We start from the raw sequence: 57,671 nt of genomic DNA on the forward strand, positions 1-57,671 counted from the left end.
GGGCGCAACGCTAGGTACGCTGGGAGTTATCAAGTTAATTTTCCGAGACAAAGTTAAAGTTTTCGATTTCTAAATAAAGCAACAAGCTTCATAAAAAGTCTAAGGAGTGAGTTCAATGACTGAACCATTATTGCTTGATCTTAAAAATATTAATAAAGTATTTGGTAGTAACCACGTTCTTAAAAATATAAATCTGCAAATTGAAAAAGGTAAATTTATTACGTTTCTTGGACCAAGTGGCTGCGGTAAAACGACTTTACTTCGTTCAATTGCAGGGTTTTATACAGTAGACAGTGGCGATATATATATATCAGGTAAACGTGTCAATGAACTTCCACCTTATAAACGTGGAACACCGATGGTATTCCAAGAATATGCCCTATTCCCGCATATGACTGTTTTCGATAACGTTGCCTACGGCTTGGATATTCAAAAACGCCCTGAAGAAGAAATTCAAGAGCGAGTTAAAGCGGCGCTAGCTAAAGTGAAGCTTACAGGACTAGAGGGGCGTTATCCGCATGAAATGTCAGGCGGTCAGCAGCAACGCGTTGCTATGGCTCGTGCGCTTGTTATGAACTCACCAATCATTTTGCTGGATGAGCCGCTAAGTAACCTTGATGCTAAGCTGCGTGAAGAGGTTCGTGTAGAGTTGCGCACCATTCAACAGGATCTTGGACTTACAGTTATTTATGTTACGCATGATCAGCTTGAAGCTTTGTCTATGTCTGATGAAATTGTCGTATTTAATAAAGGGGTCATTGACCAGCATGGTTCGCCTCATGAAATTTATTATAAACCGCGCACTCAATATGTCGCAGATTTCATCGGTACAACGAATTTCATGACAGTCGAGGTTGTTGGTGTACAAGGCAGCAATGTTACTGTGAAGTATGGTAAAGATGGTCGTACAGTTACCGTTAATAGCGACTTAACGCTTAAAGTTGGTGACCAAGTTCTGCTTAGTGTGCGTCCTGAATCATTACGAATTAACGCAGAAGCGAAGGAAAATGATTTTGTCATTAGTGCAACTATTTCAAATTCTACTTTCCTTGGTGAAAAAGAACGCTACTTCGTTGTAGATAAAGAGAATAAGTACGGGATTACGGAATGGATTATTGATGCTTATGATGTAGGTGCAACCCGCTATAATGGCACTATTCAAATTAGCGCCTCTCCTGATAAGCTTCACCTAATTAATGAATAATCAATAGTGAAAAAGTCTTTTGCATAAAACAGGAGAAAAGCATGTTTGCTTTTCTTCTGTTTGTGTTATGCTAAGGAAAATCATTTAATTCATTGTTATATTCGTACATAAGGAGTGAGCATGCAAATGCGCAAACTGTGGTTCGGACTTTCTGCCATCATTGTTATCGGTGTTGTCTCATGGCTTGTTCTGCATGATCGCCCCAATCATTTGCAACCGCTTAAAGTACTTGTTATTTTTCAAGAGGATGAAGCACGGATTCTGTTAGAGAAGTTTAAACAGCAAGAAAATCAACCGTACGAAATGATTCGCATGGCTAGTGGAGAAGCAAGCTATCAGTTACTTACGATGAATCAAAGCGATGTTGATGTTGTGTTAGGCGGCCCTGCAGATTTACACGAACAGCTAAAGCTTAACGATAAGCTGCTCAAATATGCTCCGAAAAACAGCGATCGGATTGCCGATATTTATAAAGATAGTGATAAGTATTGGACAGGAATTTATACGGGTCCGTTAGCGATAGGTATTAATATTGAAGCTTGGGAGCAGGATCCTGAGCTATCTTCCCTCCCCTATCCGCAAACGTACGAGGACCTGCTTATTGAGCCGCTGCGCGGCAAACTGGACATTCCTAACCCCGAAACCTCAGGAACTGGCTACACTTTGCTTGCTTCGCTAGAACAGGAACGTGGAACAGATGAGGCGATTGCTTTATTGTATAAGTTAAAGCAGCATAGTCGAATGATGCATTTTTCCGGCATTACCTCTGCACAACGCCTAGCAATGGGCGAAGCTACTGCTGCAATTTCGTTTTTGGGCGATCAGTTGCGCTTTGCTAATTCTGGCTACAAGCTGCATTCGATTATTCCTCCCAATGCCGGCTGGGAAATCGGTGCAGTATCGATCTTAAAAACAAGTAATAATCGTAAAGCAGCAAAAAAGCTTGTGGACTACATGTTATCCAGTGATGCACAAACCTATTACATGAATACAGCCTTCTCTAATCCTGTTATTAGCGATATTGAGCTGAATAGCAAGCTGGAAAAAGCTGAAATGGGACATATTTTGGATAGCTATTCGTTTAATCTCGCTGCTGCTAGACGACAAGAGTTATTAGCTAATTGGAAAAACAAACTGTCCGCAGCTTCAAAATAACTAAAAATAGCTTACTTCTGTTTCGTTTCTCACTCAAGCTTCTTACACCTGCCTGTCTAACAAAAAACAGCTCCGCCAAACGTAGCTTAATACGTTGACGGAGCCATTTATTTATTTCTGATATAAAATGATAAGTGCTGTTAGTTATTTCTTTGCCTTTGCTTGTTCCTCTGCCATTGCTTTTACAGATTCGGTTTCTTTTTTTAATTTATTAGCTTGCTTATCCGAAAGGGCTGAACGTTTCCACTTAATATTGGACGCTAAAGGTGAGGTTACTGGTTCTGTGCTGCTTGTTATTTTAACAAATTGATAATTTTTCTCTTTATAATAAGCAATAATTTGCGGAAGAGCTTCTACTGTAGAATCATGCGATGCACTATCATGCATTAGGACAACGACACGATCTCGCAGCTTAGACCCTTTCACCGTTGCAATTATCTCCTTTGCTGTTACATTTTTTGATTTGGAATCTCCGGTGTCTACATTCCAGTCAAAAATGAGATAGCCCGCATCCTGCAATCCTTTCATAAAACTCTTATCCAGATTGCCGTAGCTGCCGCCAGGCGCGCGAAACAGCGGAGTAAATACGCCTGTTGCCTTATAAATTGATTTCGTTGTTTTAAGCACTTGATCGACAAAGTTGTCACCTGATGAATACAACTCTTTATAGACATGATTATACGAATGATTGCCTATACTATGTCCTTCTTCGACAATACGCTGCGCCAGCTTCGGATTTTGCTCTACCTTTTCCCCTAATACAAAAAATGTTGCCTCAATTTTGGACTCAGCTAATATATCAAGAACTTTGGAGGTTAATTTGCTAGGGCCGTCATCGAAGGTTAAATAAACCGTTCCTGCATATTTGTGCTCAGTAACTGCCTTTTCGCTTTTTTCTAGCTCTTTGAGCTCATTCTCTAGCTGCTGTTTCTCCTGCTCATCCTGTACCTTTTGCTGCTGACAAGCCTGTTTTATCTGATCTGCACTTATATTTGGGGCATCAGACTTCGTCACCTCTATACAATAAAGCACTTTCCCAATTCCGGTGTAACGTTGCTTTGTCGCTTGCTTAGCTGCTGCCACTACAACATCTGTTTCTATAGCAATTGGCTTACCTTTACTGCCCTGCCAAATTGCAAATGCAGGCGAGGATTGATGATTGGCTAGTTCTGACTGAACAGTTCCATAATTGTCTTCAGCCAGCACAGTACGGCTAGCGGGCGCAAGATCATATACAGCTTGCACTAACCATATTAATAAAAGAATTACCATTGCAATAAAGACAAGCAGTATTGATTGTCTTCTAAGATATATCTCCCGTTGACTGCTTCTCTTTCTCATTGCCTCGCCTCCTGTCTCTCCGCATCCCTTACAATATATGAGACGTCTAATAGGCTCATGTATGTTTCAGCATTTCGAAAAGATTTTGTATTTATTTATAAAATATTTATCGCTTATTAACACTTATTTTTTACCGCCGCAAGAATAGCTTCGGCATGCCCCTTTACTTTAACCTTTAACCATTGTTCAATCAGCTTTCCTTCTTCATCAATAAGAAAGGTTGAGCGAACAATGCCCATATATTCGCGACCGTAGAGCTTTTTCATTTGCCAAACGCCATATTTTTCACACACTTTATGATCAACATCACTTAGTAACAAATATGGTAATTGCTGCTTTTCAATAAATTTGCGATGTGACGCTTCATCATCGGCACTAATTCCCACAACCTCTACCCCTAAATCTTGAAGCTCACGATAAATATCCCGAATTTCACATGCTTCCTTTGTACAGGTAGGTGTTGAATCCTTAGGATAGAAAAACAATACGACTTTTTTTCCACGTTGATCCTTTAGTGACCACTTCGAACCGTCAGATGCTGGTAATGTAAATTGCGGGGCTTGTTTACCAATTAGTAAACTCATCTAGCATCTCTCCTTTAGCTGCATCAAATAATAATGTTGTTATATTTCTATCATAGCAAATTACAGAAATCGTGAGTGATTTAATTTTTAATGTTACGAATAAATTCATACGATGTGCTAGAACAGCGTTTAAATAAGCAGCAGCCAGAGCAATATAGCTAATGCAATATGAGCCAAAATAAAAGCAGCCTGCAATCAACATATCCATGAAACAAGCGGACATATTGCTACAAGCTGCAACAACCAACTTACCTTATTCTCTTAACAAACCTGCACCTTCTATTTACGAACCAGCGCCGCGATAGCGTTTAACACCGTGGTTCCACACAGATAAGCCAATAGCAAAAACAATAAGCCCCATTACAGGTGTAAGCAACGCTAATTGGGAAATACCTTCCTTCGGCTCAAGAAAATATGATGCTGGAATCGTACCGACAAATGCGAATGGTAAAAGCCAGGTCAATACAAAGCGAATCAGCTTATTATAAATGTTCACAGGATAACGACCGTAGCTTTGCAAATTGTACATTAGCGGTACGATACCCGTTGGCGAGTCTGAATAGAATGACAGGGCGCTAAGTGCTGTATAAATTCCTCCATAAATGAAAACTGAACCGAGAACTAATATAATAAAAACAAAAATATCTAATACATGCAGTACCAGCCCTAGCTCATTCCAGCACAAAGCCATAATGATGATACCTACTAAAGAGCCTACTAAGGAAGGCGGATCGATATTTTCAAGCAGCACCTGATATAAGCTGTGAGCTGGTCTTGTTAGCACGCGATCCATTTCTCCTTTTATAATATACCGCTCACCAAAATTCCAGACGCTAAAGAACGTGCTAAATATACCATAAGGCACCATAAAGAAACCATAAACGAAAATCACCTCTGCTTCCGACCAACCGCCAAGCAAAGGGGTATGTTGAAACATAATTAATATGACGACGAGGTTAATACCTTGATATAGCATATCTGACATTACCTCTATCCAAAAATCCGCGCGATAGGTCATACGACTTTTTACATAGTTTTTTAAGTATTCCAGCATTAAGCTTAAATAACGCATTCCGCTAACCTCCTTGCACAAACAGACGAGCTCTAGCTGCACGCCACATAAATAAAATCGGAATAAGCAGTACAAGCAGCCAGCCAAGCTGGATTAAAAATACTGTGCTAGCTTCAGAAAGCGGAGTTCGTCCAGTAAAGATCGCGCTTGGCAAATAGGTTATCGCTTGAAACGGAAGCCAGTTTGCCAGCTTTTCCAGCCAGCCTGGAAAGAAGGCGATCGGAATCATCACACCAGAGAAGAAGTCGACCAACACCCGCTTCATACGCATCATTCCTTCGTTATTTTCCACAAAAAATGCAAATAGCCCCGTTATAATGTTAATTTGTGAATTGATAAGGAAACTGAATACGAGCATAGCTAAATATGTCAGCCAAATAACTGGATCCTTAGGCAAATCCACAGGGAAAATAAGACAAACAATTGCAAGACCTGGAATCATAAACAGCATAAAGCGAAACAGACCTTCACCGAAGCCCTGCATTAGCTTAACGATCAAATAGTTGTAAGGTCGAATCATTTGAATCGCCACACTGCCATCTCGTATTTCATTGGCAATATCACGATCAAGATTATTAAAATAAAAAGCCCGTGCCATCCACGATACAGCCAAATACGTCGTCATCTGGGTTATAGTAAAACCGGCAATTATGTCCTGTGAGCCGTAGATTGCTTTCCATAAAAAATAGTACGCACCAATATTAATCGCATAAATAATGATACCTGAATAATAATTAACCCGATAAGCTAACATCATTAAAAAACGCATGCGGATAAAATCAAGATATGCAGAAATCATGAATGCACTAGCTCCTTTTCTTGCTGAGCAGATCCTGTTTGATAAATGGCGCGCACAATGTCATCTGTATTACTTTCAAAAATTTTAATATCTCGAATATTAGCACTGCCCACCACTATACCCATTGCTTCAGAGAAATTCACTTCATGCGGCACAAATAATTTAGCTGTATATTCGTTTTCCTTACTCCAAAAAACATTTAACGAACTTGTCAACTGCTCTAGCTTCGCTAACGATACTGGTTCAGCAAATTGAAATTGAATTTCCCGTCCTTTGCTCCAAGTAGTTTTTAATTCCTCAAGTCCGCCATCATAAATGATTTTCCCATCATCGAGCATAATCACTCGTGAGCATAATGCTTCAATATCTTGCAGGTCATGCGTCGTCAGCAAAATCGTTGTTCCTTCCTGCGCATTCATTTCCAATAGAAAATCACGAATTTCAGACTTTACGACAATATCTAATCCGATTGTCGGCTCATCTAAAAAAACAATCGAAGGATTATGAAGAAGCGAAGCAACAAGCTCACAGCGCATACGTTGCCCTAAACTTAGCTTGCGCACAGGTCGATTAAGCAAATCTCCAAGCTGCAGCCTTTCGACAAGGCTATCTAAGCGTCGATTAAAATCGTTCAATGGCACACCATAAACTTTGCGCAGCAAATGAAACGACTCAATTACTCCGATATCCCACCATAATTGTGAGCGTTGCCCGAACACGACACCGATCTCCTTGACAAATTTTTCACGATCACGGTGTGGTACATAACCGTTCACTTTTAGCTCACCTGAAGTAGGAACGAGAATTCCCGTCAGCATTTTAATTGTCGTTGATTTTCCCGCGCCATTTTCTCCAATATATCCGCAGATCTCCCCTTGTGGAATTTGAAAGCTTATATCATTAACCGCAGTTACCTCACTGTATTGGCGCTTAAATAAATCTTGAAACGCTCCTTTTAAGCCAGCACGATTTTTTTGTACTTTAAACTGTTTACGTAAATTCTTCACATCTATTGCTAGCATTTGTCAATTATACTCCTTTCAAAATCGACATTTCCTGGGAAATATGTTGTTGGAAACGAAAAACTTGCAACAACTTGTCTCTACGTTTTATAATTTGATGATATGTAATCATACAAAACTTCAAGCTCATAGTAAATAATATCATGCCTCTAATATTTGTATTATGTACATGAATTAGTTTACCATAATAGGGATAGCTTAGGTTTGTCTGTGATGCATACCATTACTTCTAGATTGATTGTGAAAGGAGACCCAATCACGCAATGCGTACACGGTCAAAAAAATCTAAATGGATCATTACTACGATTATCATTGTTGTAGCACTTATTGCTGGTGCAGTTATTTATTGGGGAGCTGGGGTTTATAATTCTTTGGATGGCTTAGAAAAAGATAAAGGTCAATCGCTCATTAATCCTGCTGAGCCAGAGATTGAAGTTGAAATTCCTGAATGGGAAGGAACTGAACGCGTTAATATTTTGCTGCTTGGCGGTGATGCCCGTGAAGCACAAGAAAATGAGTTGGCCCGCTCAGATTCCATGATTATCGCATCTATTGACCCTGTGTCGAAACAAGCACATTTGTTTAGTATATTGCGCGATACGTACACTGAGATTGAAGGCTATGGCAAGGGACGAATTAATACCGCAATTACATTAGGCGGAGCGCCGCTTGCGATGAAAACAATAGGGGATTTACTTGGTCTAGAAATTCAATATTATGTATATACAGATTTTGAAGGTTTTAAAGCATTGGTAGACGCAATTGGCGGCGTATACTATACAGTTGAAAAAGATATGAAGTATACGGATAATGCTGACAAAAATCGTTATGATATCGACTTAAAGGCTGGTTATCAGTTGCTTGATGGCGACAAAGCTTTGCAATATGTTCGTTTCCGTCACGATGCAATGAGTGACTATACCCGTACAGAGCGTCAACGTAATTTCCTCATGACAGTTGCCAAAGAGCTGCAATCGACTTGGAATATCATTCGTATGAAAGAAATTATTAACTCTATTTCACCGTATATCGACACGAATATTAGTGTTAACGATATGCTTAAGCTAGCTAAGCTCGGTGTTGGATTACAAATTGGTGACAGTGCGCAAATTCCGCCATTTGATCTGCTAAGAGAGACAAATATTGGCGGCGCATCTGTATTAAGCTATACAAGTGAAGAGGATATTCAAAACTATGTGCAAGAAATTTTAACGAAAGAGCCTGAAGCGTCTGATGCAACGACAGACGGAGATGCTGCTAATGCAAACGGGGCTGAAAATTCAAACGCAACCTCTAACAACTAATTACTTTGCATTTCTTTAAGCAACTAAAGCTAAAGTTTCCTTAACTAAGTAAACTTGATAATACACTTCGCTAAACTAACAAACCTTATGGTACACTAAAGAGCAGAGATGCTCAGGCAAAGCATAAGTAAAAAGCAGGAGCGTCCAACGCTTCCTGCTTTTATTTTTTACAAAGGAGATAATTTAACGATGTCAGAAAAAAGAAAACGTTCAGCCGAGCTTTATGAAGAAGCACTGCAACATATTGTTGGTGGTGTAAACTCCCCATCTCGCTCATTTAAAGCAGTTGGCGGCGGTGCACCTGTTTTTATGCAATCTGCACAAGGAGCTTACTTCTATGATGTTGATGGCAACAAATATATAGATTATTTAGCAGCATACGGTCCTATTATTACTGGACATGCTCATCCGCATATTACTCAAGCAATTGTGAAGGCTGCCAATAATGGCACGTTATACGGCACACCAACCGAACTAGAAATAAAGCTGGCAAAAATGCTCAAACAAGCAATCCCTTCGATGGACAAAGTTCGCTTTGTCAATTCTGGCACAGAAGCAGTGATGACAACAATTCGTGTTGCTCGTGCTTATACTGGCCGCAATAAAATTATTAAATTTGCAGGCTGTTATCATGGTCATTCTGATCTTGTTCTTGTTGCCGCTGGGTCAGGTCCTTCTACGCTAGGTATTCCTGATAGTGCAGGTATTCCGATGAGTATCGCACATGAGGTCATCACGGTGCCATATAATAATATCGAAGCATTGGAAGAAGCGCTAAATCATTGGAAAGATGAAGTTGCCGCAGTTATGATTGAACCGATTGTAGGCAACTTTGGCATGGTTATGCCGCTTCCTGGTTATTTAGAAGCTGTCTGCGCCCTTACACGCAAGGCAGGAGCATTAGTAATTTATGATGAGGTTATTACTGCTTTTCGTTTCCATTACGGCTCTACACAGACTTATAAAGCCTTCCCAGATCATGCAGCAATTGAACCCGATCTAACTGCTCTAGGAAAAATTATTGGCGGTGGTCTGCCTATTGGTGCTTACGGCGGCCGCAAGGAAATTATGGAGAAAGTGGCTCCGCTTGGTCCTGCCTACCAGGCAGGTACAATGGCTGGTAATCCGGCTTCAATTTCCGCAGGGATCGCATGCTTAGAAGTGCTGCAAACCCCTGGCATTTATGATGAAATGGAAAGATTGGCAAGTAAATTAAAGGCTGGTCTTTTACAGGCAGCAGAAGAAAATGGCATTCCATTAACAATTAATCAAATTTGCGGAGCGCTATCGACACATTTCTGTAATCACGAAGTAACCAATTATGAGCAAGCCACTGATACTGATGGAGAAATGTTCGGACGCTTCTTCAAAGGAATGTTGGAGGAAGGCATTAATCTTGCTCCTTCAAAATTTGAGGCATGGTTTTTGACGATCGCTCATACTGAAGACGATATTGATGCAACGATCGCTGCAGCTCGTAAAGTAATGCGTACACTAAAATAATGCTAATAAACATTTATAGACGGTAAATTACATTCTAGCGCTTGTGAGCCTCTTCCTTACATAAGGCAGGTGGTTGCAAGCGCTAATTAATAATTAGCATTGTCCTATCAACCAAAAAGTAGCTATATCCATATTTCACATTTGACTGTGATAAATGCAACAGTATGTTACATATTTTTTTGCTAAGATTACATTTAAACTACCAAAATAATTGACTAAGGAGCTGCTTAGCCATGAACTTACAATATTTGCACCCTTCCGATCAAATTGTAATGATGATGGAACGTATATACAGCTATGGGATGACAACAACCTCAGGAGGTAATCTATCGATTATTGATGAAAACGGTGACATATGGATTACACCTGCCAGCGTCGATAAAGGTGAGCTGACTAGACAAGATATTGTTTGTGTTAAAGCAGATGGTAGTATCATTGGTAAACATAAACCATCAAGCGAATATCCATTTCATAAGCTTATTTATGAAACACGTCCTGATCTAAAAGCAGTTGTCCATGCACATCCTCCGGCACTTGTCGCATTTAGTATTGTGAGACAAATTCCGAATGTCGAGTTGCTGCCGCATGATTATCGTGTTTGCGGTACCGTTGGCATGGCGCCATATGGTCTGCCTGGCAGCATGGAACTAGGCCAAAATATTGCTGATGTTTTTGCTAAAGGGATTAATACTGTTATGCTGGAAAATCACGGGGTTGTTGTTGGCGGAGATTCTTTATTTCAAGCCTTTCAACGCTTTGAAACATTAGAATATTGTGCACGTCTTGAAATTAATGCGCGCCGCATTGGAACACCGACTGAACTAGTGTCTAATATTGATATTGCTAAGCATGCTCCAGAGCTTGAAACATTTGCTCCTGATGTTATTAGCAGTGAAGAACGCGAAGTGCGTCGTGAAATGTGCAAGCTTATCCATCGTTCCTATGAGCAACAGCTATTTACAAGTACACAAGGAACATTCTCGCAACGACTATCCGACGGCTCGATCATTACAACACCTTACAATATGGATAGAAAATATTTAGAACCTGAAGATCTTGTGCGGATTAAAGATGGAAAACGGGAGGCCGGTAAAATTCCAAGCCGCTCTATTAAGCTGCAGCAAGCAATATATGAAGCGCAGCCTCATATCAACTCGATTATTTTAGCTCATCCGCCAAATATTATGTCTTTTGCGATGACGAATGAGATGTTCGACTCTCGAACAATTCCTGAAAGCTATATATTGCTGCGCGATATTCCAAAAGTAGCGCATGATGATTTATATACTAAAGAAGCAGAAGTTGCAAAATTGCTTACACCTAGTACACCAATTGTTATCGGTCAAAACTGCTGCGTCATTGTAACAGGCTCTACTTTATTAAATGCATTTGATAGATTAGAAGTAGCTGAGTATAGTGCGATGGCAATCATTTCTACGAAAGCTTTAGGCAATATCGTTCATATGGAGCCTAGCCGTATCGAAGAAATAAAAGTTGCTTTTAATCTTCAATAAAAGTAACGCCGTTCACCATGAGCAAATTGCTCTCGGTCGAACGGCGTTTTTAATATTGCTTAACTCAATCAATAATTTATGTTCTAAAATAAGCAGCCTTTTCAAGCAACTCCGATGATTTCACGCGCAATTCATCCGTTGACGCCGCGATTTCCTCCATAATAGCTGCTTGCTGCTGTGAAGCATCGTATACACTTTGTGCTCCCTCGCGAATGTTTTCAGCAACTTGTGCGACTTTGCTGCTTTGCTCACGAGATTGTTCAGCCTGCTTTGCTTGTGCTTCTAACAGATTAGCCATTTTCTCTACAGTTACAGCTACCGTTGAAGCTTCCTCCTTCACCTCATGGAAAGCTTGAGCGAAACGTTCTCCGTTTCGTGCTTCTTGGCTGGAAAGCTCATATTGCGAGTTAATATATTGTACAGCAGCTCGAACCCCTTGCTGTACTTGTTCAATCAAATGACGGATTTCATCAACAGCACTTCCGCTGCTGTCCGCAAGTGTCTTAACTTCTTGAGCAACAACGACAAAGCCTCTGCCTTCCTCACCTGCACGTGCAGCCTCAATTGCTGCATTCAATGCCAAAAGATGCGTTTGATCAGCGAAACCGCCAACAACATCGGAAATATTTCCGATTTCCTCTGCTAACTGACTTAACTGTTGGATCGTTTCGAGAGAATCTCGGTTTAAGCTTTCTAGTTGACGCATGCCATCAATAAGCGAATGAAACACTTCTTCACTTTGGGTTGCTGCTTGATTCATTTTCTCTGTGCGAAGCATTGCTTCTGCGGCTTCTGACTGCATTTGTAATGAAGCTTGATACAATTCTTCAGCCGTAGAGTAAAGCATATTCGTCGAATTTGCCTGCATCGTGGTTCCAGTAGTAATTTGTTCAGATTGTAGCGCAAGTGCTTCTAATTGAACGGCTGTTTGGTTTACAGCACCTTGAAGCTCTTGAATATGCCTATCTGTCAACGTAGAATTGGATTTAATGCTATCAACAATCGTACGAAATTTATTCAGCATCGTATTAACTGCATCGGCTAGACGATACATCTCATCACTTGTATTAACAGCAACTTGAACATTCAAATTACCAGTTGCAGCTTCTGAAACAGTGTCTGTTACCTTTAATAATGGTTTTAGCATCCACTTCGTTGCAATATATCCAAATAGCGCTGTCCAAAATACCCCAACTGCTAATGTTCCTACAATAAATGCCCAAGTTGGGATGGAGGAAAACAGCTCCATTTTCGATACTACTAATAAAAAGAAAGCACTTGTTGCATAGGTAATGATAGACGCTATCGTTATACCCAACACCATTTTTCTTACAATACTGTTACGAATCATCAAATCATTGCTCCTTAAATTCAATTAGACTATTAATACCAGCTGCTTACGATAAGCTGATCGCTTGAAGCTCTTGAAGCAATTCTTGATGTATATGCCCATTGCTTGCTACTACATTACGAACCTCTAGATGATAAGGGCGACCTTCGATGTCTGTAATACTTCCTCCTGCTTCTTGTAAAATTAGCGCTCCCGCTGCTAAATCCCAGCTATTAAGATTGTACTCCCAAAATCCTGTTAGTCTACCAGCAGCTACATACGCAAGATGTAGTGCAGCAGAGCCAACCGCTCTTATATTTCGCACTTTAGGCGCGATCTGTCCAATACTTTTCAAATTCAATGGCAATGCATAGGTTTGATCTGGCGGAAAACCTGTAGCAAGTAAGCTTTGCGATAAGGTTTGCTCCTTAGAAACAGCAAGTCGCTTGCCATGAACATAAGCCCCTTTGCCTTTCTCTGCAACAAATAACTCGTCTGAGCTTGGATCGTAGATAACACCAACGATAACCTCACCGCGATAAGCTAATGCAATTGAGACACAATAATAAGGGAAACTATGAACAAAATTCGTCGTACCATCAATCGGATCGACAATCCATAAATATTCAGAATCTTTAGCATCAGCAATTGCTTGGGAAGATGCTGCTGCTCCAGGCTCAACTCCTTCCTCTCCTAAAAATGCATGATGCGGAAAATGTGTACTTATTAAATTACGAATTAAGCGCTCCGAGCCTTTATCAATATCCGTTACAAGATCGGAAACTGACGCTTTTAGATTGGGCTCATCTACCGTTCCAAGCTTAGATTTCACCCATTCACCCGCCTTAGCAGCGCAATTAATAGCTACAGCTACAAAGCTTTTTCCGCCTACTATGGAGGACGAATTCTCCTCTTTCATGCTCTATCACCCTCCTTTTCCTCACTAGTTTTTATAGCATTTATTTCACTAGCTTAGCATGTCTATAATCATATTAGTACAAAACCTCATAACCATCAAACATTGTTTCATAAATTAAGCAGCTAAAAATAAATATTGATTAATTTTTCCAGTCACTAAAACGCTTACAATTAGCTTTAAGCAATAAGGACAGACTGAGCCTCATTATTTCAGCTCAATTGCCCCTTTGTTTAATAGAGTTAAATTATTTCGTTGCTTAGCTTGCTCTTCCATCGACTTCATTAATTGAAACAGCGCTAAGTCCTTCGCTTTAGCTTCCAGCATGCAATCAATCCTTGCAGCATGCTCCTTCGCTCCCTGCAAAAATTGCATCAATGGTTCCAGCTCTACATAATCAGCATGACCTCTTGGATCGCTTTCGCTTTTTGGACTAGATGCATGAATTTTTATAGGCAACTCTTCCTCGCTAAGTCCTAAGCGCTGTCGCTCCTTCTCCCACGTTGCAACAATTCTCGGCCAATATTGTTCGAGCAACTCCTGCTCTGAAATTCCACCTTGATTTACGGCATAGTGATGAATATCTAGTACTATTGGCACAGCCACTGCTTCCGCCACTTCAAGCGTTTCCGCTACATTAAATGTTTTATCATCATTTTCTAGCGTCACACGATGCCTTATTCTTTCTGGCAGGCTGTTAAATTGCTTAATAAAACGCTGCGCAGCGACTTGCTTATTGCCGTATGCACCGCCTATATGAATATTGCATTTGCTTCGTTCATCAAGACCCATTGCTTCAAGCATATTAACATGATAATTCATATCCTTAATTGAATTAAGCAAAACCTCTTCACGCGGCGTACTAAATACACAAAAATGATCCGGATGAAATGAGACTCGCATTCCTTTATCCTTCACAAATTGCCCAATCGCCGTAAATGCATCTGCTAACTGAGGATAAGGATTCCACCCCTCAAGTGCAGCATGAGTGGCAAGCGGAATAAGCTTAGAAGACATGCGGTAGAGCATGACATCATTAGCATAACAGTGACGCAAAATACGCAACGTATTATGCAAATTATTTGCAGCAATTTGCTCCAAACGATTGATTGCCGCCTCACGATCAGAAAGCTTAGAAAAACTCGCATATGTCATTGTTTTCGATGGTGATGAATCTTTTAATTCAAGACTCATTGCAACAAAGCCAAACCGAATAATTGTCATCTACTGTTCTCCAAAAAACATTTCGTGAGCAAGTGCTGTTTGAACAGCCGCTTCCTCCTCTGTTAATTTTCGAATAAGCTCCATTTCTACTTGAGTAACTTCTTCACCCTGAAAATTAATTTCCGCAATCGAAGCAAGTATGCGAACAATCGCAATTGCTTGATTGGTTGGTGAATAAGCAATTACTTTTTGTCCTGTAGGGTAAACACGGAAGCCTTTCTTCACCATTTTACCCTTTCCGTACTCTAACAATTCATAAAGCTCTTGCTCAGATTTAAATTTACATACAGAGTTAAATTCTGTTTGGAAGCCCATAGTTTATCACCCCGCTATCATTTTTCTCCAATCTTGTTTAGTATACCCTAAATGTTTCGCTCCTTTCCATAACTAATGCGGGATATAAAAAAAGCCATGCAGCGTCTTAAAGCATCTGCATGACTTATTATTGAATATCTTAAAATAATTGCTGAAAAAATGGAGAAGCGAACTAATTAACGTGTATGTGCAAGCTTATGCACTTCTGAACCCTTCAGCTTAATATACAAACACTTGTGCCCCTGTCTGTCGCAACAGTTCAAAACCTTGTAAGCCATCATTTTGAACGCCAGCAAATAACATGCCAACCGCACTGCTGCCCAATGTCAAAGCAACAGATTGAAAGAAGCTATCCATTGGTGAAGCTCCAAGCTGCTGCACCCTAGTGACATAATAAGAGCGATTATCACTTTGCAGCCGTAATGGGCTAGCTGTTGAGGCAACCATAATGCTTCCTAATTGTAAATAGTCTCCTTCATTTGCTTGCGTAACTCGCATAGAGCAAACGGCCTTTAACCGTTCGCTAAGTAAGTACGTCTGTTCAATAGATGCTTGATGCATAAGCAATACAGGTGGACTATTGCTTGGCAGCTCACTAAGAAAACTTATTGCAGCCTCTATCGATTCACTTGTTGCGCCAATCGCTATTAACTTTTTTCGCGGGGATGAATGAATAATGCTGTTGGAACCAATTGTCCACGGCTGAGCTTGAAAAGCTTGCTGGCCAAGTTGCATCGTCATTTTTTGCAACATGCTCGTAAACGATAATCCCTCATCGGTCGTCGTTGTACTAGGCTTAACAACGAAATGCTTTGCCCCTGCCTGCAACGCTTCCTGCTGCAACTCCTTATTAACAGACATCGCAATAATAGGAATGTTTAACTTGCTAAGATACTTCCTAATCAGTTCAATACCGGTCATATAAGGCAATTCATTTGAGCAGATAACAATATCAGGTTGATATTTATTCACTTTGTGAATTGCATCGTAGGGCTCTGAAGCTGCTGGAAGCATATTAATTTGCGAGCAATCGTGAAAGCGTTTTTGTAGAATTTCACGAAAAATAATGGAATAATCAACTAGTAACACTCTTGTAGCAATACTCATTTTGCACCTCATACTTTCCCGCATATTCTAAGTTGACATTTAGCGCAATCTATTGAGCAATTGAATAAATTTGTTAATGAAAATATTTCCTCTAAATTATATGCGAAAAAAAGAGTTATTACAATGAGTTTTTAACGCAAATATTGCTTTTGTTGTAATAAAAAAGCATGCTAAGCGACAAAAATTTTTGATAACGTACAATTAAGTTCGCAAATATAAAAAAGGAAAAGTCATCGGTACCTCCGAATTGGTAAGTGTCGAGCAAACCAGAAGGAGAGATAACCGATGACCTACCCTCATTTTAATGGAAACTTAGAACAAATGCTATTGCAATTTATGTCGGAGCAGGACCCGATGTTATCGATGCTACAATGGCTATGTGAGCAACTCATGGAAGCAGAAGTTACAGCGAAAGTACAAGCTCAAAAATCTGAGCGCACAGATAGCAGAGAGGCTTACCGATCAGGCTACCGTGTGCGTCGTTTTGACACGCGTATGGGTACGATGTATCTCTTTGTTCCGAAGTTGCGGAAAGGAGGCTATGTGCCGTTCTTTGTCACAGAGAAATCACGTTCAGAAACCGCCTTGCTTCAAGTGATTCAGGAAGCCTATATTCAAGGCGTATCCACGCGCAAGATCAAGAAGCTTGCAAGCTCATTAGGCATTGAATCCATTTCAGCTAGTCAAGTCTCTCATATTACCAAAGAGCTCAACGAGCAAGTAGAAGCCTTCCGCAACCGTCAATTAGCCGACACATATCCTGTGCTGTGGGTCGATGCCTTGTATGAGAAAATTCGTGATGGGCATCGTGTCGTAAACATGGCTGTGCAGGTTGTCATCGGCATGGATCTAGAAGGTAAACGTGAGATCTTAGCGATTGAACCGATGCTGGAAGAGTCCGAAGCGACCTACAAAACGCTCTTTGAAGGACTAAAAGCTAGAGGGCTACAAGACGTTTGGCTTGTCGTAAGTGATGCTCACAAGGGGCTCTCTAAAGCCATTCGTGAGTCATTCCTTGGTTGTTCTTGGCAACGTTGTAAAGTTCATATGATGCGCAATGTCTTAGCGCATATTCCAAGTCGTGACAAAGAGAGATTTGCTGCTAGACTAAAACAAATCTGGTTACAACCTGATTACCAAACTGCTTTATCTTACGCTGAGCATCTCATGGATACGGAGGAAAAACAGTATCCTGCTGCGATTCAAACGTTAGAGGAAGGACTTGAGGATACCCTGCAATTCTTCCACTTTGAAGAAATGGACAGTCGTAAAATATCCTCTACCAACCTACTTGAACGCTTAAACAAAGAGATACGAAGACGTACGCGTGTAGTGGGGGTATTCCCCAACCAGGACTCCTACATTCGCTTAGTCACTAGTTATCTGATCGAGTACAGTGAGGAATGGTCTAGTGGACGTTCCTACATTCATCCTAAGATTATTCAACAAATTCAAGAAAAACGACTACTTGCTGCATAAACCGATGTGAGGTACTGATGCTTTTTGCGAACTATATTTGACACTAACAAATTTTTGCGCTAGCACGCTTTTTAATATCTATTCTTCTACGGAAAAAGCTAATTTTTGCTTTTCTGCATGACGAGCAAATGCAAGGTTTATTAGTTCATCAAGCAACTGCTTATAGGACAATCCAGTTTCACGCCATAGCAATGGATACATACTATACGGCGTAAAGCCAGGCATTGTGTTAGCCTCATTAATATACCATTTACCAGTCGTCCGTTCTAAGAAAAAGTCAATCCGTGACAAGCCCGAGCCATCTAGAGCAAGAAAGGCACGAACTGCCATTTCACGCACTTCATTCATTTGCTCCTCACTTATTGGCGCAGGAATTGCCATGCTTGATTTACCATCTGTATATTTTGCCTTGTAATCATAAAAATCGTGCGCTGAAATGATTTCGCCTGCAACAGAAGCTTTAGGCTCATCATTTCCTAGTACTGCAACCTCGATTTCACGTCCATCAATAAATTCCTCAATAATCACTTTGCGATCAAAGCGGAATGCATAGTCAATCGCCTTAATTAACTCCTCACGATTGTTTGCTTTTGAAATACCTACGCTAGAACCAAGATTAGCTGGCTTTACGAAACAAGGATAGCCTAGTGCAATTTCACATTCCATTAAATAATAGTCTTGTTGCTTTAACCACTCATTTTTCTTTACATAACGATACACACATTGGCTTAAGCCTGCATCAGCAAAAATTTTCTTCATAAATACTTTATCCATGCCAACGGAGGAAGCAAGCACGCCAGTGCCAACATAAGGAATATTCGCCATTTCAAATAAACCTTGTATTGTTCCATCCTCTCCGAAGGTACCATGCAGTAGTGGGAACATCACATCAATCCGTTCCTCATGCTGAATCCCATCAAGTGCAGCAAAGATTGAAGATAGCGCTGCATGTGTAGTTCCTTGTCCTGATACATCTCCAGTAAGCTTTAGTTGATCAAGGCTTTGCGGTGGCGCAGTTAATATCGCTCCTGCTAACCATTGACCCTGTTTTGTAATATAAAACGGTTTTACCTCATACTTGCTATAGTCAAATTCTTTAGATACAGCAAACGCAGTAGACAGCGAAACCTCATGCTCACCGGATTTACCACCGTATACAAGGCCTACTTTTATTTTGCTTCCCATTGCTTGTTCCTCCTAAATACCTTTCAGCTTCTTTTACGCTTTATGGTCGATAAGTAAGATTGGTGAATGTACTGAAATGGGCATGTCTCTTAGGCAAATTTACATGTAATCACTTATATGAAAGAAACGATAACGTGTATTTGGTGTCCATGCATAGGAATCCTGATAATCCCAGTAACGATGTCTGCTTGCAACAGTATTGGCATTCACAAGCGGTTGCCCTTTACTATCAAAAGCTGTCACAATCGTAGTGTGCTGAAAGCTATTTGTACCATTCCAATCATATACAATGACATCCCCGAGCTTCAGTTGATCAGCTCGCTCAACCTCAGTTGCACGAAGCCCAGAGCTGCGATCCTTTGAAAGAAAAGCTGCTAATGAACGAGAAACTGCCCAACTGTAGCTCCACCATTCATTTCCACTTTTCCCCTTACCTTTGTACCACCATCCACTATCTCTTCTATTAGTATAGAGCATTGGTGCTTTACCTGCAAAGAGACATTGAGAAACGAAGTTAGTGCAATTCGCCTCAAACTCCTCAAAATTAGGATTTGGCTTATTCCACCACAAGTCAGCGTAAGCGACAGCTTGGTCGCGAAGATAACGATTCGTAGCACGAATATAGCGGAAGTTAGACATTAGATCTGGGTTTAGATATGGCTTAGGCATAAGCGGTTCTTCTTCCTCAGAACCGTCATACTGGACTGGCCAATCCTGTACTGTTGCATTGTAGCGAGGCTTCCGTTCAGGGACAAATGGTTCTATGCGTGTAATTATCCAATTTGAATCAGCTTTGGCAAGCCATAATCGCTCCTGCTCAGTACGTTCCTCTACATATTGTTTACCGTCCTGGGAAATTTTTTTCGTTAAGTGCAGTCTTACATTAACGATGACCTCTTGCTCCAACTCATTCACACTGATAATTTCTGCTTTAATTTCACTGCTTTCAATATGAGCATTACGATTGGCATCCCGCTCACGCAGCCGCTGCAGCCGCTCCTGAAACCGCTTGTTATGTAATTCATCAAGTGAAAATTGGTTTAGTCTATACGGATTCTGATCGATTTCAGCTTGATTCATTTTTGTAATGTACTGCTGCAAAACTATCTTCCAATTATTATTTTTTTCTTTTTGCTGCTTAACGGTATGTGGAGTGATAATTGCTTTTACCGCTACTTTTTCTGCTTGGTCATTCTTCTTTTGCTGAAAATCTCGCAATGTCACTTCCTTCGTTGGAGAATTTTTCCCTCCTGCATGCTGGCCATAATTAAAAGGGGCGGTCGGTTGCAGCATGTTGGTTCGCATTGTCAAATGCTGTGCGCCATGCACCGATACATGCGGTCTAACCTTCATTTTCTTTTTTCTTCGCTTCACATTTGCGGCAGATTTACTCATACCCTTCCTCCTTGTACGATTTATTATTTTGACTTCGCTAAAACCCTGGACAGTAATTTGATAACAATAGCTTTTCCACAGTTTTTCCACCCTGTTTCAATATCCAAGCCTAATTAACATCAAAAACGACAGCTTTTTTTTCCGAAATAGAATAACTGCTTCATTATATGCACATGCTAGCCTATTCATGTAAATTTGCTTGAATAATCAGATCATTAAACATTTATGAGAAAGCTTACAAAATGACTTTACGATTAAGCATATTTACAGCTATACTATAGATATAAAGTTTTTTGAAATACAGTTTCACTAGATGAAACTGTAAATTCTTTGGATAAAGGAGATTTCATAATGGCTACACAAAACGAATATTCTGTTCGTTCCACACTAAAGTCTGGTGGCAAAGAGTATACGTACTATGACCTTGGTGGATTAGAGAAACAAGGCTTCGCTGATATTTCTAAGCTGCCATTCTCAATCAAAGTGCTTCTTGAAGCAGCAGTACGTCAATTTGACGGCCGTGCAATTACAAAAGAGCATGTCAAGCAATTAGCAAACTGGGCAAATGGACGCGAAGATAAAGAAATTCCTTTCATTCCTGCACGTATCGTTCTACAGGATTTCACTGGTGTACCTGTTGTCGTTGACCTTGCAGCAATGCGCGACACCGTGAAAAAAGCAGGCGGCGATCCTAAAAAAATTAATCCGCTTGTACCAGTTGACCTTGTTATCGACCACTCTGTAATGGTTGATGCTTTCGGTACTCCTGAAGCTCTTGAATATAATACAAAGGTTGAGTTTGAGCGCAATGAAGAGCGTTATCGCTTCCTTCGCTGGGCACAAACTGCGTTTGATAATTTCCGTGCAGTTCCTCCTGGAACAGGTATTGTTCACCAAGTTAACCTTGAGTATCTTGCATCTGTTGCAGCTACAAAAACAGTTGACGGTGAAACACTTGTATTCCCTGACTCACTAGTTGGTACTGACTCTCACACTACAATGATCAACGGTCTTGGCGTTGTTGGTTGGGGTGTTGGCGGTATTGAGGCTGAAGCAGGTATGCTTGGACAACCTCTATACTTCGTAATGCCTGAGGTTATCGGTTTTAAATTAACTGGTAGCCTAGCTGAAGGTGCTACTGCAACTGACCTTGCCCTTACTGTTACTGAAATACTTCGTAAAAAAGGCGTTGTTGGTAAATTTGTTGAGTTCTTTGGTCCTGGTCTATCTAACATTTCCTTACCTGACCGTGCAACTGTTGCAAACATGGCGCCTGAATATGGAGCAACTATCGGTTTCTTCCCAGTTGATAGCGAAACATTGTCATTCCTTCGTGCAACTGGTCGTTCAGAAGAGCAAATTGCACTTGTTGAAGCTTACTATAAAGCACAAGGCATGTTCCGTACTGACGATACTCCAGATCCAGTGTTTACAGATATTATTGAACTTGATCTTTCTTCAATCGTTCCTTCGCTTGCAGGTCCTAAACGTCCACAAGACCGTGTAGAGCTTACAAACATGAAGAAGGAATTTAATGAAGCAATTCGTAAGCCAGTCGATAAAGGCGGATACGGCTTGTCTGAAGAAAAAATTGCACAAAGCGTGCCTGTTACTCATCCAAATGGCGCGAAAACTGAACTTAAAACTGGTGCGGTTGTTATCGCTGCGATTACTAGCTGTACCAATACATCTAACCCAAGCGTAATGCTAGGTGCTGGTCTAGTAGCGAAAAAAGCAGTAGAGCGTGGACTTGTTAAACCTGCTTATGTAAAAAGCTCATTAACACCAGGTTCTCTAGTCGTTACTGAATACTTGAGAAAAGCTAACCTAATCGAGCCGCTAGAAGCACTTGGCTTCCATGTCGCTGGTTACGGCTGCGCAACATGTATCGGTAACTCCGGTCCACTTCCTGAAGAAGTTAGCCAAGCTATTGCAGATAATGACTTAACTGTTGCTGCTGTAATCTCTGGTAACCGTAACTTCGAAGGTCGTGTACATGCTCAAGTTAAAGCTAACTACTTGGCTTCTCCTCCGCTTGTTGTCGCTTATGCGCTTGCAGGTACAGTGAATATTGACCTTGCAACTGAACCAATCGGCTATGACAAACAAGGCGAGCCTGTATACTTGAAAGATATTTGGCCAACAAATGAAGAGATCAAAGAAGCTATTGCTGCTTCCTTGAACCCACAAATGTTCAAAGATAAATATGCGAACGTATTTACTCAAAATGAACGTTGGAATGCTATCGACGTACCAGAAGGCGAGATTTATGAGTGGGATGAGAAATCAACATATATTCAAAATCCACCATTCTTCTCTAACCTTGGCGATCAATTAGCAGACATCGCTGATATTAAATCTGCGAATGTGCTTGCACTACTAGGAGATTCAGTAACAACTGACCATATTTCTCCTGCTGGTAATATTGCTGTAAACAGCCCTGCTGGTAAATACTTGATCGAAAATGGTGTTGAACGTAAAGACTTCAACTCCTATGGTTCTCGTCGTGGTAACCACGAAGTTATGATGCGCGGTACTTTTGCAAATATCCGTATCCGTAATGCAGTTGCTCCGGGAACAGAAGGTGGCGTAACAACTTATCTTCCAGAGAATGAAGTTATGTCTATCTATGATGCTTCTATGAAATATCAAGCAGAGGGCAAAAACTTGATCGTTATCGCTGGTAAAGAATACGGTACTGGTTCTTCTCGTGACTGGGCAGCGAAAGGTACGTACCTACTAGGCGTTAAAGCGGTTATCGCAGAAAGCTTCGAGCGTATTCACCGTTCTAACCTTGTTGGTATGGGTGTGCTTCCATTGCAGTTCAAAACAGGTGACAGCTGGAAGTCTCTAGGTATTACTGGCCGCGAAACATTTGATATCGTTGGTTTAACGAATGATATTCAACCAGGTCAAGAGCTAAAAGTGGTTGCAACACGCGAAGACGGCACTAGCTTCGAGTTCAACGTTATTGTACGTCTTGACTCACTAGTTGATGTTGACTACTATCATAACGGCGGTATACTGCAAACTGTACTTCGTCAAATGATTGCAAACATGTAATTGCTTGAGACAAAAATAGCATTGAAGCAAAAGTTTTAATGACTGTATAGTTTTATCTTGGTGGCTAACTCAGCGCTTCGGAGTAAAAGTGCATGAGCTAGCCACTTTTCTCCTCCACTGATGAAATGGTTTTGCTGCTCGATGATGCACTTATGCAACTCATTGTTTGATTGCTTCAACTGCTTTTTTGCCTTGCTAGTGTAGATAACCCCCGGCAGTCGTTCTTCACTCTTAGAACGACCGTCGGGGGTTATTTGCATAATTTATAATTAGATCTCTACTTCAACGACAACATAGTAAGGATATTCATCTGAGCCTTCAAGATAAATACGAGAAATCTCTTCAGTTTGATAACCATATTCATCTATTACGTAGTCTGGGTATCCCATAACATCAAACTCAATATAATCTCCGCCGTTAGGCTCTATTGTTGTTTCGATCCAATACCAATCTTCATAGCTAGCATATTCACGATAAACAATAAAGTTATTAATAGAGTCATCACTTTCGTCAAAAATTAAGCGATATGTATCCCCTGATTTAAACTTCTCAACTGGCAATACGAGTCTGTATATTCCATAGTCTTGATCATAGTCTTCCTTTGTAACAGTAGCTTCAGAAATGACATTTCCTTCTTTATCAGCAAGTTTAACTTTAAAGCCTGGTGCTCCTTTAGTATAAGAAATATCCTCGCTTAAATAAAGATTAACGTGGAATCCACCAGTATAATAATCTGATTGAATCAAGTTTTTATTAACTTGCTCATTTTTTACATCCAAAGTTACCGATGCAGTATTACTTTTTTGATCCCATGCTACTTTTGCACCTAGACTTTCCGCTACGAAACGAAGCGGAACCAATGTGCGTCCATTAATAACTTCAGAACGTGCAGACAATGTGTATTGAATACCATTAATGAATGCAATGTCTGTGCCAGGAATTAAAATAATTTTAGTCGAACCTTTTACTATTTTAACTTGTTGGATATTAGATGAATATGTAACTTCTGCTCCTAATTCTTCAAATACGCCGCGCACTGGAATTAAGGTTGATCCATTTTTTACAATTGCCGATTGGTCAAGTTTAATTTTCTTACCATTAACTACAACGTTAGCTGATTGATATTTAGTTGCAGCTTCTACTTTATTTACTCCAAAATCAAATTGACCGTTACCGCCAAAAGGTACTGCTACACCGGCTGCTAAAGTACATGCCAGAGTAAAAGATACTGCCGTTTTCTTTAAAAGATTGCTAGTATTCTTCATTTATTTCCTTTACTCCTTTACATATAAATTCCAGTATATATTATCATATCCAGCCAAAATTCATAAGTATTTCCTAACTATTTTTGTATAAAGAAGGAAATAATTAAGACTATTTTACTATAGAAACTAAGAAATAGTAACTATCCGTTATAAAAATTAATGTAAAAAAAACCATTGAACGATCTCAATATAATCATTCAATGGCTTAATCATGAACGCGATTTGCTTAATGCACACTAATCTGGGTACTTATTTTATTTTATCCTTAACATTTAAACGATAGAGGTATACATTTTTATTTTCACCATTGCTCCAATATACATATCCATTACTATATACTGGCCATGCCCCAATATTCAGTCTTGCATCCTTTAGCTCTTCTGCTGGATAAAGTACTTTACCGTCTGGTGACACTATCATATAATAGGTCGTTTTATATTTATTTTTAATCATATTTTCCCATAAAATAAGAACTGTATCATTTGGCAATGTAACAAATTTTGGATTTACTGCATTATCTTTATTTGGATCTTTATAATTTGTTAGCCAAACAACCCCTTTATTCGTAACATTCTTCGCATTTCTAAAATTAAGGTTAAAGCTAATATCTTGACCTTTTGATATTACAGCATTATCAGTATCAGATGTAAAATTGCGATCAATAAGTTGAATAAACAGATTGCGCGATTCACTTTGCTCCGAGGCTACAGCTTTCCCGCCAAAACTAGTTTCTGAAGTACCAACAAGAGTATAACCTTGCTTTGTAACCGCTAAGCCGCCTAGCTGAGAATACGTATATTGATAAGTTTCTCCTAGCTTAAAGTAAAAAGGAACGGTTTCTTCCATTGTGTTATTCGTTGTATTCAGTTTTTGAATGACAAAACCGCGATCATAGGCATCCCCACGATCAACAAACAAGATGTTATCTTCATCATTAGTTACATAATTGTCAAAGGAATGACTCACATACGGAATCTTATAATCAAGCTTTTTAAAACTTTCTGCATCAACGTATAGTGCAGTAGATGACTGATGGTTTAATCCATCATCTGACTTAAACATAGTGCGTGCAAAAAATACCGTCACAATGCCATTTCGCACTTGCAATGAAGTATTCCCGTTGTCAAACGGCTGCTTCGTTCCATGAAAATATTGTTCACCGCCTGTATAAGCGACGGACTTCAATTTCTTACCGTCAGCAGAATATTTTGTAATCATTATGTTTGAACCTGATTTATTATTTTCTGCTAGATGTTTTCCTGACAGGATATAGTATTGTCCTTGTTCATCAATATCAAAGCCTCCTAACAGAGGACAAAGAATCTAGCAAAGTATGATTTATATTCTAGCACTTAACGATTCTTTGTAGGAGTTAATTATAATAATTATTTACTCTTTTCTGTTAATCCCTTTAGCTCAGAAGCAAGAGAATCAAGCTGATCAAAGCTTGCGACAATTTCACGGAATTGCTCATCCTGCGTAATTAGGCTTGCAGCAATTTCCTGTACAGAAGCAGTACTCTGCTCTGTAATTGCAGCAACAGTTACCATTTCATCAGCGATTTTACTATATTCTTGATAAACAGTACCCGCCGATTTATCCACTTCACTAGACTGTGAAACTAGCTCTTCAGAATTTGCGGCAAGGTCTCCCAGTTTTTCAGCCATATGTCCTGCTGCTTGGCCACTTACTACTGCGATTTGTTGACCCTCGCCTATAATTGCAGCAGCTTCATTTGTCTTAGCTTGAATCGATTCTAATATCGAGCTAATCTCTTCAGTCGATTGACCTGAGCTTTCGGCAAGCTTACGGATTTCATTAGCGACAACAGCAAAACCTTTCCCCGACTCACCGGCATGAGCTGCTTCAATCGCCGCATTAAGTGCTAACAAATTGGTCTGGCTTGAAATTGTGCGAATGGTCGATACAATATCTCCGATTTGTACACTTTGCTCTTTTAACTCATTCATAATGGATACAGCAGCTTCTACGCTTTTATTCATACGCTCCATCTGTTCGATTAATAAGTTCGCTTCATTGCTGCCAGCTACGGCTAATTTTGAGGAATTACTTGATAGTACTTGCATGTCAGATGTACGTTGTACAAGCTCTGCGATTCCTTGCTCTATCAATTGAATGGATTGGCTAATTTGAGTAATACTTGAGGTCTGCTCTCCCATACTTTTGGCAATATCATTAAATGAGGTCGTTACACTTGCTGAAATTTGACTTGTGGAATGTACATTCGTTTTTAAACCAGAGCTAAACTGGTTTAGAACATTTAAAGATTCAGAGGCTTGATCAACAATCGCTTGTGAATGATCACGTTGTTGTTCTGCATTCTCGCGCTGCAAAGTCGCTTCCTTCTGCAGTTGCTCACTGAACTTACTAGATACGAGCAATGGTGCAGCGATTAAGGCAAGATATAAGCAAATGGTTAATGAGGCATTATTTCCAAACAGTTGCTCTTGAAATTGACTGTTTATTAAATAAACTGTAACCCCTGCTCCCAATATCGTGGAAAATAAAATTGCTCGAAAGTTGGAGTATAATGTCATAATTGCTAGGTTGACATAAACTAAAAAATAGGTAGTAATTACTGGGCCAGTAAAGATTAGTAGAATGGTCAATAAAGTAATAATTGATGATATAACATACATCACATATTGTTCTAACCAACGTTTGTAAGTCATTATTGTGGCTGCTCCACAAGTAACGACACCTACAGCAGCCAGTACAATATTAGAATCCATTGCGGCTCCTGTTAAGAAATTCACGACAATACCTAATGCTAACATGCTCCATACTATATTTACTAGAAGTTTGTTGCGACGATATAGTGCATGATTTTGCTCCACTAAGTATGAACCACCTTTCACAGAGTATAGAAATATAGTAGCATGATTTTCTAGGAACTGGTAGTACTTACTTCTTATTTTAGTATTATGAATAATAAAATAAAAAGTAGATAAATACAAAAAATAGCTATATGTAAGAGTTAAACTCTTGACATATAGCTTAATTTTACGTGAAATTATTCATTTATTCCTTTACCCAAACCATCATTTCTCCTTCTCCACGATTAGCCCATGTGTAATAAGGAATAAAGATTAGTTTTTTAGACTTAAACGCTAAGGATGCACCTGCGGCATACAAGTCTTCATTCCATAAGTCTTGTTCAGCTGTTAGCCCTGCTGCCTCGATGGTGTAAACACCGCCTGCTAGCTCACTGTTGTAGGTTAAAGTCAGCTCTGCCTCCTCAGGCAAGCGGACTAGATGCAAGTCGCTACCATTATCTGCTTCTTCAATACAATAAACTAGCGGTCCACGCTGCAAGGCAACCTTGCCAGCATTGGCTCTCACCTTAGGATGTGCCTTCATTCGTTTAATTGACATATCCAGCTTTAATTCAACTTTATCTCCGTTTGACCAATTACGCTCAATGATTGCATAGCCATTACGCACTAGTCCAGCAAGCTCAAGCTTCTCTCCGTTCACAGACAGTACAGTTTGTGCTGACCAATTTGGAATACGAATAGCTAGGGCAAAGGAAGCAGGAGCAGCAAGCTCAAGCTCATAGCTAACATTGCCATGCCAAGGCAAAGCAGAGTTCATTTTTATACCAACTTCTTGCCCAGCTAATTCTAGCTTTGTCGTACCTCCAATAAATAAGTGCGAATAAATGATATTATCGCTAACTGAATACATATAGTTACCAAGAGAAGCAATTAATCTTGCAAGATTCGAAGGACAGCAAGCACAGCCGTACCATTCAGGACGAACAGGCTTAATATGATTATAGTTTTTATTATGTCCATGACATTGTTTAGGATCTACCTCTAATGGATTCACATAGAAAAAGTGTTTTCCATCAAGCGCCATACCTGAAATAACAGTGTTAAACAAGGCACGTTCCATCACATCGGCATAATGTGCATTAGGCTCAAGCTGTAGCATGCGCTGTGCAGCGAAAATTAAGCCGATCGATGCACAGGTTTCCGCGTAGACGGTATCATTTGGCAAATCATAATCAAAGGAAAAAGCTTCTCCATGCACCATCGAGCCGATTCCGCCTGTAATATACATTTGCTTGCCTACGATATTGCTCCAAAGTGTTTTACTTGCTTTAATTAAGCTTTCATCATTCGTTTCTCTAGCAATATCAATCATTCCCGAAAGCATGTACACGACCCGCACAGCGTGGCCAACAGCTTCTGTTTGCTCGCGTACAGGCTTATGTACTTGAAAATATTCAGGATCAATATGTATCCGTCCATTATGCCATATCGAAGTCCAATTACGTCTTTCAGCTTCTTCTCGGAAAAAATCATTTGTGCCGCGTTTATCAATAAAATATTTACTTAGTTGTAAATAGGTTTCATTATTTGTGACATGATAAAGCTTCACCAGTGCCAACTCGATTTCTTGATGTCCGTCATAACCTGCAATTTGCCCTTCTCCATCGCCAAATACTTCAGCGATATTATCTGCAATACGACACACAATATCTAGCAGCTTTTTCTTCCCTGTTGCCTGATAATAAGCTACGCCTGCTTCAATCATATGACCAGCAGTATATAGTTCATGTGCCTCAGTTAAGTTTTTCCACTTTAATTCCGGTGCTTTTATTGTAAAATACGTATTTAAATAGCCGTCAGGCTGTTGCGCTTTTTCAATTATATCAATCATTTCATCAGCAATTTTTTCAAGCCCAGCATTTGGCTGCTTCATTAATAAATAAGCAACAGCCTCCAGCCATTTTGCTACATCTGTATCTTGAAAGACAAATCCATAAAACTCACCTTCTGCGAGACCTGCTGCAATCTTAAAGTTTTGCACTGCATGACTTTTCTCAGCACCTTCAACACGGTCATTAATTGCTTCCCATTGATAAGGAACTACAACATTTCTTACGAGTTCAATATATTTGCCCCAAAAACCGTCTTGAATATCCACTTGCTTCATCGGTACGAAATTTGCTGCTTTTAATGTAGTTGTCATTGATTAGACCCTCCTATGAGTTCATTCACACCACACTTTTATTTTATGTGCTATGATAGCTGTAAACGATACACATAACCAACTAAAAAATTATAATATTTCACACTTGTGAGGTACTAATAATGAGCTATATTTACTTTAATAGTCCACCTTCTCCTTATTACCTTGAAAGTGGATTTTCACATTATCATATAGGAGATTCTCATCCAAACAGACATCATCTGAACTTATTTGATTTGATTATTGTTCGCAGCGGTTGCCTCCATCTTGGAGAAGAACAGCAAACGTGGGAGCTTCATGCAGGTCAAACGTTAATATTGCTGCCAGATCGGTATCATTACAGCGCTAAGCCTGTCGAAAGCGAAACACAGTTTTACTGGATTCATTTTCAAACTGTTAATGCTTGGATTGAAAGCGAGCAGTTACACTATAAACTCCCTACTGAATCTCATCAGCAATGTTTCAATCCTGCTCCCTACACGATGCAAATACCGAAGCATATGCAGCTTGTCTATCCACAGCAAGTGTATCAGCTTGTAGAACGAATGAATGAGGCAAGCAAGCAAATAGAAGCAAAAGCATATTGGCAAAAACAGCATGCTTTCGAACAATTGCTATTGATGATGGATGTAAAGCAAAACAGCGCACAAACAAGCAGTCTTATACGATTAGCTGAGCAAGTGGAGCAATATATCCGTAACCATTATCAAGAGCAGCTTTCCAATCAATTGTTATCCGAAGTGTTTAATTACCATTACAACTATATTACGAAAGCAATGAAGCAGGTTTATGGGTTTACACCGAATGAATATTTAGTAAAGGTTCGCCTTGATCAAGCAAAAACGCTTCTATTAAACACACATCAGTCGATCGCTCGTATTGCTGAAACCGTCGGCTTTGATAACATTCCTTATTTTACAAATTGCTTCGTAAAGCATGTCGGGGAACCACCATCTAGCTTTCGTAAAAAATATTGCAAATGAAAATAACGGAGCCATCCAGCTGTCAATATTTTGACCAAGCTGAATGACTCCGTTGCAAAAGCATTAATACATAAAGCATTAATACATATCGATAATTGGTGCAATAACTATGAACTTTATTCCTTTATAACTAAACCTAGCAAGGCAGCAAATTGCATCGCCTGATAACGTGACACCTTACATCCCTTAAGATGCTCCATCGCCACTGTTAACGTATTAAATTCTGAGCTGCTAATGTCTACCTCTTTCAACGGTGTATTATCAAAGTTGACTCCATTTAACTTACAGTGATCATAGAGCACCTTTTTTAGCTTGCAGGAATAAAAGTCAGCATCCTGCAGTAAACAATCGCTAAATATAATCTTTTCCAGTTTTGAATGAGCAAAACTAGATAAGCCGATATTGCATTGATGAAAGGAAATATTGCCAAGGCTGCTTTTCGTTAGCTCTGTTCCAATTAACTTGCAGTTAATAAACTCAACACGATGAATTGAAGCTCCGCTTAGCTTGGCATTCGACAAGTCACAATGTTCAAATCGCACATCTAACAGATCCAATGAATCAACAGAGCAATTTTGCATATTCCAGTCTTTAAGCACTGCATTTTCAACACGTATACGCGTCAAATTAGCTCCTGCTAAATGAACACTGCTTAAATTTTTGTCTTCGATTTCAAGCCGATCGCTGTCCAGCCTTTGCCAAACAGTTTCCGTTAAAGATGTGCTTAATTTGGGTGGATCCAGTTTCATATTTTCGCCCCTCTGATACAACCCGTATTGTAAAAACTTTATATATATAATTGAGGGTTTTCCTTGATATATAAGTCTCGGAAAGCAAAAAACTTGCCACCCCCATAGTTTTAGGTTAAAAGTAAGGTTACCACACCGAACACTTAATCCCAAACAACTAGGAAGTGACAAGTTTGTATCCTCAATTATTAACCTATTTACTTGAATTTATCAAGTACCAAGATCAAATTATTAAAACTTTACTTACTCTTCTTATCGGTAAAAACATGTTTGATAAACCTAAAGAAGAGCCAATCAATAAACCATATCGTAAGCTTCAGGTGGATGATCTTCCGATCAACGAAACTCTTCAGAAGCTTGATTATCGAATCCTTCTAACAGAATACCTAGAGAAAAACGGTAAACATCTAAAGCCTGTTCAAAGGCGTTTGAATGCAAAGACGACTGTACCTAAATCTATGAACTGTCCGAAGTGTGGTGCTCCATCGGATTATCTTTATGCCAATAATGGGGGCAAAGGACAGTATCAATGTAAGGTATGTTCCTGTCTGTTTAATGATAAGAGCCGCTATTTGAAAGAGGCCATTTTAAAGTGTCCTCATTGTTCTAAGACTCTTGAAAAAATCAAAGAGCGAAAAGACTTTAACGTGTTCAAGTGTAAAAATAATGATTGTCCCTATTACCAAAAGAAACTAAATGGTATGTCTTCGAAAGAGAAGAGACAGTTTAAAAAAGATCCTCAATCCTTTAAGTTAAGATACATTTTCCGGCAGTTTCACATCGATTTTCAGCCATTGTCTAAGTCTTCCCCCAAAAAGCCCAAGGTTGATTTATCCAGGCTGTATGCGTCGCCACATACTTTGGGGCTCATTTTAACCTATCATGTCAACTATGGACTTTCGGCCCGTAAAACAGCTGCACTCATGAAAGATGTACATGGGGTAAGCATATCGCATCAAAGTATTTTAAATTATGAGAATGCAGTTGCCCTAATACTTAAGCCTTACGTAGATTATTATCCCTACGAACTTTCTGACCAGTTCTGTGGAGACGAAACCTACATCAAGGTGAATGGGCGTTGGCATTACTTGTTTTTCTTCTTTGATGCGGTAAAAAAGATTATTTTGTCTTACCCAGTATCGCCAAATCGGGATACAGTGTCAGCAATCCGTGCCATTGATGATGTCTTAATGAAACTGAAAGAGATTCCTAAAGATCTTACATTTGTGGTGGATGGCAATCCGATTTATCTCTTAGCTCAGCACTTTTTCGCTCAACACGATATTCAGTTCGACATCAAGCAGGTTATTGGACTTACCAATGAAGATCCTGTGTCAACGGAGTATAGGCATCTCAAACAAGTTATCGAAAGACTAAATCGCACATTTAAAGGCAATTATCGTTCAACACACGGGTTTGGATCCGAACAAGGATCTGTTTCTTTTGTGACCCTGTTTGTAGCTTACTTTAACTTTTTAAGGCCTCATTCTGCATTAGAAGGTAAGGTGCCAGTGCTTAATCCAGAGTTACTGCAGCTCCCGAATATGCCTGCGAGATGGACTAAACTGATCGCTTTAGCACAACAATGGATTAACGAACAACAACCAGCCTAACTTTTTGGTTTAGCAGAGCCCGAAGTAAAAACGAGCAATCGGCGGAGCGAACTCTTGACAAACCGAACTAGCCAATGGTTTAAAATGGAAAAACCAAGGGCTATTTAGCATGCCTTCTTTTTGTCCCCGTCGCCCTTGTTAAAGTAGAGTCAAACCATTGGCGTGTTTGTCAAGAGCGATTGCGTGGCCTTTCCACCCAACAAATGGGAGACGACCCGAACACCTATTGAGTTTTCATAGAACTTTTGACACTACCATACAACCGCAGTATACTTTGTTCAGTATAACAGTTAAGTGCAGTTCTTACCCTATGAAGAAGCTATTTTTTTATTCATCCGCTGCTGCCATGCAATATCCTGCCAAAACGGATGATGCGGAGCACAGTTTGAGCATAGCACCATTCCCCAAAATCCATACTTCATACCAATATTAATCGCATATTCAGCAATATATTTCCCGACTGGTCCTTCTTCAAAATTTGTATATAGCGGAGTATAACCTACATAACCTTCTCCTATAACAATCGGCAATCCCTTGTCTGCACTGTAACGATACAGTTCCTCAAGGCGCATTGCAGTTTTCTGCTCCATAGCAATTCGATGGCTGCCATATCGCTCATATAAGAAATAATCCCATTTGTCCGTATCCGCCCAATCATGCAAATAAAATAAACGAAGCCCTACAGGATTGCCCTGCAGCTTCCATTCTTTTTCTGCCGGCAAACAATATTGCTCAAAGCTAGGCGCATCCTCTCGCAGCAGCGACTTAACAGTTTCATTAGGAAAAGGAACGCTTTCGTTTCGTATACCTGTAACATCCATTAATTCCTGTAATACACCATTTAGATACAAATGATAATGGGCTACTTGTACGTTTTGCGCTGTCATATATTTCGAATAGTTGCCATCCAGTGTATAGCAAGTTGTAATTAATATGTCCTGATGTCTTTCTCGCAAATAACAGATTGCTTCCTCTAAGTATGGCTTCATATACTCAACAATTGACGCGGTATCGCTAAATGCGATACCGGCTTCTGTTGCTACATCTGCTAACGAGCCGTATTCCACCTCATTATGCAGCTCTGCGTAAGCAATTTGCTCGCCATAGCCATGGTATTTAAGAAAATCAATCAGCTGTGACATTGCTTTTGCAAGAGCCATAAAGCGATTCTTCGGCGGTATTGCCTTGAGCTCGTCTGCAATCGCTGAATCAGCTAAAAAAGTAGCACTTTGCTGATACTCCCAGGAGGATAAAATAACGTAACAGCCATGCTCCTTCGCTTGACAGAACAGCTCTAATAGATGAGCGTGCCCATCTAGCACTGCTCCGCCTTTACAGTTATACCATCTCGTTCCTTGCCCAATTGGCGCTAGGCTTGAAAAGCTAAGCTTGCCTTCACGTTTTCCATTATCAGTAAACAAAAACATCGGCATCGCACAAATACGAATCGTATTATATCCTCGTTCAACTAACTCATCGAATCTAGCGCCTAAATTGACATAGGGTTCACCTTCTCCTGTCATTGTATACCATGAAAAATCCCATAATGAGATCGTTAATTTTCGCGGTAAATGTGCTGGAATCGTTAGTTCGCTATTCGCTTTCCTGCTAGTTGACATGGATATTCCTCCTCAAGTTAATTCGCCTTTTTTCTACTAGCTTACTTAACTTTAAAGGAAAAAAACATTCATTATAGTCGTTATTACATGGATTATTTTCTGATCTCTATACTTTAAACTTACCGACAGCATCACGTAATACATGCGCAAGTTGCTGTAGCTGTTGAGCAGAGCTTGCTAGCTCTTCTATTGATGCTAACTGCTCCTCTGATGCAGCAGCAACTTGCTGTGAATGCGACGAAGTTTCGTTTGCCATTCGTTCCAGCTCTTCCATGGAAGCTGCAACCTCTTCACTGCCAGCGGACATTTGCTCAGAAGCAGCAGAAACCTCTTGTACTTGCTCGGATACTTCTTTAATCGAGCTTAAAATATTGCGGAAAGATTCCCCTGAAGCATTCACTAGCTCAGAACCTTTTCTAGTTTCTACTGCTGAATTAGTCAGTGTATCTGTAACTTGCTTAGTGCGCTGACTAATTCCTTGCAAAATATCAGCAATTTCATCAGAAGATTGCTTAGAGCGCTCAGCTAGCTTGCGAATTTCTTGTGCGACTACAGCAAAACCTTTGCCTGCTTCTCCGGCACGCGCTGCTTCAATTGAGGCATTTAAGGCAAGCAAATTCGTTTGATTCGCAATATCGAAGATATGCTCAACAATTTCACTAATTCGATTGCTTGACTCGTTTAACTCCTGCATAATATCAACAGCATTGGTGACTTGTTGCTCAATAATATTCATTTGCTCAACCGTTTTATTCATGACTGTCTCACCGTTAACAGCTAATTGTGAAGTATCTGCTGCTAGCTCGGACACAGTCGAGGAAGATTCAGCAATTCTGTTAATACCGCTGGCCATCTCTGACATTGCACGTTGACTTTCTTGTGAACTAATCAATTGAGTTTCTGCACCAGAGGCAACTGCTTGAATTGCAGATGAAATATCATTACTAGCTGCCTCTGTTTGCTCAGCCATTTCCATTAACGATTGTGAAGATTTTGATACCTCTGTTGAAGTGGTATCAATGTGAATCGTTAGTTCTCTTAGGCTTGCAATCATATCATTGAAGGCTTCAGCAGCTTGTCCAATTTCATTTTCGCTTTTAACCTCTACTTTTACTGTTAAGTTACCTTCAGCAGCTTCGCGTGCCCGAGCTGCTAGTAATTTTAACGGTTTAAGCGCATAACGTAAAAAGAATACCACTACAATTATTGAAATAGTTGAAGTAATTATGGCAATAATAATATTTTTCCACAATAACAAATTTATATGTTCTATTACTTCTCCATAATTAAAATCTAGACCTAGTATTGCAATTATCGTCCCGTCATTGTTTTGAATAGGAGCAAAATAAGAAATCCATGTGCCATACTCGTCTTCATATGATTCAGACAGCAGTGCCTGACCTGTAATAGCTACCTGAAATGCATCGTAATATTGTTTATTCAACTCATAGCTAGAACCGCCTGTAGCTCCAAAAGCTTCAATACTGTCACTAGCCTGTAAATACTTAACGATTTTTTTATCGTCTTGCTCGGTTAAATCGGTCCCGATATAATAAGCATTTTCTAAATACTCATCATCCGTCATTGCATTTAACAAACGTTTTAATATATCCTTATCGCTCTCTGGAAGGGGTTCGCCTGATTGTACAGCTTTTGCAATCGGCTCAATGATTATATGATTCGCACTTCCTTGAGCTTGTAGCTTATTACCTATTTCAGTGAATTGGGTATACACTGCTTCTTTTTGTGAGTCATACATTAACATATTGCTTATCCCTACAACAATAACAAATAAAACAGACAAAATAATTGAACTCTTAACAATTAAACTCTTTCTCCACCACGCCATAAATAATCTCCCTTGCTATTATGTATATGAAAGATTGTAATATGAAGTGCGACACCTAAAAAAATAACTCATGACGAATTCGTGTAGAATGAAGTTACCAGACACCACCTACAAGGAGAACTCGTCATGAGCTATACACATCTTACCATAAACGAGCGTACAAAAATAGAAACATTATTACATTTAGGATGGAGTGCAAGAGCCATTGCACAGCAGATCAAGCGCCACCATTCTACGGTTTCTCGTGAAATACAACGCATGAATAACCACTCTTCTACTTATGAGGCTAGCGACGCACAAGCCGATTATCAGCACAAGCGGATGCAAAGTAAACCAAAAGGAAAGTGGAACAAAGACAGAGCACATTACCTTACTCAAACTCTGGCTGCAACATGGTCTCCAGAACAAATTGAAGGTCGAATGAAACAAGACGATCCTGAGCACGCGGTATCCTTTAAGACCATCTATCGCTGGATTTACCAGGGGAAGCTCGTCCAAGGAAACACCATCTTCTTGCGACACAAGGGAAAGCGTAGAAAGCCTCGTGAAAGCAGAGGTCGCTTTAATCTTGGATTATCCATCAGGCAACGTCCAAAAGAAGTGAAGCAACGTGAAACCTTTGGTCATTGGGAGCTTGATACTGTCGTTTCTAGCCGTGGTAAAAGTAAAGGCTGCTTGGCTACCTTTGTCGAACGAAAAACACGCTATTACTACGCTGTAAAAATGCCTGACCGTTCAGCCTTGTCTATGGAGAAAGCTGTTGCTACGGCTTTAGAAGAACTTGCTTTACCTATGTTTACAGCTACCGTTGACCGTGGGAAGGAATTCGCTTGCCATCAAGCATTGTTAGAAGAACACGGCTTGATGGTTTACTTTGCTGATCCTTATTCATCTTGGCAAAGAGGCAGTAACGAAAATGCCAATGGGCTTCTCAGAGAATTCTTTCCTAAGAAGTTCGACTTAAACACGATAGATCAAGCTGAACTTGAATGTGCTTTAGATTTAATCAACCATAGACCACGTAAATGTCTAGGTTGGAAAACTTCTCACGAAGCGATTATGGACGAGTTGTCGCACTTAGCTTGACAATCTATCATATCAAAAATATTATTAACAATATATGAAAAACAATTAAAAACAACCTATTTTATCATTTAAATTTATTGTTAATTACTAAAAAACGACACTAAAATATAATATCACTCATATTTACTATTAAACAGGTATATTGCTTCCATTAAATGAAAATTATTTTATGTATCGTTAATAGAAAAAGACTGCCTATGCAGCATTGCATAACAGCAGTCCTCATATTATTTATTAATTATGTCCAAACTAAGCTTTCGCCATCATACTCATACGTCTAGCAGCACTCTGGATGATCGGTGCATATTCCCGCATTCGTTCTAATGTAAGTCGGCCTGAAGGTCCTGAAACTGCCAAAGCAGCTAATATATTGCCCTCTCGATCAAAGATCGGCACTGAAATTGCCGCTACTCCGCTTTCCCGTTCCTCAAAGCTAACTGCATATCCTTGCTCCAGAACTTCCTGTAATTCACTTTGATAAGTTTCCATAGTTAATTGATCGCGCAGTTGCCAAGTAGGATGCTGCCATATTTCCTGTTGTTCCTCAGGCAACGCATAAGCAATTAATACTTTACTAGAAGCTCCCGCATACAATGGAAATCTAGCTCCTACTGGAGCAACTCGACGTACAGGTTCATTGCTTTGTACAGATTGAATGCGAATCCGTTCTACCCCTGAACGCACATAGACACTGACGGTTTCTCCAAGCTGATCGCGCAGCCGCTCCATTTCCTTTTGCCACAACATCGACTGGTCATTGTTTGTCCCTAAATTAGCAGATAATTCCCATACCATTAAGCCGAGCTGATAACGATCCGTGACAGGATCACGCTCAATGAATCCTTTTTCCTCTAAAGTTGCCAGCATTCGATGAACTGTACTTTTGTGCAAACCTACCTGTTGAGCAAGCTCCGTCATTGCCCAGCTAGGGCGCATCGTAAAGCAAAGCAGCAGATCAAGTGCCCTTTCCACTGAACGAACCGTTGTCTTTCCTTCCTCCACGAGTACTCCCCCTACTATTCATTAATCAACGATTTCGCTTTGAATGAATATTATTTTAACATGTAAACCATATAAGTTACAGCATTTTGTTTCATACAATAAAACTAATTTCAAATTCATTGATATACATTCTCATTTACCTATAAAACAGTATAGTCTCCCTTTTTATAAATGTATACTTAAATTTAGGACCATTACTATAAAATGAAAAATAGTACCTGTTGACTCCTGTTTATCATGGTAATAGCATTAAATTAATAGGCTAAAGAGAGGTGAGTCAGCATGAATTTATCCAATCCGCTTCAACCTTCAGTTAATCATCCTGCGCAGACGCCAGTTCATGTACAGGGTAAACGAAAAATTAAGCTAACTCATTTTTCAATTGCCAGTATCGTTGCATTGCTTGCCTTTCTAGGAATAATCATTATTGTCAGTCATGCGATCATTGCCTGGAATTTGGCATTTCCTTATGTTCCACCACTAGAAAGCAACCCGTTAGAGAAAAAGCAATTAAATTATGAGGTTGTTATCTATCCAAGTCGCAGTGGTGAAACGACGGTAGATAGCTGGTATATTCCTGCACTCGCTCCATTATCCAACCAGGAATCAAAGCAAACTGTTATTTTATCTCATGGTTATGGAGCTAATCGCGAAGAAAGCTGGATTCCAATGTATGATCTCGTACAGCTCTTAAATGAGCTAAACTATAATGTCATTATGTTTGATTACGGCTATGCCTCTAAAAACTATAACGCTCCTGCAACTTGGGGATCGGAAGAAAAAAATCAACTGCTTGCAGCAGTCGATTATGCCAAAGAGCGCGGCTCAGAGAAAATTATTGTTTGGGGCTTTTCAATGGGCGGAGGAACCGCCTTGCAAGCTGCACTCGAATCTGAGCAAATAGATGCACTTATTCTAGATAGCTTGTTTCTGCCTAGTCCCGATACACTTTATAGCAACATTAAAAACTATGTTGGCTTGCCTAAGCATCCGACCGCTTATATTATTAGCAAGCTGTTGCCGCTATGGACAAATCATACATTTTCTAATTCTGTTGCTAACACAATTATATCAACACAATATGAAATACCGCTTTTTATTATTCATGGCACTGCCGATAATAAAGCATCCGTTCATATTGCAGAGCAAATTGCTAGCAATCAACAACTAGAGCAATCCCAGTTATGGATCATTGAAGGCGGACAGCATGAATTGATATTTCGCAGCGATCCAAATCTTTACATGAAAAAGGTTGCTCAATTTTTAAGTTCAATTTAAAATGAGTTTAGTTAGATTGGTTTAGTTAGTTTAGATGAGATGAGGAGAAATTTAAGATGAGACGAGAACTGAATCAAGTAGCTCACACAGAGCTACCTGCAGAGCAGCAAACAGACAACAAGCAAGCCAGCAAAAAAGTAATTTATGAGCAATTAGGCGTTGCTATGACCTGTCGCTACTATCATGAAAAGCCAGGAGGCAGAGCTGTCATTTATCCGCTAGTTGGATTTGATAACGAGCCTTATTCGAACTTAACCGAGCTGGTGAATACACTTGCTGATGCAGGAGCCAGCGTTTCGCTAAGGAATACTGATTTCAGATTTTTGCCTGCAGCAGACCGCTTTCTTCAAATGATCAAGTCAACCTAACAATACTAGCCAATGTATTAACTAGCAGATTTAAATAATAACAGGCGGATGTCCTTCCTCTCGCTATCGGATTTAGGACGTTCCGCCTTTTTCAATTTAAAGCTGTTCGTTTAATTTAATGTATTGTTCGCTTTATGCCTCGCCAATATAACCTAACTGACTTAGCTTTTCGCGAGCCACTTCCTTATCATCAAAATGCGTTTTCACCTTACCGATGATTTGATAATTTTCATGCCCTTTTCCTGCAATAATAACAATATCTCCGCTTTCTGCAGATGCAATAGCTGCATGAATCGCTTCTTTGCGATCAACAATCGTAGTAAAGTGCCCAGCACTTAAATGACCTGTTACATCTTGCAGTATTGCGACAGGGTCCTCTGTACGAGGATTATCTGAAGTAAAGTAGACATAGTCAGCATGCTGGATTGCAATATTCGCCATTAACGGCCGTTTTGTTCGGTCACGATCGCCGCCGCAACCAACCACACAAATTAGCTTACGCGGCTGTAATTGGCGAGCAGTTGTTAACACATTTTCCAAGCTGTCAGGTGTATGAGCATAGTCAACTACTACTGCAAACGGCTGACCCTGCTGTACAGTTTCAAAACGTCCCGCTACTCCTTTAATGCTAGCAATCGCTTCTTTAATTTGCTCTAGACTTAACCCTTCTGGAATAACTGCACTAATCGCCGCTAATAAATTGTATACATTGAACTTGCCAATTAATGAGCTAGTAATTGCAGTCGTGCCAAGCGGGGTAATTAACGTAAAGCTAGTACCCTCCGCAGAGATTTTAATATCTGTAGCACGCACAAGCGCGTCTTCCCCTAGACCATACGTAATGATTTGAGCAGAAGTCATTGCTGCATATTTTTTACTCCAAGGATCATCACTGTTTAGCACAGCGTAACGCAAGCTTTCGTAATCATTGCCAAGCTGAGCAAATAATAGCCCTTTCGCTTGTCCGTAAGCCTCCATCGTCTTATGATAATCCAAATGATCCTGCGTCAAATTAGTGAATACGGCAGTTTTAAAGCGACAGCCATGCACACGCCCAAGATCCAGGGAGTGCGATGACACTTCCATCACACCGTACTCCGTACCCGCCTCCAGCATTTGCTGAAAATATCGTTGTAAATCATAGCAAAGCGGCGTTGTTAGCTTTGCTTCTTCTTTAAATCCAGGGTAGCGAATTTCAATTGTACCGATGACACCTGTTGGATGCTGATGATATGTTAATAAATGCTCAATTAAATTCGTTGTTGTTGTTTTACCGTTTGTTCCAGTAACACCGATAAGCTTTAGCTTTGAAGTTGGAGAGCCGTAAAAAAGATCCACCATAATCGATGCTGCTTTATCAGTGCTTGGCACTTGAACAAAAGTAATCCCCTCAATCGGTGCTTGCTCCACCTCAGTGACAATTACCTTTGCTCCTTGTTGAATTGCTTGTGGTATATAATTATGCCCATCGACATTGAAGCCTCTTGTACAAACAAACATATTGCCTTCTTGAACGATTCTCGAATCGTTTGTAATTCCTGTTACATTAATATCAAGTTCACCTTGAACTTTGGCAAACAAAAGCGGTTGAAGCAATTGTTGCAACTTCATATGCTCACTCCCTTAACGATCGACCTACCTTATTATACGTCAAAATATGGTGGAGTAACATCATATCCTGTATTTAAATCGGATTCAAGAGTGAGTCCAGCATATTACCAAGGCGTATAGAAATTCTGTGTATAATAAGCGTTATATACTCCTACACCAAGATGTGTATATCCTTCTTCTAACAAATTCTCCCGATGACCAAATGAATTTATCCAACCGTTCATCACATCAATATCATCTGTATATCCATAAGCGATGTTCTCTCCCGCCATACGGAAAGATATTCCTTGCTCCTCCATTCGCTCAAAAGGAGAACGATTATCTAAAGAGCTGTGCGCAAAGTAATCTTTCTCTTTCATATCTTTACTGTGGAGATATGCACTCTGTTGTGCTTGCTCGCTCCATTCAAGAACATTGCGACCATGCTTTTGACGATAAGCATTAGCAATATCGAAAATCCCTAACTCCATATCGCTGTAAACAGCAGCTGCATCTTTATTTTTAGAAGAGTACACGCTATATTTATCATCTAGTACAGAAATAGCATCAAGAAATTCCTTTTCTGTATGAGTATCAAAGTACAATATAATGCTGTAACCATCCTGATTCGTATAATAAGTATTTGAACGTTCTTGATTTTGGGCTTTTCCTGTAACACCAAGTCTTGTATTCACACCGATTTGATATTTACCGCCTTCATACACATTTAGTGAATTTGAATAAAATCCTACAACCTTATTGTCTGCAACTGCATATCGCAAATGCTTGCCATCAATATTGTACACGTACCAATCATACTGATAAAACGTACGAAGAACTCTGCTAGGATTGCCAAGCTGAGCTTCTAAATCTTTCACCGAAGTATTTAGCTTTATTCCATTTAGTGTCCATGAATAAATTGCTTTTGCTGTATCTGGTTTGCTAGCTTGTCCGCTTCCATCCACTAGCTTACCAGAACGAGTATCATAAACATAATGATAAGTTCGATAGATAAAAGTTAAAGCTTCCGCTCTTGTCAGAGAGTCAGAAGACTTGAATCCTTCAAAGGTATTAGCTGTCTTACCTGTCGCTAGTCCTTCGGATAACAAATAATTTACTGCTGTTTGAACAGAGGCTTGTTCCTGCTCTAAAGCATTGTAAATTAAAAGAGCTGCATCCCCTCTTGAAAATGGCACTAATGATGGATTGATAGCTTCAAATTGCCAACCATACTTTTTCGCAATTGCATAATATGGCTCATACCATGCACCCGTCGTTTTTTCCACTTGAAAATCATTAGGAAATGCACGAATAATTAATGCTATAAATTCAGCTTGATTAACCTTATCATTTGGTCGAAAACGATGATCTCCGTCTCCTTGAACAATTCCTTGATTAACTCCCCATTCAATCGTTGCCTTCGCCCAATGGTTATTCGGTACATCACTAAAATTCACTGTTGGAGAAGCTGCAACGAACATATTGAGCGTCAATGTAATAACTAGAATGATAGAAATAAAGAATGATAGGCCTGCTTTAATATGTCTCATAATAAACTCCTCCATACAAATAGTTTTCCATATTGTATCATAGGTAAATTTTTACGCAGTTTATCTTTTAATCAATCAACTACGTTAATTTGATCCATGAAGCAGTTAGCCAAATATAACATCTAGCTGACCGTAGCCAAATGTAGTGTTTCTGCCAATATGAAGTTTTCGCGCTGCATTTAGCCAAGGTGTAAATACAGATAAATCACCTTCAAAGGTCATAACCCCTAAAACGCCGCTCATATCCATCTTTTCTTCTCTACGATTAGAGTAACGTTGAATTTGTGCGACATATAAATCACTGGTTCGTTCATGAATAGCACTTGCTTTGTCAAGCAAAGCTGCAATACACTCTTCCTCAATATATCCTCCGTAACGCTCTACCAGCATATCTATTCGCTTCGTTATATTGCGAATAATCGTAACAAAATCAGGTTTTAATAGAAGCTCTCCACCGCGTCTAATTCTTAACGGCGTTAATAAATGAAGCGAGCAGCGCATACAATCAAACTGTGCAGCTTCTACTAATTTTTCAGAAATCGCATTATTAAGCACTAGCTTATTAGCTTGCCAAATTGGAGCATATCGTTCTCCCTGCAAAATGCTTTCCAATACGAATAGCTTTCTATTAGCTCCTAAGCCAAACTGTTTTGCACTTGCTAATGCAGCAACAACCTCTTGTACGTAATTAACTGCATTTCCAAGCAAAATAAGTTGAAAGCTTAAAATATCCCCCGCTTCATACATAACCCGGCTACGAGGCGGTTCAATAATATATGGATTTACAATGTCCTGTTTACCTCCGCCAAATTTACGATTTTCAAATAAGTATGAATATACTTGTGGCTTTGATGATAACGCCCAGCCAACAATCCCATGTAAAGTGGAACCTAAAAACGCTGGCAACTTGGCAGGCTCAACGCATTTGAGCTGAATAAGCAAAGGTAAATAGGTAAATGAAAATGGAGAATTGCTATTATTCACTGTCAATCTCCTCCAACCTTAAATATACACTTTTCTTTAAAGCAAGAAGTTCTCCAAAACAGCTTAAAACAAGCTGTCCCAATTCGGTTTCTCCGACATTATAGTAAAAAACTGCAACCAAGTTTTCTGATTGCAGTTTTAATTTTATAGTAGACTATCGCTTCTCCTTAACTTTTCTATAAGCTTTAAGTTAAAATTATCATATTAAAATATTCATGTCACTAATATATATATTAGAATCCGTCATTAAGTGCTTGGGTAATGTCCATTAAGCTTATAAACTTTGAGTATTGAAGTATGAATTTTGAACGCTTCCAAGCTTATATCGCTTGCATGAGCAAGTGGATCGTTTAAGTTCTTCATAACCTGTATATTGCCGCTTACCGTTGTCTTCGCTAGTACAGTCCCATTCTTACTAACTAAATAATCAGTAGCAATAGCGCTTTTCTTAATAATTGCGACTTGCTCATTCCCTTCATAAACATAATGCTCTTTGCTGATAGTGCCTGGTTTAACGTAACCTACCTTATGATGATCTTGATACAAATCTGATTGTCCTGAATTAACAGGGCTATTTTTTTGTGTAAGCTTTGTTTCTCCTCCATAGCTTAGATGTTGCGATCCATCTACACCATTTTTTACTTGATAGTTATTAATATCATTTGAAAAATCCATATAATCCATAAGTATCACTCCTTAAATTAATTTGTATGGGAATAGTCCAATTCGATTTGCCGTAATATGAGCTTTATACGCTCAAATGTATCTTTATTCTTGGATTTATCCTGCTCAATTTGCATCAATCTATTGTTGAAAATTGATATTGAACGATTATGCTGATTGATTCTATTAATTAGCTCGGTTTCAGTATGACCGGATACCTTTAATAAGCTATCAACTAAATCTTTTTCAAATGGCACTAGCGCTCTAATATATTGATGTGCATAATCACATGCCATTTCATTAAAGCTGTTTTGCACCAAATAGTTCCTGTATTGTTCAACCTGCAATGCTGAAGAATGGAAACGACTTTGTTGACCAAGTATTCTCCCTACATTATTTAGTGCAATATTAGGAATGTTAGGGTTATTGAGCACTCCAGATTTTATATACCTGGCAGTTATAAAATGCTGTTGTAAATCGTTCATTAATTCATCAACAACTATATTTTCACCAATCATAGGCTCAATTTCAGTTATTCCTTTGAGTGATTTTGCATAGTTTACAATTTCATCTTTTAACTCATTCATCCACGAAGATAAATGATGTTGAATGTGATTCCAGATGTAAGTAAATAAATCTTCAGGCATCCATTGATTAATTTGAACATGTAAATGCTGATGAACTAGTTTAAGATTACATTCGTGAGTGACTAAATTTGAAAACGGCAGCAAGCTATCATAACATAATTGCTCAACATCAAGTGATAGATTAGAGAGCATATTTTTAAATAGTTCAACTGCCTTATCAATAAGCTTCGATCGATACCTATACACTTCAACATATTGATCTCGGAGCTGTTCAAGAAGCGCTTGAGCTTGAGCAATTGTATTGGCTAGTTTATTTTCCTCTGCTGTCTTACTATTCTTATCAATACGGAGTACCTGATAGAGCTTTGGAAGAGCAGCTTTTATTTTTCGCTGATCGCTATTTAAACCCGCATTGCATAACGTTTCTATAGCCGTTTCGTTATAATCTTCATCATATGAGGAGGAGTATGGAAATATTTGCACGTCGCTGCGATAGTCTTTTTGCAGCTTTCTACGAATATCTTCGCATATTTCTTCAAGCTCATCTTCATCTAAGTAATCTGCTTTATTTAATATAAAGTGAATAGGTATTTTTGAATCAGCATTTGCCACGAGAAAATTCTCCTACTACTGTAAGCTTAAACGTTTCTTCCTCTAAATATTTTCTCGTGTCTTGAAGATGATCATTCACTTCTAAAACTTTTAATTGCTCTCCAATTGCAACTATTTCCTGTAAATGGGTTATAATTTTTGATTTATGGTTAATGCAATCATTAAATTCAAGATTACTTTTCATAAATTCCTCCAGATTGATTAACATTAATTAATAAAATTATATCAAAAATCTAGGTTTTTGATCGGAAAAATAATACAATATTTTGTATTATTTTGATTTTAGTATTTAAAGTTATTCGTGGTAAGCTAGTTCACTTCGTGCTAATACACAATATGACAATAAAAAAAGCTTTCAACTGTCATACGACAGCTGAAAGCCCTTATTTGCTGATTTTAAACTTTAGTTTAATGCTTAATTAATTCCATAAATTCTGCTCGCAGCGCTGCATCTTGCTTATACAAGCCGCGAGTAGCAGTAGTTATCGTTTTGCTGCCTGGTTTCTTAACACCGCGGGCACACATACATAAATGCTCACCCTCCACAACGACAATAACTCCTTGTGGCAACAATTCTTCTTCAAGAATATTAGCAATTTGTGTAGTGATACGCTCTTGAACCTGCAAGCGACGAGTTACTGCTTCAACTAAGCGAGCTAATTTGCTTAGACCTACGATTTTACCGCTAGGCAAGTAGCCAATATGCACCTTGCCGAAAAACGGCGCCATATGATGCTCGCACTGACTATAATACACAATATCTTTTACAATAACTAATTCTTCATGGTTCTCGTCAAATACGGTACCCAGCACCTCACGAGGATCAACATCATAGCCAGCAAATATTTCCTCATACATCCGTGTTACACGGGCTGGTGTTTCTAATAACCCCTCGCGTTCTACATCTTCACCGATTAATTTTAATATTTCCTTAATATGTGCTTCAATTTTCTCTCGGTTGCTGGAAACCAGCGAATTGACGTAATCCTTCTTACCCGCCATCTTTCCTCCCGCTCCCTTCTGAAAGCTTCATATGCGGCATGAAGCTTACCTCAAGCATCTAACGACGCTTAAAATAGGCAATCTAACTACTATAATTAGCCCTCAATATCTATTATTTACGAGGGAACTTTTGATTTTTCATCATTTTTTGTGCTTTTTGCATTTGTTTTGCATTTAGATTAAGTCCCATAGACTTCGCAACTTTTTGCATCGTTTCTGGGTTCATACTTTCAAGCTGCTTGCGCATTAATTCTGGATTGTTCTGCATATTTTCAAGCTGCTTGCGCAGATAATACACCCCGATAATAAATCCACCAATCAATCCAACAATTAGTGTTACAATTGGAATTACAATATTATACCACGCCATCGTTTCACCTTAACCTTTCGATACAATGTTTGCTTTGACATCCCTGTATAATACCATGAACAATAGCATTAGGCAATTGCAAAAATGCGTATAATCGCAGAATTCATTTCTGCTTCATGCTTTCCTTGCAACTGCCCGTTTGTAATTGCTGTCGCTTAGTTCAACGATTATTGTCTTGCTTGTCCACTGCTGCATGTTCACTTCCCTGAGAAGCTTGATCTGCTTGATCCATTTGCAATGCCAGCTTAATTTGCTGCAATGCTTCCTCATTCTGCTCATGCTCTAAAGCAGTCTGCAAGGCAGCTAACGCTTGTTCTGTACCAATTCTGCCAAGTGCCCATGCTGCAGTTCCGCGCAATACTTCACGCGGATCATTTTTTAACACATCAATAAGCTCTGGAACAGCCGTTTCATCCTTAAAGTTGCCTAGCGCAATAATTGCATTGCGCTGAATCGGCTTTTTCCCTCGCCATGATCCAGACATATGGCCATACTTCGCTTTAAATTCCTTATTGCTTATCTTTAACAAAGGAATAAGAAGCGGCTTAACTAGCTCTGGATCTGGTCGCATATCCTGATGATGATCCCAATTTTTTCCTCGGTTAATTGGGCATACAATTTGACAGGTATCACAGCCATATAAGCGATTACCGATTTTACGCATTTGCGTATCCGTCAGCATCGTTTTTGTTTGCGTTAAATATGAGACGCAGTTTTGCGCATTTAGCTCGCCAGGTCCAACAAGAGCACCAGTAGGACAGGCATCAATGCATTTTGTACATTCCCCGCACATATCAGTGATTGGCTCATCTGGCGGCAAAGGTAAATTCGTAATCATTTCCCCTAAATAAATCCATGTGCCTAGTTCAGGATGAATTATAAAGCTATTTTTGCCACTAAAGCCAATCCCTGCTCGCTCAGCGACTGCACGGTCAGATAACTCTCCTGTATCAACCATTATTTTAGCGCGCAGCTCAGGTTCTCGTTCACGCAGCCATTGCTCCAAACGAGTTAAGCGATCACGTAATACTACATGGTAGTCCGTCCCCCATGATGCTCTTGAAAAAATCCCTCGCCGCGCTCCCTCTACCGATTTAGGAGGATTCTCAAGCTTAGAAGAGTAAGCAACAGCAATCGAGATAATGCTTTTCGGCTGATCAAATAATAAAGCCGGGTCTGTTCGAAGATCTAAATCATCAACTGGCTCAAACCCTGACTCTCGGCCGAGCTCGCGGTGACGAATTAACCGCTCCTTTAACACAACAAAAGGATCAGGAGATGCTACCCCAATCGCATCAATCCCCAAATCCTTAGCTATCCATTTCATTTCTTGTTTTAGATTTTGCCAGCGTTCCATCATTTATAACCCTTTTATAGCTGCACGAGCTAATTCATCACAACGATTATTAAACTCGTTGTCACTATGTCCTTTTACTTTTACATAATTGACCTGATGCTTACTCATTAATCGCCAAAGCTCTTTCCATAAATCTTGATTTTCTACAGGTTCCTTTTTACTGTTTACCCAACCATTGCGCAACCAACCGTAAATCCAGCCTTTTTGAAAGCAATTTACGACATAAGCAGAATCGCTATACACAGTAACACGACATGGTTCCTTTAAAATTTCAAGCGCCTTAATAACCGCCATAATTTCCATGCGATTATTGGTCGTTGCTCGTTCTCCTCCACTAAGCTCTTTTCGATGCTTACCATAAAATAAAATCGCACCGTAGCCGCCTGGGCCAGGATTCCCTGAGCAAGCCCCGTCCGTATAAATCGTTACTTCCTTCACCAATAACGCACCTCTTAAAACCATTCAAAGTCGGATAACGGCCAAATGATACCGTCGATACGTCCAATAATCTCGTCCTCGTCAATTGGACCAAAGCTGCGGCTATCGTTGCTCATCATTAATTTGCGATTATCACCCATAACAAAATATTGTCCTTCAGGTACGATTAGATCAATAGACTCATTACCTTCAATAATTGAATCGGTGTATGATTCCTCTAATAACTCATCATTTAGATAAAGCGCACCATCCTTAATGACGATATGATCCCCGCCAATCCCAATTACACGCTTAACAAAGTATTTATTGTTAGGCTCCTCAGCTCGATGCGGGTTGTTTAGAACAACAATATCTCCTCGCTTTGGAGAACCGAGTAAATATACGATTTTATTAGAAAATAACCATTCCTTATCGTGCAATGTTGGCTCCATCGATCTGCCGCTTACAATAGCTGGTGAAAATAAAAATGCTTGAACTAAAAAAACGATAACGAATGATATGGCGATTGTTTTAATCCAATCCCATAGTTCAGCTAGCATGAATTTTACTCCTCCTTAATCCCTTCAACCCATTTATTATAATAATATTTCACAGGCTGTTCTTGAAATGGTGCCTCTCCCTGTTCAATTCGATGCAGCAGTTCGTGTAAACCCGCCTGTACCTTTTCTTCAACAATGTGGGAATAATTATAACGCTGCTTGTGCTGTTCATATTCATCCTCATCGACCACTAAACATCTTCCGTCTAACGTTAGCAAAACGTCAAGGTCATAGTCAATGTAGGTTACTGTACCATTCATATAATACGGAGGGGAAGCGATATTACAATAATAACGTATGCCGCCCTCTTCTATCAAAGCGACCACGTTATACCAGCAACCAGGAATAAAAAAGGAAACAGCAGGAACACGGCTTGTCCATTGCTTGCCATTCGCCTCTACAATTGGTGTCTGCTGATTGACAATAACAATCATGCCTTCTTGCTGATGAGGCTCTAACAGTTCGGCATGCGGAATAACCCAATTTTCTTGCCATACACGATGAACATGACCATCGTGTTTAAAGCTCTTGATCACACATGGTTCAAATCGATCCATTCCCCATGCCTCCCTTCGGTTTTCTTTCTATTATAACCTAATTGAGTAGGCGATGTCTCTTTTTTAACTTTTCGTTATGCGGGCATTGATTGCTAGCTTCATAATTTAGAGGGTTTAACGAATTCTTTTAGCGTGTACGATAAATCTCGCATCACTTACTTCATAAGTACACGTCACAAGCGTTAATAATTGATCTTCGACCGTTATCTCAACTCCAGTATTATACTGGGATGATTCCATTATTTTCTGTAAATACGCTTCATAATCAGCATCATCCTGAAACTCTAATTGAAAAGAATGATACTTTGTCGTATAAACATAAACAGAAAAAATCTGCCACTCGGTTGATTGCTCTAGTTCATCAAAACGAATAATCGGATGCTCCTTATAGTAATCCTCATCCTTATATTTCGATAGCATGCCAAACATACTGCCATCCTTCATATGATGACCATAGATAGCTGTATGACGATCCTCTGCCAAATTTAGGTTACGATAATCCATAAAAATTGCCCCGTGTGACGATTTTGAGTGCTCAATATTATGGGATAAATAGTAATCATTATCGCTATGTCGCACAACAGGATAATCGATATTCGTCCCTGCAATACTAATCCAGCCCACAATTTCCGAATTAATTTCTTGTAAGCTCGTAAAACGCTGACGATAAAGCTGTTCTAGCTTAGCTGACCATAGCTCGTCATCGGCGATATCATCTTTAGTATCATTAGCATAAAGTGAAATGGACGCAACATATTGCTGCTTTAAGCGTTCATTAATTCTCTTACTGGTGTACCCATCAACTACATACACTGCAATATTGATACCGCTATAAACAAGTACAGCAATTAATAGCACAAGTACAATATACCTGATTGATTTCAGAACTTTACACCTCCGATTCATTTGCAAGAGATGCATACCGTTGACATTAATAAAATTAACTGCTTTGCTAATTAAGAATGCGCACATCAATAGATAGATGTGCGCACTCTCTTTCTTAAATTTTTGCTATTCACTTAGCAACTAACATCATTCATTATTGCTTATACATCTTACGTCTGCCGTTCAATAACAGAACTATGATTAGTAGAGTACTTCCAATGAACAAGCCAATCATTAAGTTAATTGAGTCGCCTGTTTTAGGCAAATCATTTGACTTATTTGGACTAGCGTTAGAAGATGAGGTTTCTGCTTGTTCTTGCAATTGAGATAACATATTTTTCACTGTGTCAACATCAATTAATTCATCAACGACTTTCTTTTCTTCTGGTGATAATTTTTCATATTTCTCAACAAAATTTTCTAGTTTCTTAAGGGTCTGCTCTTGTTTTTCTTGATCTTTCTTAATATTTTCAATCACCTTGTGAACATCGATGATGTCATACTTCGTTTCAGCCGCATTATCTTTTGTAGTTGTATCTTGTACTCCTGGTAGTGAAGGAATCAATTTAATAATATCCTCTAACTCAGACGAATTTGGAGACGGTTCTGGTGTCGCACTCGGTTCAATCTCAGGCAGTTCACTCGGTTCTGGTGTTACTGGTGTTGTACTTGGTGTTGGCTCTGGTGTTGCACTTGGTTCTGGTTCTAGTGTTGGACTTGGTGTTGGCTCTAGTGTTGCACTTGGTTCTGGTTCAACATACGAACTTGGCTGGATAAGTGCACTACAGTTATTATTCACAGAGATGATACCTAGAAAAGTATTTCCAGCAAACACATAATAATTACCCGGCTCAATTGTATATGGAATAACTAGTTTACCTTGAGTATCAGTCACACCTGTTGCAACAACAATACCATCTGAACCTTTATCAGTTTTAATACTAATTTCAAGGCCTGCACGTGGACTAGAATATGAATTTCTTACTGTTAATGTAAATGCTGGACAAGCATTTTGAACTACTTTAATCTCATCATTACATTTGCCTTCCTCATACGATACGGTAATCGCGCCTAATTTTTGATCGTAGTTATTGAATACTTCATAAGTTGAACCTTCAACTAGTTCAGTTAATAAAATCTTTCCATCTGCATTTGTTACCGTATCTGCAACAACAGTACCATTTGCTGTTTTAATAATCACTCTCACGCCAGCTCCAACGTTTCCTAGTCCATCCGCTGGAGTGATGGTAAGTGTATACACATTGCATAAACGTGGTGTGTAAATTGATCCTGTACAATCTTGCTCTGCATTTACAATTAACTTACCATACAGTTCTTCATTATCTATAAATACTCGATAAGTATCATTCGGAATAGCTGTCAGTGTCAACGTAGTTGTGCCAATGCCATTAATCGTGCCAGCCGTAAATTCTGAACCATTCGTTGTTGATACTAGCTTTACAAGCTTACCAAGATCATCTTCTGATACATCATGGATTGTTAAAGTGAACGTTGGACAGCCCGCTACGTAGTCAATGGTTACTTGGCAATCATTATCTACAACAATGGTTTCTGTAACTAGCTTGCCATCAACATATACGCTGTAGTTGCCTGCTTCTAGCTTCGCTGCTGTTACTTTTCCTGTTGCATCTAAGTTGCCTAGTACGATGTCTGCGCCAGTGCCATCTTTCTTAACTACTACTTCTTTTCCTACTAAATCATTTGGCACATTGTTGATTGTTAAAGTGAACGTTGGACAGCCCGCTACGTAGTCAATGGTTACTTGACAATCATTATCTACAACAATGGTTTCTGTAATTAACTTGCCATCAACATATACGCTGTAGTTGCCTGCTTCTAGCTTCGTCGCTGTTACTTTTCCTGCTGCATCTAAGTTGCCTAGTACGATGTCTGCGCCAGTTCCGTCTTTCTTAACTACTACTTCTTTTCCTACTAAATCATTTGGCACATTGTTGATTGTTAAAGTGAATGTTGGACAGCCCGCTACGTAGTCAATGGTTACTTGACAATCATTATCTACAACAATGGTTTCTGTAATTAACTTGCCATCAACATATACGCTGTAGTTGCCTGCTTCTAGCTTCGTCGCTGTTACTTTTCCTGTTGCATCTAAGTTGCCTAGTACGATGTCTGCGCCAGTTCCGTCTTTCTTAACTACTACTTGTTTTCCGACTAGCTCATTTGGCACATTGTTGATTGTTAAAGTAAATGTTGGACAGCCCGCTACATACTCTATTGTCGCTTGGCAATCATTGTCTACAACAATAGTTTCTGTAACTAGCTTGCCATCAACATATACGCTGTAGTTGCCTGCTTCTAGCTTCGCTGCTGTTACTTTTCCTGTTGCATCTAAGTTGCCTAGTACGATGTCTGCGCCAGTGCCATCTTTCTTAACTACTACTTCTTTTCCTACTAAATCATTTGGCACATTGTTGATTGTTAAAGTGAACGTTGGACAGCCCGCTACGTAGTCAATGGTTACTTGACAATCATTATCTACAACAATGGTTTCTGTAATTAACTTGCCATCAACATATACGCTGTAGTTGCCTGCTTCTAGCTTCGTCGCTGTTACTTTTCCTGCTGCATCTAAGTTGCCTAGTACGATGTCTGCGCCAGTTCCGTCTTTCTTAACTACTACTTCTTTTCCTACTAAATCATTTGGCACATTGTTGATTGTTAAAGTGAATGTTGGACAGCCCGCTACGTAGTCAATGGTTACTTGACAATCATTATCTACAACAATGGTTTCTGTAACTAGCTTGCCATCGACATATACGCTATAAGTTCCTGACGCTAGCTTACTAGTAGACAGCTTTCCAGTACCGTCTAAATTGCCTAAATTAATTTCTGAAGTCGACCCATTTAATTTAACTGTAACTAAACCAGACAATAGCTCGTTTGGCAGGCCATTAATTGTTAAAGTAAAGGCTGGGCAACCTGCTACAAATTGAAGCGTAGCACTACAATTTTCATCTATAGTGATAGTTTCAGTAATTAATTTTCCATCGAGGTATACAAAATAAGTACCTCCTGTTAATGGTGAAGCTAATGTAACTTTACCGTTAGCATTAAGTGTGCCGACACTAATATCTGTGCCTGTTCCATCTTTTCTTAACGTAACTTGCTTGCCTTCTAAGCTCTCAGAGCTGTTTATCGTCAATACAAATGTCGGACAGGCTAGCTGCACTTCATCCTCACAATCTGTACCTGTGTATTGCACAGTGACAGTTGCTGAAATGTTACCGCCTTTAACGATGTAGGTGCCAGGGGCAACCGCTGTTCCAGTACCACTAGTACCTGGACGAATAATATCTGTAATTTCTCCAGACGCATTAGTCGTGCCGCTATACACAACATTACCTTGATTATCTTCTAAAGTAATATTTTTACCTGCTGCAAGATTACCGTCTAAGTCATAAACTGTCAGCTTAAAGGTTGCACAAGCATTAGCTGGATCAAAGTCTGCTTGGTTCACTAACTCAATAAGCAGATCACCATTTTCGTTTAGGCTAGTATCTTTCGTTTCATCTAGCTTAATTTCATAGTCTGGCATCAAATAATAACCTGTTGGAGCAGCCTTCTCTTTAATATAGTACTTCGCATAGTTGATATCAGAGAAAACTATAATTCCATCAGCATCTGTAGTTCCAGTAGCGATCACATAATCTGTACCGCGTACACGTTTCACAAGATCAAATTCTACTCCAGCTAGCGGCTTCTTCTCGCCTGTTAGTGAATGATAGCCGAATTTTTGGAAGCTTAGACTGCCTTTTGTCAATCTAAAATCTGCATCCGAAGAACTAAATGCGAAGTAATCATTATAATTCAATTCAGTTTCCTGATTTTCAGCTGTTGCATAGCTGAATTCTATTGCAGCCTCATTACTGAATGCTTCTCCTTGAGCTCCGAGTACAAGCGTTTTATATCGAATTTGATAGGCTTCTTTATTTAATGGACCAAAATCAATAATAAAGCCTCCATTAGCTGTAAACGTTACATCAAAGCCTAAATTAACAGGATTATTCCATGAACCATAAGATAATGTACCATTATAAACTACATTAATCTTTCTAACTTCTAATGAATCCTGAAGCAACATCAAATTAGCTGATGGCGTATCTGTAACTTTCGTTTCTCCTAACGTCGAAAATGAACGATTGACATTAATAGACCATGTTAATAACTCATCATTAGAAGGACTCGTATTACCTGTTACTGTTTTTTCAATTAGTTCGTTGCCATGCTCCACGGTTACTGATGCTGGCGGAAGTTCGAAAACTTTAGGATTTCCACCACCATACGTTGTAAATTTAGCAGTGTTTGTATATGGTTTATTTTTCTCAGACTTATCGGTGTACTCAATCCCGATAATATGGTTAGAATCCATCGTTTGGTACTTGACAATATATACCTTATTGTTATCTGAACCTAAATTAGAATCAAATGTTAACGTAAAGCTCTTCTTATCTGCTGCAACATTAAGGATATATTTACTTGCTGGTAAAATAGCCTCCTCAGTACCAGAGTCATCATCTGCATGATTGTTAGTTAAAATAAATTCCTTAACAACTAGTGAGCCATCGACGAACTCATGTCCCTCACCAATTGTATCTTCCAACACTGCACTATTAATATCTTGCTTGTTAATGTTGACTTTAATATCCCAGTTAAATCGTTGAGTTACATAATCAAATGTACCTTGCTTACGTCCATTATTAACTGAATTGTCTGCAGGTTTGTAGTTTGCTTTTTTCGTAATTGAATAGCTTCTATCTGTCGTCCATTCTGCTGTTACTGTATTGCCATAACCTTGAGTATAGACAGAACCATCAGGCTTGATAGCATATTTAGTCTTGTACGTAATCGTTGCTGTTTTTCCCTTTTCAATTGTACCGCCTGTAATTTTGAAGCCATTTGCTTCAAGACTAACCGTTCCACCTATTATATTTATAATTGTAATGTCATTGATATCAATGACATTATCCTCATTAGCATCTACTAAAGCATGTGGACCAGTATATGAATCTGCCGAAAAGACATCTGTAATATCTAAACCTGTAATATCTTTACCATAAATCGAATCGTTATCTGCCTTAATCGTAATTGTCCATGTAATTTCCTTTGTATTCGTATTTACATAACGATTCTTGCTTAATATCCCCTCTGACAGCGAATGCGGAGCCTTAGATGTTTTGTTGCTGCCACTGGTCACAGTATTTTCTACAGTCGCACTGTTCCCCACGTAGAAGTCATATGAATAATAAGAATCATACGTAATCCGATATGCTTTTGTAATCGCTGAATTAAAGGTTAATGTAAAGCTACTGTCGAGCGTGTTAGATGATGAAATGCTATAGCCGCTAGTAATTAGAGTTCCAGAACCAGTTGCATTTCCTGTTTCATCTACGTCTACCTCGTATACTTTAATTGAGCTAGTATCAATAAGATGGCCTGCTGTTATACTATCTTGAAGTTTGGCTTCGTTATCAGGTATTAATGCTTGGTTATAGTTATAACGAATTTCCCACGACTTCTTGTAATTATTTCCTGATACTAACGATTTCTCTAATGCTACTCCATAAGTAGTAGAAGCAGATGCTTGATCTGTTGCTGAATAAGATGGATCTGTTAATGCAAAGCTGTTGGTAAAGGTTTTAGTCCCCTCTTGCTCATCTTGACTAAGGTTAACCTTTGTTTGGTAAGTAATTTTATATGCGTACCTTCCATTCAATACAACACTATTGAAATTCCCGTTTTCTAAATAGGTTGCATCAATCAATGTATTCGAACCGTCTAAACCAACTTCATACTGCTCGATGTTTACTGAATTTGGAACAAGCTCATGACCTGCACCTGGTGAATCAGTTATCGTTGCTCCTTGTAAGTTCTTAGCTGCTTTATTGACCCAAACTTCCCAATCAATAATGCGATCACCATTGTTAATCGTTACACCTTTAGATTGTTTTGTTACCATTTTTTCGTTGCTTGATGCAGGAAGAAACGTTAATTTGACGGTTTCAGATCCGCCACCTGCTTTTGGAATATCGAGGTTTTGCTCTAGGCTATTTCCTTGAAGTTGAAATCCTGATACGAAGTTCATTTCAAATTCAACTTGGCTAGCACCAGCAATATCTATGGAAGGATCTTCGCTTAGACTAACTGTTACCAAATTTCCGTTCGTACTCCAC

Annotated in this window: 48 protein-coding genes (2 of these 48 only partly in view); 13 read left to right on the forward strand and 35 right to left on the reverse strand. The window is 39.3% G+C overall.

The annotated features are described in order from the left end of the window. The 3 genes from AC2TDL_RS06050 to AC2TDL_RS06060 form a co-directional block, all read left to right on the forward strand. Window positions 1-73: the final stretch of an ABC transporter permease gene (locus tag AC2TDL_RS06050; protein ID WP_484699293.1), read on the forward strand. The gene continues 1,586 nt to the left of window position 1, outside the view; 73 of the gene's 1,659 nt are visible here — the last part of the coding sequence; its start codon lies off the left edge, out of view; its stop codon occupies window positions 71-73. Between the two features lie 42 nt (window positions 74-115). After that, the gene (locus tag AC2TDL_RS06055; protein ID WP_484699294.1) at window positions 116-1,204 is read left to right on the forward strand and encodes an ABC transporter ATP-binding protein; all 1,089 of its coding nucleotides are present in this window, start codon (window positions 116-118) and stop codon (window positions 1,202-1,204) included. Window positions 1,205-1,330: 126 nt separating this feature from the next. Further along, on the forward strand, window positions 1,331-2,359 hold the full coding sequence (locus AC2TDL_RS06060; protein ID WP_484699295.1) for an extracellular solute-binding protein: 1,029 nt from the start codon (window positions 1,331-1,333) through the stop codon (window positions 2,357-2,359). A 144-nt stretch (window positions 2,360-2,503) separates the two neighbouring features. Here the strand turns inward: AC2TDL_RS06060 and AC2TDL_RS06065 are convergent, their stop codons facing one another. The 6 genes from AC2TDL_RS06065 to AC2TDL_RS06090 form a co-directional block, all read right to left on the reverse strand. Next, window positions 2,504-3,700: a polysaccharide deacetylase family protein gene (locus AC2TDL_RS06065; protein ID WP_484699296.1), complete on the reverse strand. Its 1,197-nt coding sequence runs from the start codon at window positions 3,698-3,700 to the stop codon at window positions 2,504-2,506. Between the two features lie 116 nt (window positions 3,701-3,816). Next, window positions 3,817-4,284, reverse strand: a complete 468-nt coding sequence (gene bcp / locus AC2TDL_RS06070; protein ID WP_484699297.1) for a thioredoxin-dependent thiol peroxidase — start codon at window positions 4,282-4,284, stop codon at window positions 3,817-3,819. Then, window positions 4,265-4,492 (reverse strand): hypothetical protein, encoded by a 228-nt coding sequence (locus tag AC2TDL_RS06075; RefSeq protein ID WP_484699298.1) that lies wholly within the window; start codon window positions 4,490-4,492, stop codon window positions 4,265-4,267. Before AC2TDL_RS06075 ends, bcp begins: the two co-directional genes overlap by 20 nt. A gap of 75 nt (window positions 4,493-4,567) precedes the next feature. Continuing rightward, a complete protein-coding gene (locus AC2TDL_RS06080) occupies window positions 4,568-5,356 on the reverse strand; it encodes an ABC transporter permease (RefSeq protein ID WP_484699299.1) in 789 nt (262 codons plus the stop codon). A gap of 4 nt (window positions 5,357-5,360) precedes the next feature. Beyond that, window positions 5,361-6,155 (reverse strand): ABC transporter permease, encoded by a 795-nt coding sequence (locus AC2TDL_RS06085; protein ID WP_484699300.1) that lies wholly within the window; start codon window positions 6,153-6,155, stop codon window positions 5,361-5,363. Continuing rightward, window positions 6,152-7,177 (reverse strand): ABC transporter ATP-binding protein, encoded by a 1,026-nt coding sequence (locus tag AC2TDL_RS06090; RefSeq protein ID WP_484699301.1) that lies wholly within the window; start codon window positions 7,175-7,177, stop codon window positions 6,152-6,154. Before AC2TDL_RS06090 ends, AC2TDL_RS06085 begins: the two co-directional genes overlap by 4 nt. A gap of 263 nt (window positions 7,178-7,440) precedes the next feature. Here AC2TDL_RS06090 and AC2TDL_RS06095 point away from each other — a divergent pair, with 263 nt between their 5' ends. From AC2TDL_RS06095 to AC2TDL_RS06105, 3 genes are all read left to right on the forward strand, one after another. Continuing rightward, window positions 7,441-8,481 carry an LCP family protein gene (locus tag AC2TDL_RS06095; RefSeq protein ID WP_484699302.1) on the forward strand — a complete coding sequence of 347 codons (1,041 nt, stop codon included), beginning with the start codon at window positions 7,441-7,443 and terminating at the stop codon, window positions 8,479-8,481. A gap of 189 nt (window positions 8,482-8,670) precedes the next feature. After that, the gene (locus AC2TDL_RS06100) at window positions 8,671-9,984 is read left to right on the forward strand and encodes a glutamate-1-semialdehyde 2,1-aminomutase (protein ID WP_484699303.1); all 1,314 of its coding nucleotides are present in this window, start codon (window positions 8,671-8,673) and stop codon (window positions 9,982-9,984) included. A 233-nt stretch (window positions 9,985-10,217) separates the two neighbouring features. Beyond that, the gene (locus AC2TDL_RS06105) at window positions 10,218-11,498 is read left to right on the forward strand and encodes a class II aldolase/adducin family protein (protein WP_484699304.1); all 1,281 of its coding nucleotides are present in this window, start codon (window positions 10,218-10,220) and stop codon (window positions 11,496-11,498) included. A gap of 76 nt (window positions 11,499-11,574) precedes the next feature. On the opposite strand, the gene AC2TDL_RS06110 is transcribed toward AC2TDL_RS06105, so the two are convergent. The 5 genes from AC2TDL_RS06110 to AC2TDL_RS06130 form a co-directional block, all read right to left on the reverse strand. Then, on the reverse strand, window positions 11,575-12,849 hold the full coding sequence (locus tag AC2TDL_RS06110; protein ID WP_484699305.1) for a methyl-accepting chemotaxis protein: 1,275 nt from the start codon (window positions 12,847-12,849) through the stop codon (window positions 11,575-11,577). Between the two features lie 46 nt (window positions 12,850-12,895). Beyond that, window positions 12,896-13,747, reverse strand: coding sequence for an inositol monophosphatase family protein (locus AC2TDL_RS06115; RefSeq protein WP_484699306.1), 852 nt, complete (start codon window positions 13,745-13,747; stop codon window positions 12,896-12,898). A gap of 204 nt (window positions 13,748-13,951) precedes the next feature. Next, window positions 13,952-14,968 carry a UV DNA damage repair endonuclease UvsE gene (uvsE, locus tag AC2TDL_RS06120; protein WP_484699307.1) on the reverse strand — a complete coding sequence of 339 codons (1,017 nt, stop codon included), beginning with the start codon at window positions 14,966-14,968 and terminating at the stop codon, window positions 13,952-13,954. Then, on the reverse strand, window positions 14,969-15,283 hold the full coding sequence (locus AC2TDL_RS06125; RefSeq protein ID WP_484699308.1) for a hypothetical protein: 315 nt from the start codon (window positions 15,281-15,283) through the stop codon (window positions 14,969-14,971). It lies immediately after the preceding gene. A 219-nt stretch (window positions 15,284-15,502) separates the two neighbouring features. After that, the gene (locus tag AC2TDL_RS06130) at window positions 15,503-16,390 is read right to left on the reverse strand and encodes a chemotaxis protein CheB (RefSeq protein ID WP_484699309.1); all 888 of its coding nucleotides are present in this window, start codon (window positions 16,388-16,390) and stop codon (window positions 15,503-15,505) included. A gap of 285 nt (window positions 16,391-16,675) precedes the next feature. On the opposite strand from AC2TDL_RS06130, the gene AC2TDL_RS06135 reads away from it, so the two are divergent. After that, the gene (locus AC2TDL_RS06135) at window positions 16,676-17,869 is read left to right on the forward strand and encodes an IS256 family transposase (RefSeq protein ID WP_484696305.1); all 1,194 of its coding nucleotides are present in this window, start codon (window positions 16,676-16,678) and stop codon (window positions 17,867-17,869) included. Window positions 17,870-17,947: 78 nt separating this feature from the next. Here the strand turns inward: AC2TDL_RS06135 and AC2TDL_RS06140 are convergent, their stop codons facing one another. Continuing rightward, a complete protein-coding gene (locus AC2TDL_RS06140; RefSeq protein ID WP_484699310.1) occupies window positions 17,948-19,054 on the reverse strand; it encodes a D-alanine--D-alanine ligase in 1,107 nt (368 codons plus the stop codon). Window positions 19,055-19,153: 99 nt separating this feature from the next. Next, complete coding sequence (locus AC2TDL_RS06145) at window positions 19,154-20,449, reverse strand: amidase domain-containing protein (RefSeq protein WP_484699311.1); 1,296 nt, start codon at window positions 20,447-20,449, stop codon at window positions 19,154-19,156. A 351-nt stretch (window positions 20,450-20,800) separates the two neighbouring features. Between AC2TDL_RS06145 and acnA the strand changes: the two genes are divergently transcribed. Further along, window positions 20,801-23,512, forward strand: coding sequence for an aconitate hydratase AcnA (gene acnA, locus AC2TDL_RS06150; RefSeq protein ID WP_484699312.1), 2,712 nt, complete (start codon window positions 20,801-20,803; stop codon window positions 23,510-23,512). 269 nt (window positions 23,513-23,781) lie between these two features. Here the strand turns inward: acnA and AC2TDL_RS06155 are convergent, their stop codons facing one another. From AC2TDL_RS06155 to AC2TDL_RS06170, 4 genes are all read right to left on the reverse strand, one after another. Continuing rightward, the gene (locus AC2TDL_RS06155; protein ID WP_484699313.1) at window positions 23,782-24,777 is read right to left on the reverse strand and encodes a copper amine oxidase N-terminal domain-containing protein; all 996 of its coding nucleotides are present in this window, start codon (window positions 24,775-24,777) and stop codon (window positions 23,782-23,784) included. A 249-nt stretch (window positions 24,778-25,026) separates the two neighbouring features. After that, entirely contained in the window at window positions 25,027-25,995 is a 969-nt protein-coding gene (locus AC2TDL_RS06160) for a hypothetical protein (protein ID WP_484699314.1), read from the reverse strand. A gap of 167 nt (window positions 25,996-26,162) precedes the next feature. Continuing rightward, window positions 26,163-27,635, reverse strand: a complete 1,473-nt coding sequence (locus tag AC2TDL_RS06165) for a methyl-accepting chemotaxis protein (protein ID WP_484699315.1) — start codon at window positions 27,633-27,635, stop codon at window positions 26,163-26,165. A 184-nt stretch (window positions 27,636-27,819) separates the two neighbouring features. After that, window positions 27,820-29,778: a glycoside hydrolase family 127 protein gene (locus tag AC2TDL_RS06170; protein WP_484699316.1), complete on the reverse strand. Its 1,959-nt coding sequence runs from the start codon at window positions 29,776-29,778 to the stop codon at window positions 27,820-27,822. A gap of 122 nt (window positions 29,779-29,900) precedes the next feature. Here AC2TDL_RS06170 and AC2TDL_RS06175 point away from each other — a divergent pair, with 122 nt between their 5' ends. Then, a complete protein-coding gene (locus AC2TDL_RS06175; protein WP_484699317.1) occupies window positions 29,901-30,761 on the forward strand; it encodes a helix-turn-helix domain-containing protein in 861 nt (286 codons plus the stop codon). 116 nt (window positions 30,762-30,877) lie between these two features. On the opposite strand, the gene AC2TDL_RS06180 is transcribed toward AC2TDL_RS06175, so the two are convergent. Then, window positions 30,878-31,510: a pentapeptide repeat-containing protein gene (locus AC2TDL_RS06180; protein ID WP_484699318.1), complete on the reverse strand. Its 633-nt coding sequence runs from the start codon at window positions 31,508-31,510 to the stop codon at window positions 30,878-30,880. 173 nt (window positions 31,511-31,683) lie between these two features. Here AC2TDL_RS06180 and AC2TDL_RS06185 point away from each other — a divergent pair, with 173 nt between their 5' ends. After that, window positions 31,684-33,123: an IS6 family transposase gene (locus AC2TDL_RS06185; protein WP_484696056.1), complete on the forward strand. Its 1,440-nt coding sequence runs from the start codon at window positions 31,684-31,686 to the stop codon at window positions 33,121-33,123. Window positions 33,124-33,431: 308 nt separating this feature from the next. On the opposite strand, the gene AC2TDL_RS06190 is transcribed toward AC2TDL_RS06185, so the two are convergent. Continuing rightward, on the reverse strand, window positions 33,432-34,742 hold the full coding sequence (locus tag AC2TDL_RS06190) for a cellulase-like family protein (protein ID WP_484699319.1): 1,311 nt from the start codon (window positions 34,740-34,742) through the stop codon (window positions 33,432-33,434). A 106-nt stretch (window positions 34,743-34,848) separates the two neighbouring features. Continuing rightward, on the reverse strand, window positions 34,849-36,591 hold the full coding sequence (locus tag AC2TDL_RS06195; protein WP_484699320.1) for a methyl-accepting chemotaxis protein: 1,743 nt from the start codon (window positions 36,589-36,591) through the stop codon (window positions 34,849-34,851). A gap of 126 nt (window positions 36,592-36,717) precedes the next feature. Here AC2TDL_RS06195 and AC2TDL_RS06200 point away from each other — a divergent pair, with 126 nt between their 5' ends. Beyond that, window positions 36,718-37,677, forward strand: coding sequence for an IS30 family transposase (locus AC2TDL_RS06200; protein ID WP_340834498.1), 960 nt, complete (start codon window positions 36,718-36,720; stop codon window positions 37,675-37,677). Window positions 37,678-37,926: 249 nt separating this feature from the next. Here AC2TDL_RS06200 and AC2TDL_RS06205 read toward each other — a convergent pair whose 3' ends face one another. Beyond that, the gene (locus AC2TDL_RS06205; RefSeq protein WP_484699321.1) at window positions 37,927-38,679 is read right to left on the reverse strand and encodes an IclR family transcriptional regulator; all 753 of its coding nucleotides are present in this window, start codon (window positions 38,677-38,679) and stop codon (window positions 37,927-37,929) included. A 282-nt stretch (window positions 38,680-38,961) separates the two neighbouring features. On the opposite strand from AC2TDL_RS06205, the gene AC2TDL_RS06210 reads away from it, so the two are divergent. Both AC2TDL_RS06210 and AC2TDL_RS06215 read left to right on the forward strand, forming a co-directional pair. After that, entirely contained in the window at window positions 38,962-39,957 is a 996-nt protein-coding gene (locus tag AC2TDL_RS06210) for an alpha/beta hydrolase (RefSeq protein WP_484699322.1), read from the forward strand. A 56-nt stretch (window positions 39,958-40,013) separates the two neighbouring features. Then, complete coding sequence (locus tag AC2TDL_RS06215) at window positions 40,014-40,325, forward strand: hypothetical protein (protein ID WP_484699323.1); 312 nt, start codon at window positions 40,014-40,016, stop codon at window positions 40,323-40,325. Window positions 40,326-40,457: 132 nt separating this feature from the next. On the opposite strand, the gene AC2TDL_RS06220 is transcribed toward AC2TDL_RS06215, so the two are convergent. From AC2TDL_RS06220 to AC2TDL_RS06285, 14 genes are all read right to left on the reverse strand, one after another. Then, window positions 40,458-41,936, reverse strand: a complete 1,479-nt coding sequence (locus tag AC2TDL_RS06220; RefSeq protein WP_484699324.1) for a UDP-N-acetylmuramoyl-L-alanyl-D-glutamate--2,6-diaminopimelate ligase — start codon at window positions 41,934-41,936, stop codon at window positions 40,458-40,460. Window positions 41,937-42,040: 104 nt separating this feature from the next. Beyond that, entirely contained in the window at window positions 42,041-43,465 is a 1,425-nt protein-coding gene (locus AC2TDL_RS06225) for a CAP domain-containing protein (protein WP_484699325.1), read from the reverse strand. Between the two features lie 105 nt (window positions 43,466-43,570). Beyond that, window positions 43,571-44,449: a CRISPR system precrRNA processing endoribonuclease RAMP protein Cas6 gene (cas6, locus tag AC2TDL_RS06230; protein ID WP_484699326.1), complete on the reverse strand. Its 879-nt coding sequence runs from the start codon at window positions 44,447-44,449 to the stop codon at window positions 43,571-43,573. A gap of 246 nt (window positions 44,450-44,695) precedes the next feature. Continuing rightward, on the reverse strand, window positions 44,696-45,133 hold the full coding sequence (locus AC2TDL_RS06235) for a hypothetical protein (RefSeq protein WP_484699327.1): 438 nt from the start codon (window positions 45,131-45,133) through the stop codon (window positions 44,696-44,698). 17 nt (window positions 45,134-45,150) lie between these two features. Beyond that, a complete protein-coding gene (locus AC2TDL_RS06240; RefSeq protein ID WP_484699328.1) occupies window positions 45,151-46,311 on the reverse strand; it encodes a hypothetical protein in 1,161 nt (386 codons plus the stop codon). Next, a complete protein-coding gene (locus tag AC2TDL_RS06245; protein WP_484699329.1) occupies window positions 46,298-46,495 on the reverse strand; it encodes a hypothetical protein in 198 nt (65 codons plus the stop codon). The genes AC2TDL_RS06240 and AC2TDL_RS06245 overlap by 14 nt, the downstream gene beginning before the upstream one ends. Window positions 46,496-46,719: 224 nt before the next feature. Continuing rightward, a complete protein-coding gene (gene folE, locus AC2TDL_RS06250) occupies window positions 46,720-47,313 on the reverse strand; it encodes a GTP cyclohydrolase I FolE (RefSeq protein ID WP_484699331.1) in 594 nt (197 codons plus the stop codon). Between the two features lie 112 nt (window positions 47,314-47,425). Next, complete coding sequence (locus tag AC2TDL_RS06255; protein ID WP_484699333.1) at window positions 47,426-47,683, reverse strand: YneF family protein; 258 nt, start codon at window positions 47,681-47,683, stop codon at window positions 47,426-47,428. Window positions 47,684-47,843: 160 nt separating this feature from the next. Beyond that, complete coding sequence (queG, locus tag AC2TDL_RS06260; protein WP_484699335.1) at window positions 47,844-49,043, reverse strand: tRNA epoxyqueuosine(34) reductase QueG; 1,200 nt, start codon at window positions 49,041-49,043, stop codon at window positions 47,844-47,846. Further along, window positions 49,044-49,478 carry a ribonuclease HI gene (gene rnhA / locus AC2TDL_RS06265; RefSeq protein ID WP_484701076.1) on the reverse strand — a complete coding sequence of 145 codons (435 nt, stop codon included), beginning with the start codon at window positions 49,476-49,478 and terminating at the stop codon, window positions 49,044-49,046. 14 nt (window positions 49,479-49,492) lie between these two features. Continuing rightward, the gene (gene lepB, locus AC2TDL_RS06270; protein ID WP_484699337.1) at window positions 49,493-50,017 is read right to left on the reverse strand and encodes a signal peptidase I; all 525 of its coding nucleotides are present in this window, start codon (window positions 50,015-50,017) and stop codon (window positions 49,493-49,495) included. 5 nt (window positions 50,018-50,022) lie between these two features. After that, entirely contained in the window at window positions 50,023-50,574 is a 552-nt protein-coding gene (locus AC2TDL_RS06275; RefSeq protein WP_484699339.1) for a DUF402 domain-containing protein, read from the reverse strand. Window positions 50,575-50,688: 114 nt separating this feature from the next. Then, window positions 50,689-51,480, reverse strand: a complete 792-nt coding sequence (gene srtB, locus AC2TDL_RS06280; protein WP_484699341.1) for a class B sortase — start codon at window positions 51,478-51,480, stop codon at window positions 50,689-50,691. Between the two features lie 133 nt (window positions 51,481-51,613). Next, a protein-coding gene (locus AC2TDL_RS06285) for a collagen binding domain-containing protein (RefSeq protein WP_484699343.1) crosses the window boundary here: on the reverse strand, window positions 51,614-57,671 show its 3' portion. The gene runs 665 nt beyond the window's last position; 6,058 of the gene's 6,723 nt are visible here — the last part of the coding sequence; its start codon lies off the right edge, out of view; it ends in the stop codon at window positions 51,614-51,616.

This window comes from Paenibacillus sp. plas6 (assembly GCF_057221655.1).

Coding starts and splice junctions, on each gene's coding strand:
- AC2TDL_RS06175 (WP_484699317.1), top strand. CDS start 29,901: ATGAGCTATATTTACTTTAATAGTCCACCTTCTCCTTATTACCTTGAA.
- AC2TDL_RS06055 (WP_484699294.1), top strand. CDS start 116: ATGACTGAACCATTATTGCTTGATCTTAAAAATATTAATAAAGTATTT.
- AC2TDL_RS06140 (WP_484699310.1), bottom strand. CDS start 19,054: ATGGGAAGCAAAATAAAAGTAGGCCTTGTATACGGTGGTAAATCCGGT.
- AC2TDL_RS06065 (WP_484699296.1), bottom strand. CDS start 3,700: ATGAGAAAGAGAAGCAGTCAACGGGAGATATATCTTAGAAGACAATCA.
- AC2TDL_RS06145 (WP_484699311.1), bottom strand. CDS start 20,449: ATGAGTAAATCTGCCGCAAATGTGAAGCGAAGAAAAAAGAAAATGAAG.
- AC2TDL_RS06255 (WP_484699333.1), bottom strand. CDS start 47,683: ATGGCGTGGTATAATATTGTAATTCCAATTGTAACACTAATTGTTGGA.
- AC2TDL_RS06080 (WP_484699299.1), bottom strand. CDS start 5,356: ATGCGTTATTTAAGCTTAATGCTGGAATACTTAAAAAACTATGTAAAA.
- AC2TDL_RS06155 (WP_484699313.1), bottom strand. CDS start 24,777: ATGAAGAATACTAGCAATCTTTTAAAGAAAACGGCAGTATCTTTTACT.
- AC2TDL_RS06095 (WP_484699302.1), top strand. CDS start 7,441: ATGCGTACACGGTCAAAAAAATCTAAATGGATCATTACTACGATTATC.
- AC2TDL_RS06130 (WP_484699309.1), bottom strand. CDS start 16,390: ATGAGTATTGCTACAAGAGTGTTACTAGTTGATTATTCCATTATTTTT.
- AC2TDL_RS06060 (WP_484699295.1), top strand. CDS start 1,331: ATGCGCAAACTGTGGTTCGGACTTTCTGCCATCATTGTTATCGGTGTT.
- AC2TDL_RS06090 (WP_484699301.1), bottom strand. CDS start 7,177: ATGCTAGCAATAGATGTGAAGAATTTACGTAAACAGTTTAAAGTACAA.
- AC2TDL_RS06235 (WP_484699327.1), bottom strand. CDS start 45,133: ATGGATTATATGGATTTTTCAAATGATATTAATAACTATCAAGTAAAA.
- AC2TDL_RS06105 (WP_484699304.1), top strand. CDS start 10,218: ATGAACTTACAATATTTGCACCCTTCCGATCAAATTGTAATGATGATG.
- AC2TDL_RS06180 (WP_484699318.1), bottom strand. CDS start 31,510: ATGAAACTGGATCCACCCAAATTAAGCACATCTTTAACGGAAACTGTT.
- AC2TDL_RS06225 (WP_484699325.1), bottom strand. CDS start 43,465: ATGAGACATATTAAAGCAGGCCTATCATTCTTTATTTCTATCATTCTA.
- AC2TDL_RS06110 (WP_484699305.1), bottom strand. CDS start 12,849: ATGATTCGTAACAGTATTGTAAGAAAAATGGTGTTGGGTATAACGATA.
- AC2TDL_RS06085 (WP_484699300.1), bottom strand. CDS start 6,155: ATGATTTCTGCATATCTTGATTTTATCCGCATGCGTTTTTTAATGATG.
- AC2TDL_RS06275 (WP_484699339.1), bottom strand. CDS start 50,574: ATGGATCGATTTGAACCATGTGTGATCAAGAGCTTTAAACACGATGGT.
- AC2TDL_RS06210 (WP_484699322.1), top strand. CDS start 38,962: ATGAATTTATCCAATCCGCTTCAACCTTCAGTTAATCATCCTGCGCAG.
- AC2TDL_RS06215 (WP_484699323.1), top strand. CDS start 40,014: ATGAGACGAGAACTGAATCAAGTAGCTCACACAGAGCTACCTGCAGAG.
- AC2TDL_RS06195 (WP_484699320.1), bottom strand. CDS start 36,591: ATGGCGTGGTGGAGAAAGAGTTTAATTGTTAAGAGTTCAATTATTTTG.
- acnA (WP_484699312.1), top strand. CDS start 20,801: ATGGCTACACAAAACGAATATTCTGTTCGTTCCACACTAAAGTCTGGT.
- AC2TDL_RS06100 (WP_484699303.1), top strand. CDS start 8,671: ATGTCAGAAAAAAGAAAACGTTCAGCCGAGCTTTATGAAGAAGCACTG.
- AC2TDL_RS06220 (WP_484699324.1), bottom strand. CDS start 41,936: ATGAAGTTGCAACAATTGCTTCAACCGCTTTTGTTTGCCAAAGTTCAA.
- lepB (WP_484699337.1), bottom strand. CDS start 50,017: ATGCTAGCTGAACTATGGGATTGGATTAAAACAATCGCCATATCATTC.
- AC2TDL_RS06190 (WP_484699319.1), bottom strand. CDS start 34,742: ATGTCAACTAGCAGGAAAGCGAATAGCGAACTAACGATTCCAGCACAT.
- uvsE (WP_484699307.1), bottom strand. CDS start 14,968: ATGACAATTATTCGGTTTGGCTTTGTTGCAATGAGTCTTGAATTAAAA.
- AC2TDL_RS06170 (WP_484699316.1), bottom strand. CDS start 29,778: ATGACAACTACATTAAAAGCAGCAAATTTCGTACCGATGAAGCAAGTG.
- AC2TDL_RS06125 (WP_484699308.1), bottom strand. CDS start 15,283: ATGGGCTTCCAAACAGAATTTAACTCTGTATGTAAATTTAAATCTGAG.
- srtB (WP_484699341.1), bottom strand. CDS start 51,480: ATGAATCGGAGGTGTAAAGTTCTGAAATCAATCAGGTATATTGTACTT.
- AC2TDL_RS06115 (WP_484699306.1), bottom strand. CDS start 13,747: ATGAAAGAGGAGAATTCGTCCTCCATAGTAGGCGGAAAAAGCTTTGTA.
- AC2TDL_RS06200 (WP_340834498.1), top strand. CDS start 36,718: ATGAGCTATACACATCTTACCATAAACGAGCGTACAAAAATAGAAACA.
- AC2TDL_RS06245 (WP_484699329.1), bottom strand. CDS start 46,495: ATGAAAAGTAATCTTGAATTTAATGATTGCATTAACCATAAATCAAAA.
- AC2TDL_RS06075 (WP_484699298.1), bottom strand. CDS start 4,492: ATGGATATGTTGATTGCAGGCTGCTTTTATTTTGGCTCATATTGCATT.
- queG (WP_484699335.1), bottom strand. CDS start 49,043: ATGATGGAACGCTGGCAAAATCTAAAACAAGAAATGAAATGGATAGCT.
- AC2TDL_RS06135 (WP_484696305.1), top strand. CDS start 16,676: ATGACCTACCCTCATTTTAATGGAAACTTAGAACAAATGCTATTGCAA.
- AC2TDL_RS06160 (WP_484699314.1), bottom strand. CDS start 25,995: ATGATTACAAAATATTCTGCTGACGGTAAGAAATTGAAGTCCGTCGCT.
- folE (WP_484699331.1), bottom strand. CDS start 47,313: ATGGCGGGTAAGAAGGATTACGTCAATTCGCTGGTTTCCAGCAACCGA.
- bcp (WP_484699297.1), bottom strand. CDS start 4,284: ATGAGTTTACTAATTGGTAAACAAGCCCCGCAATTTACATTACCAGCA.